Origin of the sequence: Flavobacterium sp. MEB061 (assembly GCF_000834715.1) — a bacterium.
Lineage (GTDB): Bacteria > Bacteroidota > Bacteroidia > Flavobacteriales > Flavobacteriaceae > Flavobacterium > Flavobacterium pectinovorum.
Genome location: NZ_JXQR01000023.1, coordinates 1 through 57671, shown reverse-complemented (window position 1 = coordinate 57671; position 57671 = coordinate 1). Strand labels below are relative to the sequence as shown.

General features: G+C 32.8%; 57 protein-coding genes and 1 tRNA gene (1 of these 58 running past the window's edge). 32 read left to right on the top strand and 26 right to left on the bottom strand.

Annotated features, from left to right (window positions below; translation table 11 throughout):
* Positions 1 to 433, top strand: partial view of an NAD(P)-dependent oxidoreductase gene (locus tag RT99_RS12895; RefSeq protein ID WP_042565251.1) — the 3' portion only. Its footprint begins 209 nt before the window's first position; only the last 433 of its 642 coding nucleotides appear in the window; its start codon lies off the left edge, out of view; its stop codon occupies positions 431 to 433.
* 162 nt (positions 434 to 595) lie between these two features.
* The gene (gene meaB, locus RT99_RS12890; protein ID WP_042565169.1) at positions 596 to 1693 is read left to right on the top strand and encodes a methylmalonyl Co-A mutase-associated GTPase MeaB; all 1098 of its coding nucleotides are present in this window, start codon (positions 596 to 598) and stop codon (positions 1691 to 1693) included.
* Positions 1694 to 1752: 59 nt separating this feature from the next.
* Here meaB and RT99_RS12885 read toward each other — a convergent pair whose 3' ends face one another.
* A complete protein-coding gene (locus tag RT99_RS12885; protein WP_042565168.1) occupies positions 1753 to 3690 on the bottom strand; it encodes an LTA synthase family protein in 1938 nt (645 codons plus the stop codon).
* Between the two features lie 47 nt (positions 3691 to 3737).
* Entirely contained in the window at positions 3738 to 3965 is a 228-nt protein-coding gene (locus RT99_RS12880) for a hypothetical protein (protein WP_017495128.1), read from the bottom strand.
* Positions 3966 to 4333: 368 nt separating this feature from the next.
* On the opposite strand from RT99_RS12880, the gene RT99_RS12875 reads away from it, so the two are divergent.
* Positions 4334 to 4852: a hypothetical protein gene (locus tag RT99_RS12875; RefSeq protein ID WP_042565167.1), complete on the top strand. Its 519-nt coding sequence runs from the start codon at positions 4334 to 4336 to the stop codon at positions 4850 to 4852.
* Positions 4853 to 5024: 172 nt separating this feature from the next.
* Here the strand turns inward: RT99_RS12875 and RT99_RS12870 are convergent, their stop codons facing one another.
* The gene (locus RT99_RS12870; RefSeq protein WP_042565166.1) at positions 5025 to 5906 is read right to left on the bottom strand and encodes a PPK2 family polyphosphate kinase; all 882 of its coding nucleotides are present in this window, start codon (positions 5904 to 5906) and stop codon (positions 5025 to 5027) included.
* Between the two features lie 228 nt (positions 5907 to 6134).
* On the opposite strand from RT99_RS12870, the gene RT99_RS12865 reads away from it, so the two are divergent.
* The 9 genes from RT99_RS12865 (at position 6135) to RT99_RS12825 (ending at position 15287) form a co-directional block, all read left to right on the top strand.
* On the top strand, positions 6135 to 7226 hold the full coding sequence (locus RT99_RS12865; protein ID WP_042565165.1) for a hypothetical protein: 1092 nt from the start codon (positions 6135 to 6137) through the stop codon (positions 7224 to 7226).
* A 101-nt stretch (positions 7227 to 7327) separates the two neighbouring features.
* Positions 7328 to 8164 carry a hypothetical protein gene (locus RT99_RS12860; protein ID WP_042565164.1) on the top strand — a complete coding sequence of 279 codons (837 nt, stop codon included), beginning with the start codon at positions 7328 to 7330 and terminating at the stop codon, positions 8162 to 8164.
* Between the two features lie 451 nt (positions 8165 to 8615).
* Positions 8616 to 9116 (top strand): RNA polymerase sigma factor, encoded by a 501-nt coding sequence (locus RT99_RS12855; RefSeq protein WP_042565163.1) that lies wholly within the window; start codon positions 8616 to 8618, stop codon positions 9114 to 9116.
* A 2-nt stretch (positions 9117 to 9118) separates the two neighbouring features.
* Entirely contained in the window at positions 9119 to 10084 is a 966-nt protein-coding gene (locus tag RT99_RS12850; RefSeq protein ID WP_042565162.1) for a hypothetical protein, read from the top strand.
* 79 nt (positions 10085 to 10163) lie between these two features.
* Positions 10164 to 12329, top strand: a complete 2166-nt coding sequence (locus RT99_RS12845; protein WP_042565161.1) for a VWA domain-containing protein — start codon at positions 10164 to 10166, stop codon at positions 12327 to 12329.
* Positions 12330 to 12349: 20 nt separating this feature from the next.
* On the top strand, positions 12350 to 13051 hold the full coding sequence (locus RT99_RS12840; protein ID WP_042565160.1) for an SIMPL domain-containing protein: 702 nt from the start codon (positions 12350 to 12352) through the stop codon (positions 13049 to 13051).
* A 37-nt stretch (positions 13052 to 13088) separates the two neighbouring features.
* Positions 13089 to 13676 carry an LURP-one-related/scramblase family protein gene (locus RT99_RS12835; protein WP_042565159.1) on the top strand — a complete coding sequence of 196 codons (588 nt, stop codon included), beginning with the start codon at positions 13089 to 13091 and terminating at the stop codon, positions 13674 to 13676.
* A 115-nt stretch (positions 13677 to 13791) separates the two neighbouring features.
* Positions 13792 to 14508: a 3-ketoacyl-ACP reductase gene (locus tag RT99_RS12830; RefSeq protein ID WP_042565158.1), complete on the top strand. Its 717-nt coding sequence runs from the start codon at positions 13792 to 13794 to the stop codon at positions 14506 to 14508.
* Positions 14509 to 14777: 269 nt separating this feature from the next.
* Positions 14778 to 15287 carry a hypothetical protein gene (locus RT99_RS12825; protein ID WP_042565157.1) on the top strand — a complete coding sequence of 170 codons (510 nt, stop codon included), beginning with the start codon at positions 14778 to 14780 and terminating at the stop codon, positions 15285 to 15287.
* A gap of 146 nt (positions 15288 to 15433) precedes the next feature.
* Here RT99_RS12825 and mtaB read toward each other — a convergent pair whose 3' ends face one another.
* A complete protein-coding gene (mtaB, locus tag RT99_RS12820) occupies positions 15434 to 16768 on the bottom strand; it encodes a tRNA (N(6)-L-threonylcarbamoyladenosine(37)-C(2))-methylthiotransferase MtaB (protein WP_042565156.1) in 1335 nt (444 codons plus the stop codon).
* A gap of 505 nt (positions 16769 to 17273) precedes the next feature.
* Between mtaB and RT99_RS12815 the strand changes: the two genes are divergently transcribed.
* Positions 17274 to 17804 (top strand): hypothetical protein, encoded by a 531-nt coding sequence (locus RT99_RS12815; RefSeq protein ID WP_042565155.1) that lies wholly within the window; start codon positions 17274 to 17276, stop codon positions 17802 to 17804.
* Positions 17805 to 17912: 108 nt separating this feature from the next.
* Here the strand turns inward: RT99_RS12815 and RT99_RS12810 are convergent, their stop codons facing one another.
* The 13 genes from RT99_RS12810 to hisS all read right to left on the bottom strand — a co-directional run bounded on the left by RT99_RS12810 (position 17913) and on the right by hisS (position 30016).
* Entirely contained in the window at positions 17913 to 18440 is a 528-nt protein-coding gene (locus RT99_RS12810) for a GNAT family N-acetyltransferase (protein WP_042565154.1), read from the bottom strand.
* A complete protein-coding gene (locus tag RT99_RS12805) occupies positions 18424 to 19251 on the bottom strand; it encodes a Cof-type HAD-IIB family hydrolase (protein WP_042565153.1) in 828 nt (275 codons plus the stop codon). Before RT99_RS12805 ends, RT99_RS12810 begins: the two co-directional genes overlap by 17 nt.
* 73 nt (positions 19252 to 19324) lie before the next feature.
* Positions 19325 to 19543: a putative signal transducing protein gene (locus tag RT99_RS12800; protein ID WP_042565152.1), complete on the bottom strand. Its 219-nt coding sequence runs from the start codon at positions 19541 to 19543 to the stop codon at positions 19325 to 19327.
* A 19-nt stretch (positions 19544 to 19562) separates the two neighbouring features.
* Positions 19563 to 20378, bottom strand: a complete 816-nt coding sequence (locus RT99_RS12795) for an alpha/beta hydrolase (protein WP_042565151.1) — start codon at positions 20376 to 20378, stop codon at positions 19563 to 19565.
* Positions 20379 to 20469: 91 nt separating this feature from the next.
* Positions 20470 to 21132, bottom strand: a complete 663-nt coding sequence (locus RT99_RS12790) for a DEAD/DEAH box helicase (protein ID WP_042565150.1) — start codon at positions 21130 to 21132, stop codon at positions 20470 to 20472.
* A 184-nt stretch (positions 21133 to 21316) separates the two neighbouring features.
* Positions 21317 to 22042, bottom strand: coding sequence for a DUF4304 domain-containing protein (locus tag RT99_RS12785; protein WP_042565149.1), 726 nt, complete (start codon positions 22040 to 22042; stop codon positions 21317 to 21319).
* A gap of 97 nt (positions 22043 to 22139) precedes the next feature.
* Entirely contained in the window at positions 22140 to 23303 is a 1164-nt protein-coding gene (locus RT99_RS12780; RefSeq protein ID WP_042565148.1) for a sigma-54 dependent transcriptional regulator, read from the bottom strand.
* Positions 23304 to 23407: 104 nt separating this feature from the next.
* Positions 23408 to 24724, bottom strand: a complete 1317-nt coding sequence (locus tag RT99_RS12775) for an ABC transporter permease (RefSeq protein WP_042565147.1) — start codon at positions 24722 to 24724, stop codon at positions 23408 to 23410.
* A 78-nt stretch (positions 24725 to 24802) separates the two neighbouring features.
* Positions 24803 to 25729 (bottom strand): ABC transporter ATP-binding protein, encoded by a 927-nt coding sequence (locus RT99_RS12770; RefSeq protein WP_042565146.1) that lies wholly within the window; start codon positions 25727 to 25729, stop codon positions 24803 to 24805.
* Between the two features lie 163 nt (positions 25730 to 25892).
* Positions 25893 to 26999, bottom strand: coding sequence for a molecular chaperone DnaJ (dnaJ, locus tag RT99_RS12765; protein WP_042565145.1), 1107 nt, complete (start codon positions 26997 to 26999; stop codon positions 25893 to 25895).
* An 81-nt stretch (positions 27000 to 27080) separates the two neighbouring features.
* On the bottom strand, positions 27081 to 27659 hold the full coding sequence (locus RT99_RS12760) for a nucleotide exchange factor GrpE (RefSeq protein WP_042565144.1): 579 nt from the start codon (positions 27657 to 27659) through the stop codon (positions 27081 to 27083).
* Positions 27660 to 28239: 580 nt separating this feature from the next.
* A tRNA-Trp gene (locus RT99_RS12755) sits at positions 28240 to 28310 on the bottom strand.
* A 278-nt stretch (positions 28311 to 28588) separates the two neighbouring features.
* Positions 28589 to 30016 carry a histidine--tRNA ligase gene (hisS, locus tag RT99_RS12750; protein WP_042565143.1) on the bottom strand — a complete coding sequence of 476 codons (1428 nt, stop codon included), beginning with the start codon at positions 30014 to 30016 and terminating at the stop codon, positions 28589 to 28591.
* A gap of 205 nt (positions 30017 to 30221) precedes the next feature.
* On the opposite strand from hisS, the gene RT99_RS12745 reads away from it, so the two are divergent.
* A complete protein-coding gene (locus RT99_RS12745) occupies positions 30222 to 31466 on the top strand; it encodes an ABC transporter permease (RefSeq protein ID WP_042565142.1) in 1245 nt (414 codons plus the stop codon).
* A gap of 145 nt (positions 31467 to 31611) precedes the next feature.
* On the opposite strand, the gene prmC is transcribed toward RT99_RS12745, so the two are convergent.
* Both prmC and RT99_RS12735 read right to left on the bottom strand, forming a co-directional pair.
* A complete protein-coding gene (prmC, locus tag RT99_RS12740) occupies positions 31612 to 32475 on the bottom strand; it encodes a peptide chain release factor N(5)-glutamine methyltransferase (RefSeq protein WP_042565141.1) in 864 nt (287 codons plus the stop codon).
* An 80-nt stretch (positions 32476 to 32555) separates the two neighbouring features.
* The gene (locus tag RT99_RS12735; RefSeq protein WP_042565140.1) at positions 32556 to 33041 is read right to left on the bottom strand and encodes a GNAT family N-acetyltransferase; all 486 of its coding nucleotides are present in this window, start codon (positions 33039 to 33041) and stop codon (positions 32556 to 32558) included.
* Positions 33042 to 33168: 127 nt separating this feature from the next.
* Here RT99_RS12735 and ribD point away from each other — a divergent pair, with 127 nt between their 5' ends.
* From ribD to RT99_RS12720, 3 genes are all read left to right on the top strand, one after another.
* The gene (ribD, locus tag RT99_RS12730; RefSeq protein ID WP_042565250.1) at positions 33169 to 34218 is read left to right on the top strand and encodes a bifunctional diaminohydroxyphosphoribosylaminopyrimidine deaminase/5-amino-6-(5-phosphoribosylamino)uracil reductase RibD; all 1050 of its coding nucleotides are present in this window, start codon (positions 33169 to 33171) and stop codon (positions 34216 to 34218) included.
* Positions 34211 to 34813: an HAD family phosphatase gene (locus tag RT99_RS12725; protein ID WP_042565139.1), complete on the top strand. Its 603-nt coding sequence runs from the start codon at positions 34211 to 34213 to the stop codon at positions 34811 to 34813. The genes ribD and RT99_RS12725 overlap by 8 nt, the downstream gene beginning before the upstream one ends.
* Positions 34814 to 35062: 249 nt before the next feature.
* Positions 35063 to 35695 (top strand): YigZ family protein, encoded by a 633-nt coding sequence (locus RT99_RS12720; protein WP_042565138.1) that lies wholly within the window; start codon positions 35063 to 35065, stop codon positions 35693 to 35695.
* 31 nt (positions 35696 to 35726) lie between these two features.
* On the opposite strand, the gene RT99_RS12715 is transcribed toward RT99_RS12720, so the two are convergent.
* Positions 35727 to 36131: a thioesterase family protein gene (locus tag RT99_RS12715; RefSeq protein WP_042565137.1), complete on the bottom strand. Its 405-nt coding sequence runs from the start codon at positions 36129 to 36131 to the stop codon at positions 35727 to 35729.
* 187 nt (positions 36132 to 36318) lie between these two features.
* Here RT99_RS12715 and dnaA point away from each other — a divergent pair, with 187 nt between their 5' ends.
* From dnaA to scpA, 12 genes are all read left to right on the top strand, one after another.
* Positions 36319 to 37746 (top strand): chromosomal replication initiator protein DnaA, encoded by a 1428-nt coding sequence (dnaA, locus tag RT99_RS12710; RefSeq protein ID WP_042565136.1) that lies wholly within the window; start codon positions 36319 to 36321, stop codon positions 37744 to 37746.
* Between the two features lie 9 nt (positions 37747 to 37755).
* Positions 37756 to 38223 carry a low molecular weight protein-tyrosine-phosphatase gene (locus tag RT99_RS12705; RefSeq protein ID WP_042565135.1) on the top strand — a complete coding sequence of 156 codons (468 nt, stop codon included), beginning with the start codon at positions 37756 to 37758 and terminating at the stop codon, positions 38221 to 38223.
* Positions 38224 to 38295: 72 nt separating this feature from the next.
* Positions 38296 to 39009, top strand: a complete 714-nt coding sequence (locus RT99_RS12700; protein WP_042565134.1) for an SAM-dependent methyltransferase — start codon at positions 38296 to 38298, stop codon at positions 39007 to 39009.
* A gap of 19 nt (positions 39010 to 39028) precedes the next feature.
* Positions 39029 to 39454, top strand: coding sequence for an energy transducer TonB (locus RT99_RS12695; RefSeq protein WP_052483662.1), 426 nt, complete (start codon positions 39029 to 39031; stop codon positions 39452 to 39454).
* A 48-nt stretch (positions 39455 to 39502) separates the two neighbouring features.
* Positions 39503 to 40630 (top strand): methionine aminotransferase, encoded by a 1128-nt coding sequence (locus RT99_RS12690; RefSeq protein WP_042565133.1) that lies wholly within the window; start codon positions 39503 to 39505, stop codon positions 40628 to 40630.
* A gap of 74 nt (positions 40631 to 40704) precedes the next feature.
* Positions 40705 to 41586: an SDR family oxidoreductase gene (locus tag RT99_RS12685; RefSeq protein ID WP_042565132.1), complete on the top strand. Its 882-nt coding sequence runs from the start codon at positions 40705 to 40707 to the stop codon at positions 41584 to 41586.
* A gap of 275 nt (positions 41587 to 41861) precedes the next feature.
* Entirely contained in the window at positions 41862 to 42470 is a 609-nt protein-coding gene (gene udk, locus RT99_RS12680; protein WP_042565131.1) for a uridine kinase, read from the top strand.
* Between the two features lie 78 nt (positions 42471 to 42548).
* Complete coding sequence (locus RT99_RS12675; protein WP_042565130.1) at positions 42549 to 42875, top strand: septum formation initiator family protein; 327 nt, start codon at positions 42549 to 42551, stop codon at positions 42873 to 42875.
* A gap of 17 nt (positions 42876 to 42892) precedes the next feature.
* Complete coding sequence (locus tag RT99_RS12670; RefSeq protein ID WP_042565129.1) at positions 42893 to 44257, top strand: methylmalonyl-CoA mutase subunit beta; 1365 nt, start codon at positions 42893 to 42895, stop codon at positions 44255 to 44257.
* A gap of 44 nt (positions 44258 to 44301) precedes the next feature.
* Complete coding sequence (locus RT99_RS12665; protein WP_042565128.1) at positions 44302 to 44538, top strand: hypothetical protein; 237 nt, start codon at positions 44302 to 44304, stop codon at positions 44536 to 44538.
* Positions 44528 to 44818: a type II toxin-antitoxin system RelE/ParE family toxin gene (locus RT99_RS12660; RefSeq protein WP_042565127.1), complete on the top strand. Its 291-nt coding sequence runs from the start codon at positions 44528 to 44530 to the stop codon at positions 44816 to 44818. The genes RT99_RS12665 and RT99_RS12660 overlap by 11 nt, the downstream gene beginning before the upstream one ends.
* Positions 44819 to 44834: 16 nt before the next feature.
* A complete protein-coding gene (scpA, locus tag RT99_RS12655) occupies positions 44835 to 46967 on the top strand; it encodes a methylmalonyl-CoA mutase (RefSeq protein WP_042565126.1) in 2133 nt (710 codons plus the stop codon).
* A 54-nt stretch (positions 46968 to 47021) separates the two neighbouring features.
* Here scpA and RT99_RS12650 read toward each other — a convergent pair whose 3' ends face one another.
* The 4 genes from RT99_RS12650 to dapF form a co-directional block, all read right to left on the bottom strand.
* Positions 47022 to 47669 carry a hypothetical protein gene (locus RT99_RS12650; protein WP_042565125.1) on the bottom strand — a complete coding sequence of 216 codons (648 nt, stop codon included), beginning with the start codon at positions 47667 to 47669 and terminating at the stop codon, positions 47022 to 47024.
* A gap of 512 nt (positions 47670 to 48181) precedes the next feature.
* Entirely contained in the window at positions 48182 to 49222 is a 1041-nt protein-coding gene (gene mltG, locus RT99_RS12645; RefSeq protein ID WP_042565124.1) for an endolytic transglycosylase MltG, read from the bottom strand.
* 10 nt (positions 49223 to 49232) lie between these two features.
* Positions 49233 to 49766 (bottom strand): GNAT family N-acetyltransferase, encoded by a 534-nt coding sequence (locus tag RT99_RS12640; protein WP_042565123.1) that lies wholly within the window; start codon positions 49764 to 49766, stop codon positions 49233 to 49235.
* 106 nt (positions 49767 to 49872) lie between these two features.
* Positions 49873 to 50655: a diaminopimelate epimerase gene (gene dapF / locus RT99_RS12635; protein WP_042565122.1), complete on the bottom strand. Its 783-nt coding sequence runs from the start codon at positions 50653 to 50655 to the stop codon at positions 49873 to 49875.
* A 140-nt stretch (positions 50656 to 50795) separates the two neighbouring features.
* Between dapF and RT99_RS12630 the strand changes: the two genes are divergently transcribed.
* Together RT99_RS12630 and RT99_RS12625 are read left to right on the top strand one after the other, a co-directional pair.
* Positions 50796 to 52196: a trypsin-like peptidase domain-containing protein gene (locus tag RT99_RS12630; RefSeq protein ID WP_042565121.1), complete on the top strand. Its 1401-nt coding sequence runs from the start codon at positions 50796 to 50798 to the stop codon at positions 52194 to 52196.
* Positions 52197 to 52417: 221 nt separating this feature from the next.
* Positions 52418 to 53866 (top strand): glyceraldehyde-3-phosphate dehydrogenase, encoded by a 1449-nt coding sequence (locus RT99_RS12625; RefSeq protein ID WP_042565120.1) that lies wholly within the window; start codon positions 52418 to 52420, stop codon positions 53864 to 53866.
* A 60-nt stretch (positions 53867 to 53926) separates the two neighbouring features.
* Here RT99_RS12625 and RT99_RS12620 read toward each other — a convergent pair whose 3' ends face one another.
* A complete protein-coding gene (locus RT99_RS12620; protein WP_042565119.1) occupies positions 53927 to 54385 on the bottom strand; it encodes an Lrp/AsnC family transcriptional regulator in 459 nt (152 codons plus the stop codon).
* A gap of 199 nt (positions 54386 to 54584) precedes the next feature.
* Between RT99_RS12620 and ald the strand changes: the two genes are divergently transcribed.
* Entirely contained in the window at positions 54585 to 55703 is a 1119-nt protein-coding gene (ald, locus tag RT99_RS12615; RefSeq protein ID WP_042565118.1) for an alanine dehydrogenase, read from the top strand.
* Positions 55704 to 55823: 120 nt separating this feature from the next.
* Here the strand turns inward: ald and pafA are convergent, their stop codons facing one another.
* Positions 55824 to 57455 (bottom strand): alkaline phosphatase PafA, encoded by a 1632-nt coding sequence (gene pafA / locus RT99_RS12610; protein ID WP_042565117.1) that lies wholly within the window; start codon positions 57453 to 57455, stop codon positions 55824 to 55826.
* Between the last annotated feature and the right edge of the window lie 216 nt (positions 57456 to 57671).

The following is a 57671-nucleotide window of genomic DNA, read 5'->3' as shown; positions in this document are numbered from 1 at the left end:
TTGGACAAACCCAAATATTTATGACGATTTTCTGGCAGGTTCAAAAGCAATTCAGGAAGCTGCAAAAAAATCTGGTGTAAAACGTTTTATCACGATCGGTGGTGCGGGAAGTTTATTTGTTGCACCAGATTTACAAGCAGTTGACACTCCTGATTTTCCTAAAGAAATCTATCCGGGAGCAAGCGCCGCAAGAGATTATTTAAATATTATTAAAGAAGAAAAAGATTTAGATTGGGCATTTTTTAGTCCGGCTTTCGAAATGCATGCAGGAACTACAACCGGAAGAACAGGAAAATACCGTTTAGGTTTAGAAAATCCTGTTTTTAATGATGAGCAAAGAAGTATTCTTTCTGTAGAAGATTTAGCAGTTGTTATCGCTGACGAAACAGAAACTCCAAAACACCATCAAGTTCGTTTTACAGCAGGATATTAAAACACAAATTTCACTAATTTTCACGAATTAAAAACATTTAAAGACTCTGCAATTAATTTGTGTTAATTTGTGAAATTCGTGTTCTATATAAAACAGTTTCAAAAATCCTTTTTTTGAAACTGTTTATGTTTTCTGTACTTTTACAATACCAAAAAAAGTATTTTGCCAAGTCCAAATAAACAATCGAGCAGTTTACAAGAAAAAGCCGGAATTTCGCCCCCAGAAATTACCAGTATTTCTGCTATAAATCAAATTCAGAAAAACAGGAGAAAGCAACCTTCTTCAGATGAATTAATTGACGGAATTCTTAACGGAAACAGAACTTCTTTAAGCCGTGCCATAACTTTAGTAGAAAGCACAAATCCCGAACATGCTGAAAAAGCAAATGAAGTTATTAATGGATGTTTGCCTCATGCCAATAAATCGATCAGAATAGGAATTACAGGTGTTCCCGGCGTTGGAAAAAGTACTTTTATCGAAGCTTTTGGAACTTTCCTGACACAGCTGGGTAAAAAAGTTGCTGTTTTGGCCGTTGATCCAAGCAGTTCGCTTTCGCACGGGAGTATTCTGGGTGATAAAACCCGAATGGAAGAACTCGTGAAAGATGAAAATGCTTTTATCAGGCCAAGTGCTTCCGGAGATACTTTGGGCGGCGTAGCCAGAAAAACCCGTGAATCAATTATTTTATGCGAAGCTGCAGGTTTTGATACGATCATTATAGAAACCGTTGGTGTTGGGCAAAGTGAAACTGCTGTACACAGTATGGTAGACTTTTTTCTATTATTAAAGATTTCAGGTGCCGGAGATGAACTTCAGGGCATTAAACGCGGCATTATGGAAATGGCAGATACTATTGTCATCAATAAAGCAGATGGCGATAACATCAAAAAAGCAAATCAGGCGAAACTTGAATTCAACAGGGCTTTGCATTTATTTCCTCCAAAAAAATCAAATTGGCAGCCAAAAGTTACCACTTGCAGCGCAATTACAAAAGAAGGTGTATCAGAGATTTGGAACACAATTTCTGCTTATTTTGAAATGACAAATAAAACAGGCTTTTTTCAGGAAAAACGAAAAGAGCAGAATCATTTCTGGATGATGGAAACCATAAACGAGCAACTAAAATTCAACTTCTATAATCAACCGGAAATAATTTCACAATTAGAACAAAACAAAAAAGCAGTGCAAAACGATGAAATTTCACCTTTTGCAGCTGCTCAGAGTTTATTAAAATTGTATTTTAACAAAGGGACAAAGTAGCAAAGGTTCAAAGGGACAGAGTAAAAACTTTTGTCGCTTTGAACCATTTTCCTTTGGACCTATTTAGTTCCTCTCAACTTATACTTATTCTCCTTATATAAATTACCTGCTGTAATAACATGCGCCAAAGCATCTTTTGCTAATTCTTCATTTAATTTTACAGGAATTAAGGTTGTATCATTTTTGATTTCGAATTGCAGAGGTTTCAAATTTGGCTGCATAATTACAACCTGATTTTCAACTCTAAATGCGTTGATATCATTAAACTGCATAATCGATCTTCCTTGTGTTTTTGGATCCAATTGATTTAGGTTTCTTCCCACCATTGGCGTTTCAAAAGGAATTCCTAAATAACCCAATAATGTTGGCGGAATATCAATTTGACTTGCCAGTTTGTTATATGAAACTCCTTTTGCAACTCCTGGCCCCATAATTAAGGCCGGAATATGGAATTTGTTTATTGGCACTAAATTTTTACCGTAGGTTCTTGTATTATGATCCGCGATTACGATGAAAATCGTGTTTTTGAAATAAGCTTCTTTTTTTGCCATTTCAAAGAATTTCCCAATCGAAAAATCGGCATATTTCATTGCATTATTTACTGTCGCAGCCGTTTTGTCATACGTTTTAATTCTTCCTGCCGGATATTCAAAAGGTTCGTGATTTGAAGTCGAAAACATTAAAGAAAAGAAAGGCTTATTCCCTTTTGCTTTAAAATAATTATTTGCTTTTGTTACCAAATCTTCATCAGAATAACCCCAGGTTCCTTTAAACGCATATTCATTTCCGTCCGATTCAAAATCTGTTTGATCTACGATATCCTCAAAGCCATTTCCGTTGAAAAATGAAGCCATATTATCAAAATTTGCCATTCCGCCATAAATAAAACTAGTGTCATAACCTTTTTGTTTTAAAGCATCTGCAAGCGTGAAAAATCCTTGTTGGGAGTTTCCTAACTTCACAACACTTTCAGACGGTGACGGCAAAAATCCTGTTACAACCGCTTCAATTCCGCGTACGCTTCGGGTTCCTGTGCAATATAAGTTAGTAAACAACAAACCTTCTTTGGATAATTTATCAAATTCCGGTGTTAATGGCTTTCCTCCTAAAATTCCAACATATTCAGCTCCTAAACTTTCCTGTAAAAAGATTACTAAGTTATATGGTTTCTTCATCAGAGAATCCGGCTGCTGCACATGTAAAAACGGAATATCAGCATCATTAAAATCACCTTTTCCGGCTATCATGTATTTTTTTACACGAGCGATTGCTTCGGCTTCGTCCATTTTACCATACATTTTTGTGTTTCCTTCGTTTTTAATCGAATAGGCAGCAAAAGCAACGGTATAAAATGAATTTAATCCCAAACAATTTGTCAATTGATCTGTAGAAAAAACAGCATTACTGGCGTTAATTGGACGTTTTGAAACCAAACTTGAACGTGCTCCAAAGAACAATAAAAAAGCCACTAATGGAAAAATCATCAGTTTGAATTTATATTCGGCACTTGTAGAATGGAAAAACTGTTTTCCTTTTTTGAGCGCCAAATAAATCACAACTCCCAAAATCAGGAAAGTCACAATAATCGAAGTCAGGTAGCTTTTTAAAAGCATTCCAACTACTTCTTTAGGGTAAATCAGATAATCTAAGAAAATTTTATTCGGACGTGTATCGTATTGTTTTACAAAATCCGGCGAAGCCAATTCTACAAACAAAATCAGAAACAGGAATAAAAAACTATAAATTACCAAAAATGTATTCGTAAACTTAAGCCATTTATTAGGCAAAAATGTAATTAGTACAGCGGGAAGAAAAGACAAATAACAAAGTAAAATCAAATCCATTCGAAGACCGATTGGAAAAATATACCAGAAATTAGGCGTTTCGACAACTCTATCTTTAAAAAGAAAAAATAAAAAGATTCTACTTAAAGTGGTAATTAGCAATCCGATTGCTATAAAATTAAAAACAGGTTTTAAAAAACGTAAATTTTTCATCAAAAAGATTTAAATGTTTTGGGCTGAAGCCGATACTTACAGATTCTCTATTCTTCGTAACGGTTTATTTCTCTATCGTAAAACTCATTAGCCAAAACAATTAGTCCTTCCATTTCAGCATTCAATTCAGCTTCATCAAGATCTTCGGCTTCTTCCATAAATTCAACCTCATCATCTTTTAAATTGATTATAAACCTTGGGTAATCAAGGTGAATGATGAAAATGTCATCTGGGAAATCAGTATTATCTCCAAGTAAAAATTTAGGTAATTCCATTTTTATTTAATTTATTTTTTTGTTTATATTTTTTACCACAGATTGAACGGATTAAAATTATTTTAAAAATAATCTGTGAGAATCTGTTACTTATATTTTAATCTCCAAATTTAGTTATTTGAAGATGAATTATGGATTAATTTTTTGGTTGACTAATGAAAGCGAATATACACAAATATTGCTGCTGTCGTTAATCCCGGCAAAGATAATCAGAAGCTTTGAATTCTTAGGTATTATTAAAATTATAAGCAAATATTAAGCATTTAATAGCTCAATACGAGATTATATAAAAATTTCAAAAAATTATATAACAAACACCAAATGCCTTGCGTTTAATTTTACACTATTAATAATTAAAAAATATTGTCATGAGAAAATTACAATTTATATGCCTTGCTGCTTTTGCTTTTTTATACACCAACACAACATTCGCTCAAGACAGTGAAGTAAAAAATTACGATCAGGGATTTAGATTAGGTTTTGGGGTAAACGGTGGTTTGCCAACTGATAATGCTTACGATTGGTCTCTTGGTGGTGACGTTCGTTTACAATATGATTTATCAAGAAGAACTTCACTTACATTAACTACTGGTTTCACCAATTTATTTATGGGAAAAGATGAAAATGGAGTTGATGTAAATGATCTTGGATTTATTCCGGCAAAAGCTGGTTTTAAAGCTTTTGTATGGGAAGATCAATTTTATGTTCTTGGTGAAGTTGGTGCCGGTTTTGCCGTAACAAACGGTTATGACGATACTACTTTTTTATGGGCACCCGGAATTGGATATGCTAACAAATACATTGATATCAGTGTACGTTACGAAGATTACAATAAATTCAAAACAAATCAGGTAGCGCTTCGTTTAGCGTATGGATTTGATTTGTAAAAAATACTTTCATTTTTATTCTTTTGTTTTTGGTAATAATCCCGGCAGATCCTCACAATCTGCCGGGTTTATAATTTTATGGAAGTTCTAAAATATCTATATAATAATAAGGAACAGCCATTATTCATCCTGACAAAAATTATCTAATTATCTCAATTGACAAATTATCTAATTATTTATTCCCCGATAATTCCTTCTTATACATTTCAAAGTTGGCTTTTATTTTGTCGTCTAATTCCGGTTCTTTAATATCCGTGTATTTTTTCATTTCTTCCCAGATAATTTTGGCCACAATATAGCGAGCCATTTCTTTATCATCGGCAGGAACTACAAACCAAGGCGCGTGCTCTGTCGAAGTTCTGTTTATAGCTTCCTCATAATATTGTTGGTATTCGTCCCAATGCTCGCGTTCTTTCAGGTCGCCCGGAGAAAACTTCCAATTGTGCTTTCCTTCTTCCAAACGGCGTAACAATCGTTCTCTCTGCTCTTCTTTGCTCAAATGCAGAAAAAACTTCATGACAATCGTTCCGTTTTCGGCAATATGACTTTCGAAATTATTGATTTGTTCAATTCTTTTTTTCCAAAATTTAGGCGTAATATCATCCACAGAATTTATTCCCGGTAAATTCTCTGCCAAAATATATTCCGGATGCACGCGCGTAACCAAAACATTCTCATAATGCGTGCGGTTAAAAATCGCAAATTTTCCTTTTTCGGGTAAAGCGATATAATGGCGCCATAAATAATCGTGTTCTAACTCTGTCGAATTGGGCGTTTTAAAACTATGCACCACTACTCCACGCGGATTAAATTCTTTAAAAACTTCCCGAATCAAACTATCTTTTCCGGATGTATCCATTCCCTGCAAACAAATTAAAACGCTGTATTTATTATGCGAATACATTACGTCCTGCAAATCGCTTAATTTGTCTCTCACTTTGTCTATTTTTTCTTCTTTCTCTTCATCATCAGCTTCTATATCTAATAAAGTTGGAATCTTGGATAATTTTATTTTATCTGTAACTTTAAAATCTTTCGGATCTATCGATTTCATATATTTTCAGTTTTTATACAAGTAAATATACTATTTTTACGAAGCATATTCCTGCTATTCATTACAATACTTTTTCGATAAATTGTTTTTTAACAAGCCACAACAAGAGCTTACGCCGGTTGCTTTGTTCTGTCAGTAAAAAATACAATTTCTTCTCAAAGTATTTTCATTACTATCAGGGCTAGACATTGGTTTTCAAAATAATATTATCGAATTAAAGGTAAAATAATGAAATTATTCGAAGATAAATTTAGAGATAATTATAAACGAGCTGAGACTAATCAAAATGTTTACGAATATTATGACACAAATCAACAATATCATATTGTTAAGATTCGAGAATTACTAAATAAATGGTTTGAGAATTATCCTACCTCATATAAAACAGACTTAAAAAATAATTTTAAAAATCACTTCTATAATGCATTTTATGAATTATTTGTTCATGAGATTTACTTCTGTCAAGGTTATATTCTTGAGCCTCACCCAGAAATACAAGGAACAACACGCCGTCCTGATTTCTTAGCAACAAAAGGTCAAGAAAAAATATTTATAGAAGCTACTACTGTTTCATATTTATCCGATTTAGAAACCAAAAAAGAAAACCTCAAAGAAAAATTCATAGATGAATTAAATAAAATGCAATCACCAATCTTTTGGCTTGCCCTTAAAGATCTAAAATTTAAAACAAATAAATTTCCTAAAGTCGGTAAGCTAAAGCGTGCTTTTGAACAAAAACTAGCAGAATTAGATCCATCAGAACTAGAAAAAGGTATTCACTCTATATTTGGATATTATTCTCTAAAATATTCTGATGAAGAAGTTCATATACATGTCAACTTATATCCTAAAACTGATGCTGCTAAACTTGACCCCGATTTCAGACCGATTGGTTTACAATTTATGCCAGTAACAATTCAGTCTAGCGATAATGATGCAAACAAAATCTTAAAAAGTTTCAAAAACAAAGCTGGTCGTTATGGTAAATTACCATATCCTTTTATAATATGTTTAAACTTGAACTTCCAATTCAATCTTCAACATGATGTAGATTGGGCATTTTATGAATCTTCAATGTTCAATTCTGAAATTCCAAAATTCACAAGAGTTTCGGGAGTTTTAATTACTAATATATCAACTGGCAATATACTTAATTTACCAAGCCATCGATTTATTTTAAATAAACACTCTACATTTCCCCTTAATCCAGAAATTATTAAACTTTCTTATGAAACAGCAGAAAATCAAAAAAAAGAACTTCAAAGTATTAATACAATTTTGAATCTGGACGGTAAAGAGAAATATGGAATTATGTTTTAAGTAATTTAAAAAGATTATTTCATATTTTCGTCTAATATACCTAAGGATGCTCATTAGATTTCTGACTCTAATTATCGGCATTTATTTTCAAAACAACATTCATGGAAAAATTCACATTAGAAATATTATTTCAAATCATCGGAATCGGTTCGGCATCAGGATTATTTTTCAATAACGATTCATTGTATATCATTGGCGATAACAGCGGATTTTTATACGAATACAATATGCAGAATCAGCAATTAAGCCATCATCCCTTAATTGATAATCCGTCGCAAAATATTCCAAAAAACATAAAACCAGATTTTGAATCTGTAACGCATCATAATGACACACTTTATGTTTTTGGTTCCGGTTCAACCGAAAACAGAAACAAAATGATTGCTTTTGATTTGAAAACCAAAACCATTTTGCAAAAAAATAATTTGGTGGATTTATATGCCGTAATGCAAAATTTTGGTGCTATAAAACCAGAAGATTTCAATCTGGAAGGTGCTATTTTTGATGGCGAAAACTGGTATTTATTCAATCGGGGCAACGGAATTTCAAATAAAAACACCATTTTTACGATTCACGCTAAAAGTCTGGGTGAAGAATTTGCTTTGGTGGCAACCAATTATAAACTTCCAAAAATAAAAGGTGTTCGTTCTAGTTTTACCGATGCTATTTTGGTCGAAGATAAAATTTATTTTCTCTCAACTGCCGAAGACACAAAATCAACTTACGACGACGGTGATATTTTGGGAAGCTTCATTGGTAGAATCGATCTTAAAACCATGAAAATTGATTTTACACAAAAAATAACATCCACAAATAAATTTGAAGGCTTGACTTTCTATAAAAAATCAAATGATAAAATCGAGTTTTTATTGTGCGAGGATAATGATACGGAACTTTTAGAAACGAAGATTTTTAAGTTGGTTTTACCATTTAAGTAATACACAATTCATAACCACAACGTTAATCGTAGAGGCTCACAGCAGTGCGTCTCCCGCAAAGAATTTCCACATTCATATATTTAGAATGATATATACATTGTCGATTCAATTGCGAATGATGGATTAAAATCCATCCCTACAATATGATCCGTTCCTCCGGAACTCTTTATAAAATTCCGGAGGAATGATTTATTTTGTAGCAAGGGATTTTAATCCCTTAAAAAAAATTGGCGAATATCTTTGAGGGAGACGCACCGCTGTGCGCCTCTACAAATGCGCCTCTACAAATATGTTCAACGATAAAACCTTGAACCTTTGTATCTTTGTTAGTTTGAACCTTTAAAAAAAAACTTTTTTTTAACCTCGTCCCAACCTTTTTATCTTTTTATCTCTCTATATAAGAAAGACACCAATTGTGATAAACGAAAATCAAATATCCGGCTGCAAAAAAATGAACCGCGACGCACAGCGTCAGGTTTATGAGCATATGGCTCCAAAACTGTATCGCGTTTGCAAACGATACTTAAAGAAGGAAGAAGAAATTGAAGAAGCCATGGCTGATGCTTTCTATACCATCTTTACAAAAATAGAACAGCTAAAAGAAGATAAAGCTTTTGAGGCATGGGCAAGAAAAATAGCGGTTAACCACTGTTTGGCAACGATCAAGAAAAATACAAACTTTAATATGTATTTAGACGATGTCAAACTGCTTTCGCAACCTTTTACTGACGAGATCAATTCGCTCGAAGAAGAAGATTTGCTCAATTTATTGAATCATATTCCGGATGGCTGTAAAACTGTTTTTAACCTTTTTGTTATAGAAGGTTACGGACACAAGGAAATAGCCGGCATGCTCAACATTTCTGAAGGAACATCAAAATCACAATTGAATGCTTCTAAAACTAAGTTGAAGGAATTAGTAAACAAATTGTATTACCAAAAAGCAAAGTAGTCATGGACAATCAAGATAAAATATTCGATAAATTTAAAGAGGCAGCGCAAAATTCTGAGCTGAAAGATTTTCCGGGAATGGAAAAAGTCTGGTCGCGCGTTGAAGAGAAACTCGACAAAAAAGAAGATAAAAAAACAATCGCATTATGGAAAAAAATTGCCATTGCAGCATCACTTTTATTATTAATTTCTTTAGGATCTCAGTTTTTCCTATCAGATAAAACAAAAGAGATTCAAAATAATCAAGTTGTCGTTACTGATTCTGTTGAAACGAAAACTCAGAATGCTGTTGTAGAAAAAGATGGTGTTGCTGTTGAAAATTCTGAAATAGTTCCGAAAGAAGATGCTGTTAAAATTCTGGACAAACAAATTCAACAACAGCAAAAAGTAGCGGTAAACGAAATACAACGTTCGTTTAGCGAAGGAACCGCAGATGCAGTATCGGCAGCACCAGTTCTTAATGAGGTCGTTGTGGCAGCTCCGGTTCAATCTGCACCAAAATACGCAGAAGAAGAAGTTGCTGTCGAACAAGATAAAAATGAAAGTTTCGGTTATTCAAAAGCAGTACAAAAAGAATCTGCCCGAGTAGCTTTCGCTGAAAAGCAATCTTCTGTAAAAGCTAAAAAAAGTGCTCCGCTGGTGGTTATAAACGGAAACGCGATGGCCAATAGCGATGATGCAAAAAAAGACAAAATGATGTCTGCCGAAATGTCAAATCTTGAACCTTCAAACGTAGATTCATTAGTAATTCTGGACGAACCTTTATATATTATTGACGGAATTTATTATTCTGAAAATGATTTATACGGCCCAAATCCAACAAGTCCGTATGCGCCTTTAGATAAACAGGAAATTAAAACCATTACGATACTTCAGGATCTGGAAGCCACATCAAAATATGGTGAAAAAGGAAAAAAAGGAGTTGTTATTATTACTACCAAAACAGGAAAACCGATCAACAAAAAATAATTCTTACTTCAAAAAATCTTTGTCAGAGTTGAGACTTTGGCAAAGATAAACCCGAACATTAATTTAAAAAATCACTATCATGAAAAGTCTAAAACTTATTTCATCAGCCATTACTATGCTTATATGTTTCGTAACATTTGCACAAGAAAAAACGATTACGGGAATAGTAACCGATAATGTTAATGTACCACTTCCGGGAGTTACAGTAACCGTTAAAAAAACTACAAAAACAGCACTAACAGATTTTGATGGAAAATATTCTATTCAGGCACAAACCGGAGATGTTTTGGTTTTTAGCTATATCGGAATGAAAACCCAAAATATCTCAGTTAAAAAATCAAATGTCATCAATGTAAAAATGGCAGATGAAAGTAATCATTTAGAAGAAGTTATAGTCGTAGGTTATGGAACTGCTTCAGAATATGAAGATAATAGTTATAGATCTGAGAAAAGAAAGATGGCGACGAAATCAGTCAGCCAATCTGTTCAGAGAAGAACTTTAATTGCGCCAAGTGTACAAAATAGTTCGCAATATATTTCCGGATCGACTATTGCAATTCGTGGTACTCAATCTATTTCATCTAAAAATGAGCCAATATATATCGTTGACGGTGTTGCCATAAAAGCTGACCAAATGGCACAAATAAACCCGAACGATATTCAGGATGTAAAAGTTTTAAAAGACAAAAACTCAACTTCAATTTATGGAAATAAAGGCGCAAACGGGGTTGTTGTAATTGCTACCAAAACCGAAATGTACAAAAACCTTTCAGAAAAAGAGCTTTCTGACAAATTAAAACCATCCAATATAATTCAGCCAACTGAACCAAATAACGAAGATTATGACGCTTTTGTAGAAAATGCTTTTGAAAGCCCGAAAACAGCTCCGCTTTCTACTTTTTCAATTGATGTTGACAATGCTTCTTACACGAATGTGAGACGTTTTATTAATAACGGACAAGCTGTTCCTAAAGATGCTGTTCGTGTGGAGGAAATGGTCAACTTCTTTAAATACACTTATCCGCAACCGCAAGATCAAAATCCTTTTTCTATTAATACAGAAGTAAGCGAGTCTCCTTGGAATGCTAAAAACAGAGTTTTGAAAATTGGTTTACAGGGGAAAAACATTCCAACTAATGATTTACCTGCATCCAATCTTGTTTTTCTAATTGATGTTTCGGGTTCAATGAGTGATCCTAATAAATTGCCTTTATTGAAACAATCTTTAAAAATATTGGTAAACGAGTTGCGCAACAAAGATAAAGTTGCCATCGTAGTTTACGCAGGTGCAGCAGGTTTGGTTTTAGCTCCAACATCTGGAGATGAGAAAAAAACAATTGTTGATGCGCTCGAAAACTTAAATGCCGGAGGAAGTACTGCCGGAGGAGCCGGAATTGAACTGGCATATAAAATTGCTGCTGAAAATTTCATTAAAAATGGAAATAACAGAGTGATTCTGGCAACGGATGGTGATTTTAATGTAGGCAGTACTTCTAACTCCGACATGGAAAAACTGATTGAAGAGAAAAGAAAATCAGGCGTTTTCTTAACTTGTCTGGGTTATGGAATGGGCAATTACAAAGACAGCAAAATGGAAACGCTGGCTGATAAAGGAAATGGAAATTATGCGTATATCGACAACATTCAGGAAGCAAATCGATTTTTAGGAAAAGAATTTAAAGGTTCGATGTTTGCGATTGCAAAAGATGTAAAAATTCAAATAGAATTTAATCCAAAACAAGTTCAGGCATATCGTTTAATTGGATACGAAAACAGAAAATTACGCCCTGAAGATTTTAAAAATGATGCGATCGATGCAGGAGAATTAGGAAGCAATCATACCGTTACGGCTTTGTATGAAATTATTCCGGCCAGAGTTACAAGTGACTACCTAAACCAACAGCCTGATGCTTTAAAATATACTACAGTTCCCGAAAGCACGAATAACTATGCTGGTGAATTGGCTACGGTAAAATTCCGTTACAAAAAACCAGATGGCGATAAAAGCATCGAAATGGTAAAAGTGATCGAAAACAAATCGGTTTCTTTAGAAAAATCAAGTGATGATTTTAAATTCAGTACGGCGGTTGCGTGGTTTGGACTAAAATTGAGAGATTCAAAACTAATTACAAATAAATCATCTGAAGATATTTTAAAATTAGCCAAACAAGGAATAACAAATGATTCAGAAGGCTATAAAGCAGAATTTATCCGACTTATTGAAAGCGCAAAACAGGTTTATTAATCAATTTAATTTTTAGAAAAATGAAAAACTTACTATATACACTATTGTTATTAATTACTATAAATGCTTTTTCTCAAAACAAAAGTATAAATGATAAACCTTTTATTGAAGTTTCCGGTCAGGCCGATACATTGGTTTTACCGAATAAAATCTGGATTAATGTGTTGCTAACCGAAAAAGATTCAAAAGGAAAAAAATCTGTAGAAGATCTTGAAAAAGAAATGATCCAGAAATTACGAGAAATTGGCATCAACACAGATAAAAATTTGAGTGTGAGCGATATGTCTAGTAATTTTAAATTTTATCTTTTAAAACAAAATGACGTTTTCAAAAGTAAATCTTATTCTGTTTTAGTTGGCGATGCTAAAACGGCTTCAAAGGTTTTTCTGGGATTAGAAAAAATTGGCATCTCGAATGTTCAAATTGAGAAAGTTGAAAACGATCAGCAAAAAAATATTCGTCTTTTGATAAACGAAAAAGCCATTCTCCGTGCCAAACAAATTGCCGAAAGTTTAACGAAACCTTTAAGCCAAAAAGTTGGAAATGCCATTCAAATCAATAACTTTGAAGATATTTCGAATCAATTAATGGGCAGCGTTGCCGGAATAGCAGTTAGAACAGGAGGAAGCTATTATTCTGAAGAATCAAGTAATCAACCTAACATTGAATTTGAAAAAATAAAAATTGTAAGTAATGTGCAAGTGCGCTTTCTCTTAGAATAAATTAAAATATTTATAAATCAATTTCAAACAAAACTTAATGAACCCAATCTTAAATCAAAATCTATTTCTTGTAAAAGAACACGTTGGAATGTTCAAAGCCGCAAACAATTATGACATTTATGACACTGAAAGCAATCAGATTATCATGAATTGCCGTGAAAACAATCTTGGTTTTTTTACCAAAGTTTTCCGTTTTACCGATTATAAAAGAATGACACCTTTTAATATTGAAATTACAACCGCTTCCGGAGAAAAATTAATTTCTGTAAAACGCGGAATTGCCTGGTTTCGTTCTACCGTTGAAGTTTTGGACGAAAAAGATCGTTTGGTGGGAACTTTTAAACAGAAATTCTTTTCATTTGGAGGGAAATTTGAAATTTTAGATAAAAACGAAAAACCGGTTGCAACGCTTCAGGGAAAATGGACGGGTTGGGATTTTAAATTTTCGCACGAAAACAAACAGCTTGCTCAGGTTAGCAAAAAATGGGCAGGAATGGGAAGAGAGCTTTTTACAAGTGCGGATAATTACGTTCTTCAAATAGAAGAAACTGTAGCACCAGAAAGTCCGTTAAGACAATTAATTCTTGCAGCCGTAATGTGTATTGATATGGTTTTAAAAGAATAAAAACAGTTTGTTAAACTTAGTTTAAGAAAACTTCTAAAAGCATCATTTTAGTTATCAAAAGCTTTATTTTTGTATGACTTAAAATGATGCTTTTTGCATTTCTAATATATAAATCATGACAGACTTAAAAAATAAAAATGCACTAATTACAGGAGCAGGAAAAGGAATTGGAAAAGCAATCGCGATTGCATTAGCCAAAGAAGGCGTAAATGTAATTTTAGTATCAAGAACACAAACAGACGTTGATCAGCTTGCGATTGAAACTTCAAATTTGGGTGTAAAATCATTAGCTCTTTCTGCAGATGTTTCAGACATTAACTCTATAAACAAAGCAGTTGAAAAAGCTTTGGCAGAATTTAAAAACATTGATATTTTAATTAATAACGCCGGAATTGCTTCTTTTGGGAAGTTCTTAGAATTAGAACCGGAAGCCTGGGAAAAAATTATTCAGGTAAATTTAATGGGGACATATTACACAACCCGTGCCGTGATTCCAAACATGATCGAAAGACAAACGGGAGACATTATTAATATTTCATCAACTGCAGGATTAAACGGAAATGCGTTAACAAGTGCTTACAGTGCTTCAAAATTTGCTGTTTTAGGATTAACTGATTCTTTAATGCAGGAAATGAGAAAACACAATATTCGCGTTACTGCTTTAACACCCAGTACGGTGGCAACTGATATGGCAAAAGATTTGAATCTGACAGATGGTAATCCTGAAAAGGTTATGCAATCTGAAGATATTGCTGAATTAATTATTGCACAACTGAAATTAAACAGCAGGGTTTTTATAAAAAACAGCAGTATTTGGTCGACAAACCCATAAGGTGAATTAAATTCCAATATTTTTAAATTCCAAATTCCAATTGCTTGTGGAAATTTTAATTGAATTACGGGAATTGGAATTTGGAATTTAAAAATATTGGAATTTCATAAAAACTATCGTACCTTAATCTTTGTCAAAGTTTGAAACTTTGACAAAGATCTAAAAGCCTTAAAAACATAAATTCTAAAAAACAAATTCCAAATTCCAATTATTTGTTGAAATTGGAATCGAGCAGCGAGAATTTGAATTTGAATTTTAAAAAAATTATGATGGAGCAATATTTAAGACAATTAATAGCTATAGAATTTAGCGACAAAAAAGAGCTTTTTACAGGCTTTCTTATTGATTATTCTGATGACTGGATTTTATTAAGAAACAATCCGGCAGATTTTATTTTGGATGGATTTGTAATTTTAAAAAACAAGAATATCGAAGCTGTTCACAGAGATGAAGATCTGGAATTTACCGAAAAAGTAATTCGCCTGAAAGGTTTAAAAACAAATGCCGAAGATATTATTCCGATTAGGGATTTGGCGTCGATTGTAAATTTCATAAACAATAAATATGGCATTTTACAGATTTCCAAAAAATCAGCAAAATCAGCCTATTTAGGTAAATTAATCGAATTGAATGATGAAGAACTTACGATTGATTTTTTAGACACAAAAGGTCAGTTTGGTGGTGAATTAAGTTTTAATCCTGAAAAAATCAGAGTAATTGAATTTGACACAGATTATATTAATTCATTGAAATTAATGCTTCAGCAAGAAAAGAAATAGACTAATTTTTATAGAAAATGAGAAAGCCCTTTTTAAATAAAAAGGGCTTTTTTTGTTTTTTATCACAAACTGTAAATCTTTGTATGTGTAATCTTTGTCAAAGTTTTAAACTTTGACAAAGATCTAAACTACAATTCCGTATACTTTTAAGCTTCTGCTAATTTGTTTAAAAACTCTAATCGAACACTTCCGTCTTCGTCGATTTTTGTTAAATTGATTTCTTGCAATGTATTAATCAATTCAGGGTTCCACGGTGTTTTTACTTTTACGTAGTTTTCGGTAAAACCGTGTATATATCCCTCTTTATTTTCACTTTCGAACAAAACTGTTCTGTTTGTTCCTAACTGACTTTCGTAAAAAGCGCGACGTTTTTTTACGGATAATCCGCGCAACATTTTACTGCGTTTTGCTCTAACATTTGCAGGAACAATTCCAGGCATATTGGCAGCTTCGGTATTGTCTCTTTCAGAATAGGTAAAGACATGTAAATATGAAATATCCATTTCATTCAGGAAATGATATGTCTCTAAAAAGTGCTCGTCAGTTTCTCCGGGAAAGCCAACAATTACATCGACACCAATACAAGCATGCGGCATCACTTCGCGAATTTTATTCACGCGTTCTGTATATACTTCACGTAAGTAACGGCGTTTCATCAATTTTAAAATATCATTGCTTCCGGATTGCAGCGGAATATGAAAATGCGGTACAAAAGTTCTGCTTTTAGAAACAAATTCTATCGTTTCATTTTTCAGTAAATTAGGTTCGATGGATGAAATTCTCAAACGTTCGATTCCTTCCACTTTATCCAAAGCCTGAACTAAGTCAAGAAAAGTATGTTCGTGTTTTTTATTTCCGAATTCTCCTTTTCCGTAATCTCCAATATTTACTCCGGTCAAAACAATTTCTTTGATGTTTTGCTTCGAAATTTCTTTGGCATTTTCTAAAACATTTTCTAAAGCATCACTTCTCGAAATCCCTCTTGCTAACGGAATTGTACAATACGTACATTTATAATCGCAGCCATCCTGAACTTTCAGGAAAGCGCGCGTACGATCGCCAATAGAATAACTTCCTACATAAAAATCAGCTTCGGCAATTTCACATGAGTGAACTTCACCCATATCGTTTTTGCTTAAATCATGAATATAATCGGTAATTTTAAATTTCTCGGTAGCACCCAAAACCAAATCAACGCCATCAACAGCAGCTAATTCTTCCGGTTTTAATTGCGCATAACAACCCACGGCGGCAACAAAAGCCTTTTCATTTAGTTTCATTGCCTTTTTTACAACCTGCTTAAATTGTTTATCTGCATTTTCAGTTACAGAACAGGTATTGATTACATAAATGTCGGCTACTTCTTCAAAATCAACACGATCAAAACCTTCATCATTAAAGTTTCGGGCAATTGTAGAAGTTTCTGAGAAATTCAATTTGCATCCAAGCGTATAAAAAGCAACTTTTTTTCTATTTTCCATAGGAATACACTACGTTTTAAGTAGTAAGATATTATATTTACATCTCAATTTAGAGAGTTTGCAAATTTACATACAATATTCTTTAAAATAAAATCAATAATATACTATATATCAATATTTTGCAGTAAACATCTATTAAAACAGGACGAAAAAAACATTAAACTCTATTCGTAGAATCAAAAAATAAGTTTTATTTGTAAAGAGAAAAAAATAATTCAATAAGAATAAAATGACAAAACATCGATTAAAAGCAAATTTTGTCGGTTAAGTACATTTTTTTTACAGTTAAATTAAATTTTTCTTACATTTAGCTTTAAAAAAATCATCGTTTGAAGTTATGCTATTATTAGATAAAAATTTTAACATAAAATAATTTAATAAACCGTAGATTTAACGATAACAATTTTGAAATTTAGTCGTTATATTGTTGTTTTGTTATAAATAAAAATGGGTAAGCCGAAAACCATAAAGAGTAGGCAAAAAATTAAAAAAATCCACACTTATTATGAAAGCATTTTTACCCACAATCTGCTTGATGTTCTTAACCTTTTTCACTTCGCAAGCGCAAACGCAACAACCTGCTGCTCCCGCTACTACTAATCCATTCCCATCTATTAGTACTTTGACAAATTGGGCGAGTTTAAACTCTCAATCACAATTTGACATTGCTATTCGTGCGGTTGGTTTTAAGTTTGAAGTAAAAGAACCAGGTGAAGGATCAACTGCTTATACCTACATTCGTAAAGTAACTGTAAACGAAGTAAACTATACTGATAGAATTGTATATAGAATTGCGAATAACAATTCTGCAAGTATCATTTCTTTAGTAACGGCTTCTACAGATTTAGTAAGCTTGTATACACCGCAATTAGCCACTTTTAAAAACAACAATTGCAAAACTGAAATGTCTAAAGATAAAAACACTACTTGCAGCTGTTACGAAAGTGTAAATTTTGCTATTGATCTTTGCGACGAACGTGTAAAATTAACAATGGGTGATGGAAATAAATATTTTGTTTCTGTAGCTAAAAAATAATAAAGAATTAATTTCTCAGAGAATAAAAACAACGAGCTGTTTTCCAAATCTTTGCAAACTCATTACGAAAGTTTATAAAGATTTGGGACACATTTCTCTGATTTAATATTATTTGTTCGGATTTTTAAATTCGTACCAAACTTCTAATTCGTCTTCATACAAAAACGAATTTATGTACTGAAAACCCAGTTTTTCAAGAATCTTTCTTGAGTTTTCATTTCCTTCATCTGCATAAGCATAAAGAGAGTCTACCTTCATTTCATTAAAAGCATATGCTATAAAAGCTTTTCCTGCTTCGGTTGCGTATCCTTTTCCCCAATATTTTTCGATGAAACGATAACCAATTTCATAAAAATCTTTATGATTATTGATTTCATTTGTAATGAATTTTATTCCTGACCAGCCTAGAAACTCATTGGTTTCTTTTAGAACAACAGCCCAGCGACCAGCTCCAAAATCTGCATATTGCTGTTGGATATTTTCAATCTGACTTATACTTTCCTCAATATTCTTTACTGGTTTTTTCCCTAGAAAAATATGCACATTTGGGTTAGAATCCAATTCAAACATTCCAGCTGCGTCTGAAAGATTCAATTCTCTCAAAAGCAAACGTTCTGTCTCAATTGATTTCTTCATGAATGTAATTATTTAAGATATAACGTTGTACCACTTCAGCAACTCCGTCATTGTTATTTGAAGCCACAATTACATTGGCTCTGTCACGCAATTCTGGTGTTACATTATCAACCCAAACACCTAAACCGGCATATTCGATCATTGTTAAATCATTTCCTGCATTTCCAACAGCAATAATTTCACTTTGGTGAATATTTAGTTTTTCTGCCAAAAGTTTTAAGCTGTTTGCTTTATCAATGCCATTTTGAGCAGCTTCCAGAAAAAAAGGTTTAGACATTGCAACACTCAAATGTGGCATTGCTAATTTTAAATCTTTTTCTACTTCTTTTAAATAAGAAGGTTCTGCCAATAAAATGCATTTTACAGCAGGTTTAGTAACTGCCGCTTTAAAATCAGGTACTTTATTATGAGGCAATCCTGTAATTTCTTTTTCAATTTCAATATATTCAGAATCTGTCTCACTTACAATTTCACCATCAAGATAGGTGATGATATGTGTTTTCATCTTTACACTATAATCGTATAAATCATGAATTTGCTCCGGAGTTAAACACTGTTCAAATAATATAAGGTCATCTTTTGCCGTACTAATTACAGCGCCATTAAACGAAATAATATACGAATCGTTTAAGTCTAATTCTAATTCTTTGGCATAAGCCGTCATTGCCGATGTTGGCCGACCCGAAGCCAAGACAACATGCACACCTTTTGCCTGAGCTTCAAGAAGTACTTTTTTATTTAATTCTGATATTTTATGATCGTCTGTCAACAAGGTATCATCCATGTCGAGTACCAGCATTTTATATTGCATATTTTGTAGTTTTTCAGTTTTCAGTCGCGGTTTTCATCTTTACTGAGACTGTAAACTGCGACTGAAAACTAATTTAGATACTCATTCTAAAATCTTCAATAACCGGATTTGCTTTTGCAAAATCTGTTTCCTGAATAAAAACTTCTACCGCAACGTCTGACATTGGAAAACCTCCCATACGCGCTGATTGAATATTATCTTTTTTTACGGTTTCTACTCCCGCTTGTTCTAATCTTTCCTGTAAAGCAATTGCTAATACTTCACTTCCTGAAAACACCTTCATTAGTCCCATAACATTTATTTTTAATTTTTTATTGTAATATTATTTTTAGCTGATTTTGAAAATCTTCATTTTCATTTATTCCTATATGATCCTGGTTTTTCAGCAGAAACAAATTTTTATCTGACTTCAATAATTCATTCAATCGAACTGAATTTTTAAATGGAATCAATTGATCTTCCATTCCATGAAAAATATAAACTGGTGCTTTTATTTTTGGCAAATAATCACACGTTTCCAGACTAAACTTCTTCATGAAATTAGGAAAAAACGGAACTCTCGAACTCGATAATTCTGTAAAACTATAATAAGGCGCCTGAAGAATTAAAGCTTTGGGTTTGTTTTGAGAAGATAAAATAGTTGCCAATCCAGAACCTATTGAATAACCCGTAATAATGATTTTATCTTCAGGATATCTTTCAAGCATATTTTTATAAACAACAGAAACATCCTTATTTAATTGATCTTCATTTTCGATTTCTCCTTCACTTTTCCCAAAACTTCTGTAATCCAAAATAAAAATATCATACCCTAGTTTGGTATACACTTTTGCAATTTTTCCCCAGGTTTCTAGTGTTCCGGCATTTCCATGGAGATAAAAAATCAAACCTTTAGAGTTTTCAGCTTTGAATAACAAACCGTTCAAATTAATTCCGTCAAACGATTTAATATTTAATTCTTCAAATTTTTGTTGATAATCAAACTTAAAATCTTTTGGAAGTCTTGCACTTTGAAAAATCATTCCAACCTGATTAAAATATACATAAGAAACTACCAAAATATAAATAACAACAAAAAATAGTAAAAGCACAATTGTTAGAAATTTAAAGGTCTTGAGTATTTCCATATAGTTTACTTTCAAGTTTCTAGTTTGCAGTTCTCAGTTCCAGTCTCAGTTTATAGTATTGAAAACTGAGACTGAGAACTGAGACTATAAATTACTCCTCTTCGATAAAACCTTCTTCTTCGTCCAATTCTTCTTCACCTTCTTCATCCATGTCGAATAAAAAAGGTTCAAGCAACATTTTATCTGCTAAAATTTCTATACGTTCTGTTAGTGTTTCAGCAAAAATGATTCGCTGTGTTTTAGGAATACTATTAGAAATACGCATAATTTTAGTTTCATGACGCAATTTCAAAATAGGATCTGCATCATCCAAAATGAACATTTTCAAACGGTTTACATTATAACCCGCTGTTGTAAACATATCACTTAATTTATTTGGCGTACCAATTAAAACATCAATTCCGGTTGAAATATAATTTTTATCATAATCCATATCGCCTTTATCATGAACTCCGTATACTTCAAGATTGGTGTATTTTCCGTATTTCGCGAAAAGGTCTACCATTTCTAATACTTTGGTTTTGTCTTCCACAAAAATCAAAGCACGTGGCGATTCTTCTGTCTGCCCCGCTAATTGCTGAATCACATTCAATACAATTGTCGTTGATTTTCCGCTTCCCTCCGGAGAAAGAATAATACAATCGGCACCACTTTTTATGGTCGAAAAAGTTTCTTTTTGCAGAATATTAGCTTCTGTTAAACCATTTTCGATTAATGCGTCTTGTAACTTCTCGTTTATCTTTTTTAATTTCATCTTTTTATGCTTTAAGCTTTAGGCAATAAGCCATAAGCAAAAATTAATTTATATGTTCTAGTACTACGCCGAGTTTGAGACTAAATTAAGTCCTATTTTCGCACTTGTCAAATCTCTCAAATACAAAACTAACTTTCAATTAATGCAATTGTCCAAATCGTTGTAGTATCTGTTATAGGATGTGTTATTTTAGAATGATGTTATTTTCTTTTCCAATTTTTTTTAATCGTTCAACATATTCAGTATTAATTTTTGATTTAGATGTTTTTATTTCTTCTGTTCCATCAGGATAAATTGTTTTTGCAACATGATCCTTAGGATTCAAAGCATTGAAATATTCTTTATTTAGCAATTCTTTTGCTTTTTCAATTTCACCAACTTTTAGAAACATTTTAATTTTAGAAAGTTCAGCAGTTGTTAATGCTATTTTTTCGTCATTTAAGATTAATTGTTTTAACGAATTCAAATCAGTATTTTTTTCAATAATTGGCTTTAAATAATCCTTTAAATGTTTATCAATCTCAATTTCTAAATCTACTTTTTCTATCTTATTGTTTAATTCATACCAATAATCATTTCCTTTTACTATTTGTCCAAGTCTAAAATTAATTTGACAATCATACTCACGAATAAATTTAGGTATTTCCTTACCCCAATCCTCTATATACATTTCCGCAACAAAGAAACCAATATTGAAAGTAAATGAAACATTATCTTGATGATTCCATCTACTTTTTTGGATGTTTACAAATTGAATTATTTCGCTTGTTTTTTTATTAAATCCGTTATCTTTTTTTCTAAACCCTAATTCTTTAAAAAATGGAAAAACTAGATTTTTCAATATTTCATCGAATTCCAATTGCAAATTTCGCTCGTCTTTTGCTTCCTTTTTGAATAAAGAATTAAACATAAATTCAATTTTCTTATCGTTGTTATTAATTTTCGGTTCTCATAATATATCCGCTAATATTTAAAACACAAAGCTTAAAGCCTATTGCGCGAAGCACCTACTTGCTTGCAAACATTTTTACATCTGTTTCAGATATTTCGTTTCCTCCCAAAATAATTAGTCTTTCGACTACATTTCGAAGTTCACGAATATTTCCTGTCCAGTCGTATTCCTGCAATAATTTTATGGCTGGCTGCGAAAATACTTTAACAACATTTCCTTGTTCCGAAGCAATTTTCTCTGCAAAGTGTCTTATCAAAGCCGGAATATCATCGCGTCTTTCGTTCAATGGCGGAACTTTAATTAAAATCACTGCCAAACGATGGTATAAATCTTCACGGAAACGACCTTCGGCAATTTCTGTTTTCAAATCTTTATTGGTTGCAGCCACAACACGAACATCCACTTTAATATCTTTTTCTGCCCCGACTCTTGTAATCATACTTTCCTGCAAAGCACGTAAAACTTTGGCTTGCGCCGAAAGGCTCATATCTCCAATTTCATCTAAGAAAATAGTTCCCTTATCTGCTGCTTCAAATTTTCCAGCACGATCTTTCACTGCCGATGTAAAAGCACCTTTTACGTGACCGAATAATTCGCTTTCAATCAATTCACTCGGAATCGCAGCGCAATTTACTTCAATCAAAGGAAAATTAGCACGCTCGCTTTTTTCATGCAATTGATGCGCCACTAATTCTTTTCCAGTTCCGTTTGGTCCCGTAATTAAAACTCTGGCTTCGGTTTGCGCAACTTTATCAATCATTAATTTAATATGACTGATGGCTTCGCTCTCACCTACCATTTCGTAATTCTTACTTACTTTTTTCTTTAGAATTTTATTTTCGACTACAAGTTGTTTTTTGTCTAAAGCATTACGAACGGTATTCAATAAACGATTTAAATCCGGTGGTTTTGAGATATAATCAAAAGCTCCCAAACGCATTGTATGAATAGCCGTTTCCATATCGCCATGACCAGAAATCATCACCATCGGAATTTCGGGCTTAATCTTTTTTACTTCTTCCAAAACTTCGACACCATCCATTTTTGGCATTTTGATATCACACAAAACCAAATCGTAATCGTTGTTTTTTATTTTGTCAAGTCCCGCAGCACCATCTTCCGCCTCATCAACTTGATACGTATCATTTTCTTCTGATAAAATCTTTACCAAAACTCGTCTGATCGCTGCTTCGTCTTCTATAATTAGTATTTTACTCATTCTTTTTAAAGTTGCTAAGGTTCTGAGTTGCTAAGATTCTAAGCTTTTAAAAGATGCTAAAAAAAACTTAGCAACTCAGTATCTTAGAATCTTAGCAACTTTAATTAGTATTTAAGCCATCTATACAATTCTTTCCAGGTTGGTTTTTTGCCGTACATTAAAATACCAACGCGGTAAATTTTTGCGGCGAACCAGACAACAAAGAAAAAGGTTGCAAACAATAATGATACCGAAATTGCAATTTGCCACCACGGTACGCCAAACGGAATTCGCATTAACATAACAATCGGCGAGGTTAACGGAATCATTGAAAACACAATTGCAACAGTTCCGTGTGGATCGTTTACTACGGTAAAAAATCCGATGTAAACACTTAAAATAAGCGGCATTATAATAGGCAGCAAAAATTGCTGTGAATCGGTTTGATTGTCTACAGCTGCACCAATTGCGGCATAAAATGAACTATATAAAAAATATCCTCCAATAAAATAAACCACAAAACCAATAATGATACTGGCGATTGGTAAATTCCATAATTCACTAATATACATTTGTGCTGTCCCCGAAAACTCTTGTTGTGCAGAATGCATTAATCCTGGTGGAATTTTGGCTGTTGGACCAACATTTACTCCAAAAAATGCTGAAGCTGCAAACATTAATCCCAAACCAATTATAGCCCAGATTATAAATTGTAATAATCCGGCAAGGGAAGTTCCAACAATTTTACCAATCATTAACTGAAATGGTTTTACTGATGAAATGATGATTTCGATAATTCTATTAGTTTTTTCTTCGATCACGCTTCGCATTACCATATTTCCATAAATGATAATGAACATCATAATTAAATATCCGAAAGCACCTCCAATTCCGATTTTTATTTCGTTCAGTCCTTTTAAACTTTCTTCTCCTGAAGCTTTTGCCAAATGGATATTAACCTCAGCATGTGCTTTTTGAATGGCTAATGTATCTAATTTTGCCTCTTCGAAATTTAGCTTTGTAATTTTATCAGCAATAACATCCTGTGTGTTTTCTATAAAAGAAATACTTGGACTATTATTCGAAATAAAATCTATTTTGCTTTCTAAGTCTTTTAAGCTACTCGTTTTTGGAATAATAATTAAACCTGTAAAGTTCTCTTTGACAATACTATCTTTCAAAGATTTTGTATCAATTTCAGAAAGATCTAAATATCTGTATTCTCCGTCTTTTTTATTCTGTTTTACAAAATCATCTGCAAACAAACCTGTTTCGTCATGAATTGCGATTCGTTTGGTTTCAGCTTTCATTGAACTTAAATAACCAATAAATCCGGCAATTGCCACAAACAGTAACGGACTCAAAAAAGTCATAACAACAAAAGACTTATTGCGCACTTTTGCAATAAATTCTCTTTTTATAATCAGCGAAATGATGCTCATTTTTTTATTTTTTATTTTAGATTGTTGACTTTAGATTTTAGATTCCAGGTTTTCACTCTAAAATCTTAAATCTGAAATCTAAACTTTTTCAGTAACTGTCTGAATAAAAATATCGTTTACACTCGGGATTTTTTCTACAAAATGTGTTACTTGTCCGCGTTGTGTCAGAATATGCAATAACTCGTTTGGAGCTGCATTTCCTATCTGAATATTTAGTTTTAAATCGTCATTTAGAGATTTAAAACTGGCAGGCGAAACAGTAAACTTTTGTGTAATGTCGTACATCAAACCTTCGACATTATTAGTCAGTATTCCAACTTCAAAACTATTGGTTTTAAACTCGCGTTTTACATCGCTGACTTTTCCTTCGATTAATTTATTCGATTTATGAATTAAGGCAATATGATCACAAAGTTCCTCAACACTTTCCATTCTGTGCGTAGAAAAGATAATTGTGGCACCTTGTTCTTTTAATGCCAAAATTTCATCTTTAATAACATTAGCATTTACGGGATCAAAACCGGAAAATGGCTCATCAAAAATCAGCAATTTAGGTTTATGCAATACACAAACTACAAACTGAATTTTTTGCGCCATTCCTTTAGAAAGTTCCTGAATTTTTTTGTTCCACCAACCCTGGATTCCCAAACGATCAAACCAAAAATCCAGTTGCTTTTTAGCTTCGGCTTTAGAAAGCCCTTTCATTTGTGCCAAATACAAACATTGCTCTCCCACTTTCATAGAAGTGTACAAACCTCTTTCTTCCGGAAGATAACCGATATTCTGTACATGTTTTGGCTGCAATTTTTCTCCATCCAAAATAATCTGACCGCTGTCTGGCAGTGTGATTTGATTGATGATTCGAATAAGGGAAGTTTTTCCAGCTCCATTTGGACCTAACAATCCGTAAATGCTGCCTTTGGGCACATTTAATGAAACTTCGTTAAGCGCTACATAATCGCCATATTGTTTTACGACTTTATGTACTTCGAGTAAGTTGCTCATGCTGTTTTTAGAATTTTCTACGTCAGTTTGACCATTGTGGCCTAGCGAGTGTAAAAGTAAATAATTAGTACCGATTCTAAGTAATAATACATAAAAAACCCATTCTAAATTTACTTCAGAATGGGTTTTAAAATTTATTTTCTCTTTTTAGAAAAAGTTTCTGTTATGAAAACATATCTTTTACTTTTTCAAAAAATGATTTTTCTGATTTTTCAGGACTTGGAACAAAATGTTCGTCGTTAAGAGCATTTTCGAAAAATTGTTTTTGCTCTTTATTCAATGTTTTAGGTGTCCATACATTTACGTGAACCAGTAAATCCCCGCTTCCGTAACCGTTAATACTTGGAATACCTTTTCCTTTTAATCTTAATATTTTTCCTGATTGAATTCCTTCTTCCAGTTTAATACGAACTTTTCCATTTATTGCTTCAATATCTTTAGAAACTCCTAAAACTGCTTCAGGGAAACTGATATATAAATCAAAATGAATATTTTCGCCTTCACGTTTCAAAAATTCGTGTTCCAACTCTTCAATTGCAACAATTAAATCACCAGGAACACTGTTTCCGGGAGCATCGTTTCCTTTGTTAGAAACTTTAAGCTGCATTCCGTCAACAACTCCTGCAGGAATTTTGATTGAAACTGTTTCATCTTCCAAAACCATTCCCTGAGCATCTGCTTCAGAAGGTCTTTTATCTAGAATTTGTCCAGAACCACCACAAGTAGGGCAAGTTGATGCAGATTGCATTCTACCCAAAATTGTGTTTGTCACACGCATTACCTGTCCCTGACCATTACAAGTCGAACACGTTTTGTATGTAACTCCTTTTGCCTGAACTTTACGTTTTACTTTTACTTTTTTCTCAACACCATTTGCAATTTCTTCTAAAGTCAGTTTAACTTTAATTCGAAGATTGCTTCCTTTAGCGCGACGAGGACCGCCTCCGCCGAAACCGCCAAATCCTCCACCAAAAATATCACCAAACTGGCTGAAAATGTCATCCATATTCATACCACCGTGACCACCACCGCCAAATCCGCCAGAACCATCAAAAGCCTGATGTCCGTATTGGTCGTATTTTGCTTTTTTGTTAGGATCACTTAAAACTTCATAAGCTTCTGCCGCAAGTTTAAAGTTTTCTTCTGCCTCTTTGTCGCCTGGATTTTTGTCCGGGTGATATTTTAAAGCACTTTTTCGGTAAGCTTTTTTTATTTCGGTAGCGTCAGCATTTTTTGAAATGCCTAGTATTTCGTAAAAATCTTTTTTCATAATTTAGGTTAAATTCCAAATCTAAAAATTCCAAATTCCAATTCTTAAAAAATTGACTTTCAGAATATTTAATTTGTTTTTTTAGTTTCCGATAACCACTTTAGGGAAACGAATAATTTTGTCTCCTAATTTGTAGCCTTTTTCAATAACATCAACAATTTTTCCTTTTAATTTGTCAGACGGAGCTGGAATTTGGGTAATTGCCTCAGCAAAATCAGCATTAAAAGCATCACCTGCTCTTACTTCAACTTGCTCTAAACCTTTAGAAACCAAAGTGCTTTTCAATTTTTCGTGAATTAACTCAACACCTTTTTTCAAATTTTCATCGTCAGATTTGTTGATCTCAACAGTTGCTCTGTCAAAATCATCCAAAACAGGAAGCATTGCTAACAAAACTTCTTGGTTTGCTGTTTTAAACAAATCCATACGCTCTTTTGAAGTTCTTTTTTTGTAATTTTCAAATTCGGCAAATAATCTCAAAAACTTATCTTTTTCTTTTGCCAAGTCTTGAGCCAATTGCTCTTCAACACTTAATTCTTCAACAATTAACTGCTCACCGTTGGCATTGTTTTCTAACGTTACATCATCTAATTCCTGATCGAATTCTGTATTTTCCGTAGTCATATTACTTGTATTTTTAAAAATATTCTTAAACTTCATTTTCAATTTCTTTCTTTTGGATTGCAAAAGTACTGCCAAATCTTATAAAATGTCAAATTGTCACGCTATTAAAATTTGGCTGTTTATATAAATAATTTTCTTACTTTAAAATTTAGTATAATTTTAAGACTATTACGTTTTAGTTTGTGGTATATTTGAAGACAAAATTATAATCTAAATTATTACCTATCAAAATTGAATTTAAGGGTTGGCCTCGGCCTCAAAATAATTATTAATTCAAATTTACCTTATATTAAAAAAAGCTTCGCCTTATGAGACGAAGCTTTTTTTTGTTGAACGAAAAAAATTTACCGCAGAGAACGCAAAGTTTTTTTACTCTTAGCTTTATGAAAAATACAAAGTTCGCAAAGCTTTGTGCACTTAGATTGTGTAAACACAACTTTAAATCTTAGTGAACTCTGCGAAAAACCTTTGCGTTCTCTGCGGTAAATTTTTTCATTCTTAACTTAAATAGAAAAAGTTCGCAAAGCTTTGTATTATTTAGCTTTGCGTCCCGAAGCTTCGGGATATGATCTTTAAAATTATTCTTAGATATAAATCTTTGCGGTAAAAAATATTGCACGGGCGGAGGGATTCGAACCCCCATCAACGGTTTTGGAGACCGCTATTCTACCCTTGAACTACGCCCGTAACTTAAGGTCGGCAAATTAAAAGTTTTTTTTCTTCCCCGGCAACTATTTCAGGCAGAGATTTAAAAAGAAAATCCTTTAAATCCGTGCGATTCGAAGCAAAAACCTTTGCTTCAAACAGTTAACCTCTAATTTTTATTTCACGCAGATTTTAAAAAGATTTATTTATATAACAATCAAATAAATCTGCTCTAATCTGCAAAATCTGCGTGAAACAAAAATCTAATAATCCTTTTATCCCGATAGCTATCGGGAGTGACAAAACACTTTACCATTCAATTATGCTAACAAAGCATTTTTCAATCCTTCAAAATCTACAGAAACCTGTTCACCTGAAACTAAATTTTTAAGTGAATATGAATTTGAAGCAATTTCCTGATCACCAGCAATTACTGCAAACGGAATCAAGCGCTTGTCTGCATATTGAAACTGTTTCCCTACTTTTACATTATCCGGATACAATTCTACTTTTATATTTTCTTTTCTTAATTTCTGAATTGCCTGCGAAGCATATAAAGCTTCAGCATCTCCATAATTGATAAATAATGCCTTTGATGTTGCGGCAACAGTTTCAGGAAATAATTGCAACTCTTCCAGAACCAAATAAATTCTGTCTAGTCCAAAAGAAATTCCAACACCACTCATATTCTTCAAACCAAAAATTCCGGTCAAATCATCGTATCTTCCGCCGCCGCCGATAGAACCCATCGAAACGGTTTTTGGCGCTGCTACTTCAAAAATAGCTCCGGTATAATAATTTAGTCCACGCGCTAGTGTCACGTCAAGATCTAATGTCGCAGTCGCTAAACCTAAAGTAGCCACATTGTCACAAATAAATTTCAATTCTTCTACACCTTTCATTCCTTCTTCTGATGAAGCTAATAAATCTGAAAGCTGATTGATTTTATCTGCAAATGTTCCTGTAAAATTAAAAAGCGGCTGTACTTTAACCAATGCTTCTTCGGCAATTCCTTTTTCAATCATTTCTTTTTTAACGCCATCTTCACCAATTTTATCCAGCTTATCAAGAGCTACCGTAAAATCGATCAATTTATCTGAAGCGCCAATAACTTCTGCAATTCCGGATAAAATTTTTCTGTTATTGATTTTAATGGTTACGCCTTCTAAACCTAAAGAAGTAAAAACAGTGTCATATAACTGAACCAATTCAACTTCCTGCCAAAGTGATTTTGAACCTACAACATCGGCGTCACATTGATAAAATTCTCTGTAACGTCCTCTTTGTGGGCGATCTGCTCTCCAAACTGGTTGAATCTGATATCTTTTAAAAGGAAATTCAATTTCGTTTTGGTGCTGTACCACATATCTTGCAAACGGAACTGTCAAGTCATAACGCAACGCTTTCTCAGAAATTTTTCCGGTAAATTTATTTAGTTCAATTCTTTGATTCAAATCAATCGTTTCTGCAGAATTAACTTGTAAAGATGCTATTGATTCCGGTAATTCTATTTTATTTTTATTGAAGAAAAAATTACCTGAATTCAGTATTTTAAAAATCAAGCGATCTCCTTCTTCCCCATACTTTCCCATTAAGGTATCTGAATTTTCGAACGACGGAGTTTCAATTGGCTGAAAACCAAATTTCTCAAAATTACTTTTTATCGTCTGAATAATATATTGACGTTTTGACACCTCTGCAGGCGAAAAATCTCTTGTTCCTTGTGGTATGCTTGGTTTTGAAGCCATCTTTTTTATTTTAGATTTCTGATTTCTGATTTCTGATTTTAGATTTTAGATTTTATTGCAAATCTGAATTAAAATCTTTTTTGGATTATTTATTTTTAGATTTCTCTATTTCTAATGGACTGCAAATATCTTATTTTTTAAAATAAATATTGGCAGTTCGAAAACAAACTTGTAACAAAAAACGTATTTTCGTGACAAATTGGTCATGATGCTAAAATTATTTAAAGAAAATATCCGAATTGCTTTTGGTTCTATCAAAACACAATTACTGCGAACCATTCTTACCGTATTAATTATTGCTATCGGGATTACAGCTTTGGTTGGGATTTTGACCGTTGTAACAGCACTTGAAAATACTGTTTCTACCAATTTTGCTTCAATGGGAGCTAATACTTTCAACATCAATCAATACGAAAATAATGTTAAAAACCGAGGAGGAAATGAACGCGAAATTATAAATCCGATTATTTCATATCCTGAAGCGGTTGCTTTCAAAAACAAATTCAAATATCCTTTTACCGAAACATCGTTGTCTTTTACCGCAACTACAACGGCAGAGGTAAAATATTCAGATAAAAAAACAGATCCGGAAATTACCATTGTTGGTGTCGACGAGCATTTTATTTCAAATTCAGGGTTAGAAACCACTTTAGGGCGTTCTTTCAACCAATTTGACATTGACAACAATACTTATTCCTGTATTGTAGGTTCTGATTTTGAAAAAGGCTTATTAAAAGACATTAACCCAATTGACAAAGTTATTTCAATTCGCGGAGCGCGTTTTAAAGTTATTGGTGTTTTAAAAGAAAAAGGATCAACGTTTGGAAACAGTCAGGATTTACGTGTTTTGATTCCGATTCAGGTGGCGCGTTCTTTATTTACGGCACCAAACATCAATTATACAATGAGTGTCATGGTTTCTAAAAAAGAACTTTTAGACGAAGCCGTTGATAATGCGACAAGTACCATGCGAAGAGTTCGTAAACTGAGTCCGGTTCGTGATAATAATTTTGGCATTGGCCGAAGCGACGATTTAATTAATCGAATTCTCGGCATCACAAAATATCTGGGCTGGGCTTCCTGGATTATTAGCGTTATTACGATTTTAGGCTCATCAATTGCCTTAATGAATATTATGATTGTTTCGGTAACAGAGCGTACACGCGAAATTGGTGTTCGAAAAGCTTTGGGCGCAACAAAAATCACAATTTCAGTTCAGTTTTTTATCGAAACTTTATTGATTGGACAAATTGGAGGTTTGGTCGGAATTGTATTGGGAATCCTAATTGGCTTTGCTTTTGCAGCCGCAATGAGTTTTGCATTTGTGATTCCGTGGATGGCAATTTTTGCTGCTTTTGCAACCAGCTTTATGGTTGCAATAGTTTCTGGATTATATCCAGCGATAAAAGCTTCGCAATTGGATCCTATTGAAGCTTTGCGTTACGAGTAATATTATTTATTTGAAGCAGAAATAATCGTTTCATAAAACCAATTGTCCCGCTATTCGTTTCAATCTTTTTTGTTGAACCCCAACAAAAAAGGATTTCCACTGCTATCGGGGCTAGATTAGAAATTTTTAACTTTAATATCTTCTTCTACAAGTTTTTAGAAACCTTGCAGGAAATCATACGGTCATTATCGTAAATATCTTTTCTTAATTCGATGTTTTTAAAATCCATTTTCTCCAGTAAATCAGTCATTTCATTTCCTAAATACTGATTGATTTCAAAAAACAATTGCCCCTTATCTTTAAGTCCGCTTTTTGCCAAAGCAGCTATTTTTCTATAAAAAATCAAAGCATCGTTATCATCTACAAAAAGTGCCAAATGTGGTTCGTAATCCAAGACATTTTTTTTGATTTCTTCTTTTTCTAAGTTACGAACATAAGGCGGATTAGAAACAATAATATCAAAATTACAGGTAAGCACATCTGTATCTAAAATATTCTGATACATAAAAGTAACATCTACATTGTTATTGATGGCATTTCTTTTTGCGGTTTCTATCGCTTTTTTTGAAACATCGATTCCGTAAACTTCGGCATTTGGGAGATTTTTTGCCAAAGAAATTGCAATACACCCACTACCGGTTCCGATATCTAAAATTTTTATTTTTTTAGATTTCCCTTCTTTGTTTTCATTAATAATCCATTCGACCAATTCTTCCGTTTCGGGTCTCGGAATCAAAACATTTTCATTTACTTCAAAATCCAAACCGTAAAAATTTGTTTTCCCAAGTAAATACTGAATTGGAACTTCTTTTTTCAGCTCGTTTAAAAAACCACCCCAAATAGCAAGATCAGCATCTGAAAAAGTTAATTCATGATTGAGCGCCAAATCAATTTGCCTAAGCTTGTGTTTATTTTCTAATATTAAATAAAAAAAACTCTCTGCTTCATAAGCATCATAAAAAGGAGAAAGTTCTTTTATAAATTGAGTTCTATATTGTTTGATTCTCATTTCGTTTTGAGCATTTTTTAGCTAAATCCAACCCTGTTCTACAATAAGTATTGCAAATTAAAAATTGTTACAATCTTATTTTACAATTCCTTCAACATCCAAACCGGACAAGAACTATGTCCAGTACAACCTAACGGAGCATCTAAATACTCAAAACCTGATTTTTTATATAATTTTTGAGCGGCATGCATAAAAGGCATCGTCTCTATATAACATTTCTCAAAGCCAAAATCTCTGGCCTGCAACAAGCATTTTTCCATCATTTGACTTCCAATTCCTAATCCGCGGGTTTTAGGCAAAAAATACATCTTTTGCAATTCGCAAATTTTTGGATCACCATTTTCTAAAGGCGCAATGCCGGAACAGCCTACAATTTCACCTTCATTTTCCACAACAAAATAAACAGATTGTGGTTTGTTATATTCTTCAAACATCAAATCTAAATACGGATCTGCATAAGCTGTTCCTACTTTCGGAATTTCCATTTCGTCAAAAACCGATCTTATTAATTGGGCAACTGCCTGATTGTCTTCTTTTTTAATTCTTCTGATAATCCAATTTTCCATATTTCAAATTCGTCTGATATATTACAAAAGTAGAAATACTTTTCCGATAGTTTTATAACAAATCAGAATGTTTCACAACTATACCAAATCTATCGGCAATAAAGGCAAAAATAACTACTTTTGTAAAGTGAATATACATGAGAAATATATAAAGCGTTGCATTGAATTGGCCCGAAATGGCTTTGGAACTACATATCCAAACCCGATGGTGGGAAGTGTAATCGTTTATGAAGATAGAATTATTGGCGAAGGATGGCATAAAAAAGCTGGAGAACCTCACGCCGAAGTCAATGCCGTTCGATCTGTAAAAGACAAATCACTTTTAAAAAAAGCAACAATTTATGTAAGTTTAGAACCTTGCAGTCATTTTGGAAAAACGCCTCCGTGCTGTGATTTAATTATTGCAAATGAAATTCCGAATGTTGTAGTGGGAACTGTTGATCCCAATGAAAAAGTAGCCGGAAACGGAATCAGGAAATTAATTGCCGCCGGAACCAATGTTACGGTTGGCGTTTTAGAAAAAGAATGCAACGAACTTAATAAACGCTTTTTTACTTTTCATAATAAAAAGAGACCTTATATTATTTTGAAATGGGCAGAAAGTCAGGATGGATTTTTGGCTCCCGAAAAAAATATAAACCAGGACAGAAAACCCGTTTGGATTACCAATCAATATTCGAGACAATTGGTACATAAATGGCGAAGTGAAGAACAGTCAATTTTAGTGGGAACGCAGACGGTTATTGATGACAATCCAAAATTGAACACAAGAGATTGGGCTGGTAATAATCCGGTAAGAGTAGTTTTAGATCAAAATAATAGAATTTCTAAAGACAGTTTTATTTTTGATGACAGCGTAAAAACGATTGTGTTTACAAAATCTGAAAGCAACTCTTCTACAGAAAACACAACTTTTGAAATAATTGATTTTGATCAGAATATAATTCAGCAGATTTTAGATGTTTTATATCAAAATCAAATTCAATCGATTATTATTGAAGGAGGTTTAAAAACCTTACAATCTTTTATAGATAAAAACGTTTGGGATGAAGCGAGAATTTTTATCGGAAAAACTTCTTTTGAAAAAGGAACTAAAGCTCCAATCATTTCGAAGAAAAATACAACCAAAACTTTCATTCAGGACGATGAATTAATATACGTTAGAAATCATGATTGATACTATAATTTTTGACTTTGGAGATATTTTTATCAATTTAGATAAACAAGCCACTATTTCGGGATTACAGAAATTAGGAATGACGGAATGGAATTCTGAATTTGACCGATTAAATCTTTTGTTTGAAACGGGAGATATTTCGTATGATGATTTTTTGGCAGGTTTTCAGGAACAGCTTCCAAATGCCTCTAAAGAAGAAATCCTGCAGGCATGGAATGCCGTTTTGGCTGATTTTCCATTGTACCGATTAGAATTTTTGCAAATGCTTTCAAAAAAATACCGTTTGTTTTTATTGAGTAATACTGATACTATTCATATTGAAACTTTTCAAAATACAACTGGGATTTCATTCTACAGCGATTTTTACCAATGCTTTGAAAAAGTTTATTTTTCTTTTGAAATTGGAAAGCGAAAACCAAATCCTGAAGCTTATCAATACATCATTAATAAACACGAATTATCTCCAAAACGAACTTTGTTTGTAGATGATAAAAAAGAAAACACAGATGCAGCCGCAGCTTTAGGTCTTCATATCTGGAATTTACAGGTTGGCAAGGAAGATGTTGTGGATTTATTTGATAAAAAGATATTGTAGATCATATTTTTGCCACAGATTTTACAGGTTAGGATGATTTATAATTCGTGAATTCGTGGCGTATCTTAACCACAAAGTTCGCCAAGATTTTAATGGATTAAGAATACAAAGTTCGCAAACCTTTGTATTGATTTAGCTTTGCGAACTTTAAACCTTGCAAACAGGCAACTAATAATAATACCTTCGCGAACTTTGCGGTAAAATTAAACTCTGTAAAAAAAAATTTAAACATAATTTAGAAATTTACTTTTGGAATATAACGATACGTATCAAACCATTGCTTTAGAATCTGAGGAAATACTTTTTAAGGAAAAAGGAAGTAAGTTCTTTGGTTATGCTTTTCCTATCGAAAATGAGGATGCCGTAAAACCTATTATCGAAAACTTAAAAAAGCAGCATCCGAATGCGGTACATTATTGTTATGCATATCAAATTGGTACGGCTCCAAAAATTTCTTATCGTGCTAATGATGATGGCGAACCAAGCAACACGGCCGGAGCACCAATTTACGGTCAGATACAATCTTTTGGTCTGACTAACGTTCTTGTAGTGGTCGTTCGCATTTTTGGTGGAATTAAATTGGGCGTTGGCGGATTAATCGCAGCTTACAAAACAACAGCACAAATGGCATTGGAAGTTTGTGAAATTGTAGAAAAAACAATTGATGTGCATTTTTTAATTTCTTTTGATTACAAAAACATGAATAAAGTAATGCGGGTAATTAAAGAAAAGAAGCTGGAAATTGTTTCTCAGGAAATGGAAATTGATGAAGAATCAGGTTTGCCAATTGGAAAAATTAGTACAAAAACGCGAAAAAAAAATGCCGAAATGATATTCGACATTTTTGATTTAATGTTTGAAATCGACATCAAAATTATATAATTTGATATAAAAACACAGTGCGTTTTAACAATTATACAAGCGTTTTAAATAATTCTAAAATATAATCCGGAGGAGCTGTTGGGCGACCTGTTTTTAACGAAATAAATACTAAAATAAACACCGCAGTTGTTAATAACTCATTCGCTTCATTATAGATTGCACAGTCAAATTCAATCTTAACAGAAGACTGACTTTTGAAAGTTGTATGAATTGTAAGAAGCTCATCGTAACGGGCCGATTTTTTATAATTTATTTGCATTGAAACAATTGGCAATCCAATTCCGCTTTCTTCCATGCTTTTATACGAAATCCCTTTATTTCTAAGCCATTCCACGCGTCCTATCTCAAAATAAGGGATGTAATTTCCGTGATAAACGACTCCCATTTGATCAGTTTCAGAGTAACGAACACGCACTTGCGTTTGATGATTTTTCATTATTTATATATTAAAAAAAATTAATTTTCAAAAGCCGCCTTACAACATTTTTTTATAAAATTAGAGGGCAAAATATTTTTTTTTACAGAAATTTGTTCACATATTTGTTATCCCGAAATACGGAATAAAATTGCTCCTTTTTTATTAGGAGAATCTTTATCAATAATAAAAAAATTTATCTGAATTTATGACTAAAACTGCTCAATCGGTATGGGAAAACTGTTTGTCCTTTATAAAAGACAATATTCAAGATCAAGCCTATAAAACTTGGTTTGAACCAATCAAATCAGTTGAGCTAACCGACAACGCGTTATATATTCAGGTACCAAGTAAATTTTTCTACGAATGGCTCGAAGAGCATTACGTTAAATTATTGAAAGTTGCGCTTACCAAAGAACTGGGAAAAAACGCAAAGTTACTCTATAAAATTAAAATGGAAAACACTTATGGCAATAAACAACCGTTTACCGAACAGTTGCCAAGTGCCAACAGAGTGCCAATGAAACCGCAAGAGGTTGATGCTCCGTTTAAAAACTTAAATCCAGAACTTAAAAATCCGTTTGTAATTCCGGGAATTAGAAATTTAAAAATTGAATCGCAGTTAAATGCAAACTACAGTTTTGATAATTTCTTAGAAGGAGATTCAAACCGCTTGGCCCGTTCTGCAGGTATGGCTGTTGCTAATAAACCTGGAGGAACTTCATTTAATCCGTTATTGATTTTTGGTGGAGTTGGTTTAGGAAAAACACACTTAGCACATGCAATTGGTGTTGAAGTAAAAGATAAATATCCTGAAAAAACAGTTTTATATATTTCTGCCGAAATTTTCACACAACAATATATTGATTCTGTAAAAAAGAATAATCGTAATGATTTTATCCATTTTTATCAGTTAATCGACGTTTTGATTATTGATGATGTTCAGTTTTTATCAGGAAAATCAGGAACTCAGGATGTATTTTTCCATATTTTCAATTATCTGCACCAAAACGGAAAACAGGTAATTTTAACTTCGGATAAAGCTCCTGTTGATATGCAGGATATTGAGCAACGTTTGCTTTCTCGTTTTAAATGGGGATTATCTGCAGAGTTACACCAACCTGATTACGAAACTCGTATTTCGATTTTGAAAAACATACTTTACCGCGATGGTGTTGAAATACCGGAAGACATTATTGAATATGTTGCACGCAATATCAAAACCAATGTTCGTGAACTTGAAGGTGCAATTATATCCTTAATCGCACAATCTTCTTTCAATAAAAAGGAAGTTACAATTGAGTTGGCTAAAAGCGTTGTAGAGAAATTTGTTAAAAACGTAAAGAGAGAAATCTCTATCGATTATATTCAAAAAATTGTGTCAGATTATTTTCAGTTGGATATTGAAACACTTCAATCTAAAACCAGAAAAAGACACGTGGTTCAGGCGAGACAATTGGCTATGTTTTTCGCAAAGAAATTTACTAAAGCTTCTTTGGCAAACATTGGTTCGCAAATTGGAGATCGCGATCATGCTACCGTATTACACGCTTGCAAAACAGTTGACAATTTAGTTTCGACAGACAAACAATTCAAGAAATTTGTAGAAGACATCAACAAAAAATTAACGCTATAAACGCGCATCATGCCAGTAAAAATTTTAATGGTTTGTTTGGGAAATATCTGCAGATCGCCTTTGGCCGAAGGTATTTTAGCATCAAAACTACAAAACGAAAAATTTATTGTTGATTCGGCCGGAACTGGTTCCTGGCATGTAGGTCATTCGCCAGATAAACGTTCTATCGCCGTTGCTCAAAAAAATGGTTTGTGCATTGATGGCCAAAAAGGAAGACAATTTAAAATTTCTGATTTTGACGAATTTGACTATATATATGTAATGGACAATTCGAATTATCGTGATGTTATTCATCTTGCCAAAACACCAGAACATAAAAATAAAGTTCATTTAATTCTAAATGAATTATTTCCAGATGAAAATGTAGATGTACCCGATCCTTACTTTGGTGTTTCTAACGGTTTTGATACTGTTTATCAAATGCTGGATGAAGTAACAGATATCATTGCAAAGAAACTCATCGAAAAACATTCTTAACTTATTTATTTTCAATTATTCATTGCGTAATAATTGAAAATTTTTCATTTTATAATCTATAATATACAACACATGAAACTTCAAGGAAAATTGTATTTAATTCCAACTACTATGGGCGAAAGCGATCCGATGGATGTTTTACCCCAAACAGTAAAAAGAAGTATTGAACTTATAGATTATTATATTGTTGAGAATGATAAAACCGCAAGAAAGTCAATAAAAGCAGTTTATCCTGAAAAAAAACAGTCCGAACTTGTTCTTTTTACTTTGAATAAACGTACTGAACCAAGCGAACATTTAGACTTTATTAAACCTTTATTAGAAGGAAAAAATATGGGTTTAATGAGCGAAGCAGGCTGTCCGGGAGTTGCAGATCCAGGTGCTGTAATTGTAAAATTAGCCCACGAAAAAGGAATTCAGGTTGTGCCTTTGGTTGGTCCTTCTTCTATATTATTAGCGATGATGGCTTCTGGAATGAATGGCCAAAGTTTTACTTTCAACGGATATTTGCCAATTGATAAAGACGAGAAAAAATCGGCTTTAAAGCATTTTGAGAAACTATCTCAGGATAAAAATCAATCACAAATTTTTATTGAAACTCCATACAGAAACAATAAACTGGTTGAAGATCTTTTACAAATTCTAAACCCTGCAACACATCTTTGTATTGCAACAGATATTACACTACCAACAGAATTCATTAAAACAATGCGTGTTGCTGACTGGAAAAAAATTAAGGTTGATTTGCATAATCGACCAACAATTTTCATTCTTCATAAAATGTAAATCTTAAAAACCATCCATTATGAAAAAATTTCTACTTCTGATTTTGATTTGCTTTGCCCAAGTTACATTTTCACAAACCACTAAAGAAGTTGGAAAACCTAACGTGGATGAAGTGTCAGACATAAATAATGAAAATTTAGTTTATAATACTCAAGGTGTAGATGAAAAACCTGAATTTCCTGGCGGCGTAGCTGTGTTTAATAGTTTTCTTGATAAAAATTTTATCAAGCCACCAGACAAACCGAAAATGAGAGGAAAAATCTATTTTACTTTTATCATCGAAAAAGATGGTTCATTAAGGGATATAAAAATATTAAGAGACCTTGGATATGGCACTGGCGACGAAGCTCTTCGAGTTATCAAATTAGCTCCAAAATGGAATCCCAGCAAACATAAAAATAAAGAAGTGAGAACTTTAAATGCCGGACTGATAACTGTAAGCTAAGCATATCTTCTATTTCGCTCACAAGTTTTTCCTTAATTAAACTTTATAATGAGTAAACTTCCCAACATAACTACAAGCATATTCACGGTAATGTCTAAAATGGCATCTGAATACAATGCAATTAATCTTTCGCAGGGATTTCCTAATTTTCCTGTTGATGAAAGATTAACAGATATTATTGCAAAACTTGCCAAAGAAAATGTGCATCAATATACCCCAATGTCGGGTTATCCGCCTTTGCTAAACCAGATTTCAAAATTGGTTCAAAGTTCTTATAACAGAACTATTGATCCTGAAACAGAAATTTTGGTAACGGCCGGCGCTACTCAGGGAATTTTTACTTCGATTTTGGCTTTGGTAAAAACTGACGATGAAGTGGTTATTTTAGATCCGAGTTATGATTCGTATGAATCTCCTGTTTTACTTTGTAACGCAAAACCTGTCAGGGTTGCTTTAAATGACGACTATACCCCAAATTGGGAAACGATCGAAAAAGCGTGTTCGGAAAAAACGAAAATGATTATTATTAATAATCCGCATAATCCAACAGGGAAAATCCTGACTCAAAATGATTTTTTGCAACTGGAAAAATTACTTTCAAAATATCCTGATATCCTTGTTTTATCTGATGAAGTTTATGAATACATTACTTTTGAAGAAAAACATATTTCTGCACATACTAAAAGTTTTCTTTTAGATCGTTGCATAATGGTTTCTTCTTTTGGAAAATCATTTCATATTACCGGCTGGAAAATTGGCTATACGGTAGCGCCGGAATATTTAATGAAAGAAATTAAAAAAGTACATCAATTTTTGGTTTTTAGTGTAAATAGTATTTCACAGATTGCTATTAGTCAGTATTTAAATATCGTCGATGTAAATTTACTTGGAAAATTCTATCAGGAAAAACGCGATTATTTTCAAAAATTGCTTCAAAACAGCCGATTTGAATTGAAACCATGTGAGGGAACTTATTTTCAGGTGGCATCATATGCCAACATATCAGATGAAGATGATGTCACTTTTTGCAAAAAACTAATAACTGATCATGGCGTTGCCGCGATTCCTATTTCAACTTTTTATTCTGATCATAAAGATCAAAAATTAATTCGTTTTTGTTTTGCCAAAGATGATTTCACACTGGAATCGGCAGCAAAAAAATTATCTAAAATATAAAGTTTTTTAAAATTTTATAACAATATTATGCACGCATCCTATTTTATTTAATTAATATTGTAAAAAAGAAAAGTATGAGTTATACAGATAAAATGTTACGCGACGATGCTTTAAAGGGCAAAGTTATAGTGGTTACAGGCGGCGGAAGCGGTTTAGGAAAAGCAATGACTAAATATTTTTTAGAATTAGGAGCTCAGGTAGCGATTACTTCAAGAGATTTAGAAAAGCTAAAAAATACTGCTACTGAACTTGAAACTGAAACTGGCGGAAAATGTTTACCACTTCAATGTGATGTTCGTCATTATGAAGAAGTTGAAAACATGCTTCAGGAAGTTTTAAAAACTTTCGGAAAAGTAGATGTTCTTTTAAACAATGCGGCTGGAAATTTCATTTCTCCAACAGAGCGTTTGTCTGCAAATGCATTTGATACTGTTATAGATATCGTACTTAAGGGTTCAAAAAACTGTACGCTTGCTTTTGGAAAGCACTGGATTGACAGTAAACAAAAATCGGCTACGATTTTGAATATTGTTACTACTTATGCCTGGACAGGTTCTGCGTATGTTGTGCCAAGTGCTACAGCAAAAGCCGGGGTTTTGGCTATGACAAGAAGTCTTGCAGTGGAATGGGCTAAATACGGAATTCGTTCTAATGCAATCGCTCCGGGGCCTTTCCCTACTAAAGGTGCATGGGACAGATTATTGCCTGGAGATCTTGCCGAGAAATTTGATATGGCTAAAAAAGTACCATTAAAACGTGTAGGCGATCATCAGGAATTGGCCAATTTAGCTGCTTATTTGGTTTCTGATTTTTCAGCTTATGTAAATGGAGATGTTATTACAATTGATGGAGGCGAATGGCTGAAAGGTGCAGGACAATTTAATTTATTAGAAGCGATTCCGGAAGAACTTTGGGATCAGCTTGAAATGATGATAAAAGCAAAAAAGAATAAATAATTACAAGTGCTTACTAAATTCAGAATATTTTATTAAAACTATACTGATTGCACAAATCCCGTTAGTTCGCTTTCGGGATTTTTTTTATGCTTTTCATCATATAAATAATATCTTTTTAACCATATAAGCAATATAAGTTTAACTAAGAAGTGTTTTCGCTAAATATCTTGTTGCTTAAATTTACTTCTGTTACTTATATGGTTTAAATAAATAATATGTTGAGACAATTCAGTTAAATTATTATTTTTGCCGAATAAATATATAACACCAAATTTATGCTCATTATTGGAATTGCAGGAGGAACAGGAAGTGGAAAAACAACGGTAGTGCACCAGATTATGAATGAATTACCAGACACTGAAGTGGGCGTAATTTCTCAGGATTCATACTATAAAGAAACCCATAATTTGTCTTTTGATGAAAGAGCATTAATAAATTTTGATCATCCGCGCGCTATTGATTTTGAATTGCTGGTAAAACATTTAAAAGCATTAAAAGAAGGCGAAACTATTGATCAGCCTGTTTATTCTTTTATTCAACACAACAGAACTGATGATACAGTTTCTACACATCCGAGAAAAGTAATGATTGTTGAAGGTATTTTGATTTTGACAAATCCTGAACTTCGTGAGCTTTTTGATGTCAAAGTATATGTTCACGCAGATTCTGACGAAAGATTAATTCGTCGTTTAAAACGTGATATTTCTGAAAGAGGCCGTGATATTGATGAAGTTTTAACTCGTTATCAAAACACATTAAAACCTATGCATGAGCAATTTATAGAACCATCTAAAGCTTTTGCTGATATTATCATACCAAATGACAAATACAATACTGTTGCTATTGATGTGGTTCGTGCTGTAATTAATCAGCGAATTTCATAATTTTTATCGTAAATTTATTCCATAATCCCGATAGTGATCGTGACCTGCTCTCACTATCGGGTAAAATTGAAAACTAAAATGAAAAATCCGTATAAAGACAAATCTTGGTTTAAATTTCTAGGCAATAAATATGTCTGGGTTTTACTCTTTTTTGTAGTCTGGATGTTATTTTTAGACAATTACTCTTATTTTGATCATCGTTTTTTAGACAATCAAATTAATGAACTCGAAGACAATAAAAGTTATTATAAAGAGGAAATTAAAAAGGATCAGGAACAAATCAAACAATTAAAAAATCCTGAACAAATAGAAAAATATGCCCGCGAAAAATATTTCATGAAAAAAGACAGCGAGGATATTTACATCATTCACTTTGAAGGAGACACTATTCAAGATAAAGAATAATCAGAAAAAAACACCAAATGGCTACTACCCTTTTCGACGATTTTAATCCGATTTCATCCAAACAATGGAAACAAAAAATTCAGTTTGAATTAGATGGAGCTGATTATAACGAAACCGTAATTTGGAATTCTCCCGAAGATATTCAGGTAAAACCATTTTATCACAGAGACGAATTCTTTAAAACTGCTTCTGTAAAAACAAGTGCTTCAAATTTTAAGATTTGCCAAAATATCTTTGTTTATGATATTGAAAAATCAATTCAAAGAGCCATAAACACTATCGAAAGAGGTGCTGAAAGTTTACGTTTCACCATCGAAAACGAAAAAATTGATATTCAAAAACTATTAGAAAATCTTCCTTTAGAAAATAGAACCGTTTACTTTAATTTGAAATTTATTTCAATCGATTTCGTAAAATTATTAGATACCATTTCGATTCAGAAAAAAGCAACTTTTTATTGCAATCTGGATCCTATTGGTCATTTTGCGCGAGAAGGGAACTGGTTTTCAACATCAGATAAAAATAATTTTGAAACGATTGAAAAAATTTCAAAAGCAACTACCAATCTTTCTTTACTAAGTATTGATTTGGGTTTGTATCAAAATGCAGGTGCAAATATTACACAACAAATTGCTTATAGTCTGGCTCACGCCAATGAATATCTGAATCGTTTGCCCGACATTTCTAAACCTATTGTTTTTCAGGTTTCGGTAGGAACTAATTACTTCTTTGAAATTGCAAAACTCCGTGCTTTGCGAATGCTTTTTAAATTAATTGCTGCTGAATATAATCCAGATTTGGATTGTCATTTATTAGTAACGCCAACCAAACGCAACAAAACAATTTACGATTATAATGTAAATATGCTTCGTACAACGACAGAATGCATGTCGGCTATTTTGGGCGGTGCAGATGCGGTTGCTAATTTACCTTATGATTCTTTATACCATAAAGACAATGAATTTGGCGATCGAATTGCCCGTAATCAATTATTGGTTTTAAAACATGAAAGTTATTTTGATAAAGTAAATAACCCTGCAGACGGAAGTTATTATATCGAAAGTTTAACGATGCAACTGGCAGAAAAAAGTTTGACTTTATTTAAAGATATTGAAGCCAATGGAGGTTTCCTTAAACTTTTGAACGACGGAACAATCAAAAAGAAAATTCAGGAAAGTGCTAATAAAGAGCAAGAGTTGTTTGATGCTAAAAAAGAAGTTTTGCTTGGTACAAATAAATATCCAAATAAAGAAGACAAAATGAAACATGATTTAGAATTGTTTCCTTTTGTAAAAATAAAGCCAAGAAAAACATTAATTACGCCCATTATAGAAAAAAGATTAGCTGAAAAGCTAGAACAGGAACGCCTTGAACAAGAATAAAATTCATCTCAAATCATTATATTTGAATGTAAACCTAAATAATTATGGAAGCAATTAGACAAATAATATCAGTTAAAAATCATTCTGTAACGGTTATTCTACCTCATGATTTTATAGCAGATGAAGTAGAAGTAATTATTTTACCTATACAAAATGATCCTTATAAAATTCCTCAATGGCAAGTTGATCAAGTTAGAGAAAGAACCGAAAAATATTTAAAAAATCCAAAGAATGTAACTGACATTGATGATTTTTTAAAAGAAATTGAAGATGACCTATAAAATATTAATTATTGATGAAGCTAAAGCAGATTATAAAAAATCTCTGCTTTGGTATAAAGAAAAACACCCAAAATTAGCCATAAGATTTAATGATTCCTTTAAAAGAAGTTTAGCTATTCTTAAAAAAGATCCATTACTATTTCAAATAAGATACGACAACATTCGTCTCATATTTTTAAAAACTTTTCCCTACGCCATACATTATTCTATTTATGAAAATTGTGTCGTTATTAAATCTATTTTTCACACATCGAGAGATAGTGAATTAAACATATTCTAAACAACATTTTTTAAAATTGAGAAAAGACCTTAAACATATTAATTTAAATAGTCAGAAGTCAAAAGTCGAGAATCAAAAGTACGAAGATTTGACTGATAACTTTTTTACTGCAGAAGGAATTGAACTCAAGAAAACCTATTCTGAAAAAGATATTGAAGATTTAGAGTTTCTTGATTTTGGGGCTGGTTTTGCACCCAATTTGCGCGGCCCTTACGCTACAATGTATGTGAGACGTCCGTGGACAATTCGCCAATATGCCGGATTTTCGACAGCTGAAGAAAGTAATGCTTTTTACAGAAGAAATCTTGCGGCTGGCCAAAAAGGATTATCAATAGCATTTGATTTACCAACACATCGAGGTTACGACTCTGATCATGAAAGAGTTGTTGGTGATGTTGGAAAAGCTGGCGTTGCCATAGATTCTGTTGAAGATATGAAAGTGCTTTTTGATCAGATTCCATTAGATGAAATGTCGGTTTCAATGACAATGAATGGTGCCGTTTTACCTATTATGGCATTTTATATTGTGGCTGCAGAAGAACAAGGTGTTGCCATTGAAAAACTTTCAGGAACAATTCAGAATGACATTTTGAAAGAATTTATGGTTCGAAATACCTATATCTACCCGCCAACTCCTTCGATGAAGATTATTGCTGATATTTTTGAATTTACAAGCAAAAAAATGCCGAAATTCAATTCTATCTCAATTTCCGGTTATCATATGCAGGAAGCCGGAGCAACAGCCGATATTGAATTAGCTTATACTTTGGCCGATGGATTGGAATACATTAGAACCGGATTATCAACAGGAATGTCAATTGACGACTTTGCTCCCCGCCTATCTTTCTTTTGGGCGATTGGTATGAATCATTTTATGGAGATTGCAAAAATGCGTGCCGGACGAATGATTTGGGCAAAATTGCTGCAGCAGTTTAATCCTAAAAGTGATAAATCTCTGGCATTAAGAACACATTGTCAAACGAGCGGATGGAGCTTAACAGAACAAGATCCTTTTAATAATGTTGCAAGAACTTGTATCGAAGCTACGGCAGCAGCTTTTGGCGGAACGCAATCTTTGCATACAAATGCACTTGACGAAGCCATCGCTTTGCCAACTGATTTTTCTGCCAGAATTGCACGTAATACTCAAATATATTTACAGGAAGAAACCAAAATCACCAAAACTGTAGATCCTTGGGCTGGTAGCTATTATGTCGAAAGTTTGACTAACGAGATTCTTGAAAGTACCTGGAAACTTATCGAGGAAGTCGAAGAATTAGGCGGAATGACAAAAGCCATTGAAGCCGGAATTCCAAAACTTAGAATTGAGGAAGCCGCCGCAAGAAAACAAGCCAGAATTGATAGCGGACAAGATATTATTGTTGGTGTAAACCAATATCGATTAGAAAAAGAAGATCCTTTGCATATTTTGGATGTAGACAATCAAATGGTTCGCAAACAGCAAATTGATCGATTGGAGGAAATAAAGTCGAAAAGAAATACAGAAGAAGTAAATAAATCACTCGAAAAATTAATTCTTTGTGCTAAAACCAAAGAAGGCAACTTGCTTGAAATTGCTGTTGAAGCTGCCCGAAACAGGGCAACTTTAGGAGAAATAAGCGATGCCCTTGAAACTGTTTTCGGAAGGTTCAAAGCACAAATTAAATCCTTTAGCGGTGTGTATAGTGCAGCAATAAAAAACGACGAAAATTTTGAAAAAGCCAAGCAATTAGCTAATGCTTTTGCAAAACAAGAAGGAAGACGTCCCCGAATTATGATTGCCAAAATGGGACAAGACGGTCACGACAGAGGTGCAAAAGTTGTAGCAACTGGTTATGCTGATGTTGGTTTTGATGTTGATATTGGCCCGTTATTTCAAACTCCTGCAGAAGCTGCAAAACAAGCGGTCGAAAACGATGTACATATTTTAGGCGTTTCATCGTTGGCAGCCGGACATAAAACATTGGTTCCGCAAGTTATTGAAGAACTTAAAAAGCATGGCAGAGACGATATTATGGTAATTGTTGGCGGCGTGATTCCGGCACAGGATTATCAATATTTATTTGACGCCGGAGCAGTTGCCGTTTTTGGTCCAGGGACTAAAATTAGCGAAGCTGCCATTAAAATTTTAGAAATATTAATTGATTAAAAACAATCATAAAAAAATCCCGAATAATCGGGATTTTTATTTTTTACATTTTTTTTAATCGTGTATTGTCGCGTTACTATCTGCTTCAATATAAGAAAGATCATAACCTCCAAAGGCTTTCATATAACTTCTTAACGAAGTGCCGTAAGCATCTCTAAAATGTCTGTTCCCTTTGTTTCTAAAGAAGTTTTTTACTGATCCCGCGCCACCTAAATGCGCAGCAGCTAAAATTCCTGATTCTGTAATTTCGACACCGTTAATGGTTTTCCCTTCATACCTTTCAATTTCATTACGCAAAATCCATTTATTAATAGATAATAATGCAATAAAGGCTTTTTCTTGTAAAGCAGGGTCTTTTAGGAATTCTTTGTTGTTTTTCACACCGATGGCTCTCAAAGCTTTAGAGCCAAATTGGTATTTTCCCATGTAACCAAGAGAATTTACTTTTCGGTATTTTCCCTGAGATTCTTTAAAAGCAACTGCTTCTTTAAAACCTATAAGATGATTTCCTGTGTATGGAATGTTTAAGTTTTTTTCGACAGGATAATCATCCTTGTCTTGAGATGGAAGGGAGTATTCAGATCCATCTGTTTTTTCTATTAAAAACCAAGGTTTGGTTTTTAGATTAAAGGGTTTAAACCCCAGGCTTAAAAATGTAATAATAACGATTAAACTTGTGTAATAATACCATTTCTTTATCATAAATTGTTTTTCTTCAAAACGCTGTCACCCTTTTGAAATTTCTACGGTGCAAAGATAAGAAATACAAAATAATACTGATTTTCAATGTTTTAGTAGTTTACAGAAAATCTAAAATTCCCTTTCATCCCTTTATTGATGCACTTTTCGGACGTTCGATAAAAATTAAATTAAGCTCTTAAATGGCGAAAAAAAAATCTTTAAAAACGTCATTTTTATCAAATTTTTAGCAATTTTGTTAAAATTGAAATAAAAAACCTACAATATTTAGAGCGTTTTGATTTAATTTGAATGTTTTGGGCAAAAAATTATTCTGATTTTAGGTTAAAAATCGAAGTCAAAAGGTTATTAAATTAATCTTCTTGACAAAAGAGCAAATTCAGCATTAATTAATTGCCATTTTCAATTAAAACACATTAAAATTCACATTTAAAATAGGAAGTTCATAAAGACAAATAATGAAAATAAAAAAACCGAAGCTTTAACTTCGGTTCTTAGATATATTTTATATTTTTTTATCTTGTTACTCCCTGACTAGCGATCCAGTCTGAGTATTTTTTTGCATTTACCTGATGCTGCTCATAAGTTGAAGCAAATTCATGATAACCAAAACGATCTACACTAGCACAGAAATAAATATAATCATGTTTTTCAGGGTTTAAAACAGCTTCAAGAGCCGTAATGTCCGGCATTGCAATTGGTCCTGGCGGAAGTCCTACATTCACGTAAGTGTTATATGGCGATTTCATAATCAAGTCATTATAAAAAACTCTTTTAATTACCTGATCAAAATCGTTCGCTTTTAGTTTTAATGCATAAATAACGGTTGGATCTGCTTGTAAAGGCATCGCTAAACGCAATCTGTTTAAATAAACACCTGCAATACGTGGTCTTTCATCCTTTTTTACAGATTCTTTATGAACAATAGAAGCTAAAATTGTTGCCTGAACCGGTGTTAAACCTTGTTTTTCTGCTTTTGCAATTCTTTCAGCTGTCCAGAAATTATGGTATTCCTTGATCATTTTATCACGGAATTTCACCGCAGATGTATTCCAGTAAACTTCATAAGTATTTGGAATAAACATGGCAAAAACGTTCTCTTCATTAAAACCATTTTCTTTTAAAAAAGTAGAATCTTTTATGGCTTTCATTAATGATAAACTATCAGCTTCAATTTCTGAACCTACTCTTCCTGCAAAATTCTCCAGGCGTTCCTGATTGTTAAAAGCTAGTTTAACCGGAACATTTGATCGCATTGCACGAACCAAATCAATATTATTCATGTCTTTTTTAAGCAAAAAACGACCTGATTTTACATTTTCAGGATAGCCTCTTTTATTGGCTACCATTTCAAAATTATCGTAATTCTTAAGATAAGGTTCTAATATTTTTTTTACATCTGTATAATTAGCTCCGGTTGGAACATACACATAAACTTCTTTTTCTTCGAATTTAGTATTGGCACTAAAAATTCTGCTAATTAAAATAAATCCGTAAATTATTAAAACTGAAATTACGGCTACGGCACTTAATGTGATGATTTTTTTTATACTCAAAGCTAAAAATTTAAATTTGTTTGTTAATTAACTGAAAAATTGCTTCATCTTGATAGTGGCCATTTAGCAAAATCCAATCTTTTTTAATTCCTATTTTCTCAAACCCAAATTTAGTAAAAAGAGCTATACTTGCTACATTTCCTACACTAATATTTGCATATAATTGATGTAAATTTAAATTATGAAAAGAATATTTAATTAACAACTTTAAGGCCTCAGAACCAATATTTTGGTTTCTGTTTTCTTTATTTTGAATCACAATCCCAATCCCTGCTCTGTTGTTTTTGGGATCAAATTCGAATAAATCAATCAATCCTATAGCAGGAAAATCTTCGTCCTGACAAATTGCCAAACGCAGCTGTTTTGCTTCATAAATATCCTGATGTGCATTTTCAAGATATTGGCGAACCAAAAAACGACTATATGGTGTTTGTGTATTGCTGACTTCCCAGATACTCTGATCATTTTCCATCGCATATACAAACTCTAAATCATTAGGTTCTAATGCACGCAGATAAACAGAATCGCCTTTGAGTGTGATCATTAATTTAAGATTTAAGATTTTAGACTGTAGATTTAAGCTGCAGATTTGGAATTTGGGATTTTAAAATTGGAATTTGTCTTCGACTCCGCTCAGACTGACATTTTAATTAAATTTCTATTGTTCCCTTAAAAACAAATTTTGCTGGTCCGGTCAAGAAAACATTAGAAAAATGATCTCCCATTTTGTCAAAAGAAACAACTAGTTTTCCTCCTTCAACATTTAAGTTAATTGAAGTTTTATCAGTTTGACCAGTTGCATTCATAGCGATTGCAACTGCTGTTGCTCCGGTTCCGCAAGCAAGAGTTTCATCTTCAACACCTCTTTCGTAAGTACGAAGTGAGAAAGTACTATCATCAACTTTTTTTACAAAATTTACATTACTTCCTTTTTCTCCATATAATTCGCCATAACGAATTGCAGCTCCGTTTTCTTTTACATTATAATGTTCTAAATCCTCTACAATTTGAACATGATGTGGAGAACCTGTATTTAAAAAAGTATAAGAATCTTTTTTCTGAACTTCATCAACATCAATCATTTGCAGAGAAACAATAGCATCATCCCCTACTGATGCGTGATGCAAACCATCTGTAGCAATAAAAGTGGTCTTATTGTCAATAACGCCTAATTGATTGGCAAATGCAACTAGACAACGTCCACCATTACCACACATCGAGCTTTGATTTCCGTCAGAATTATAATAAACCATTTTAAAATCGGTTTCAGAATCGTTTTCTAACAAAATTAATCCGTCTGCGCCGATCCCAAAACGTCTGTCGCATAAACGCTCTATTAATTTGATATCTTCTTTTGGGAAAAAATTAGTACGATTGTCAATCATTACAAAATCATTGCCCGTACCTTGATATTTATAAAATTCTATCTGCATTTTTACTGTATTAATAAGTACAAAAGTACGAACTATTAATTAATGAAATGTTAATCATTGTTAAAGAGCGTTAAACCATTTTACTAAATAATTTTTTCAATTAATTTTACGTGTAAATAACTTAAACCTATATTCTAATTATGAAAAGATTTTCAACCTTATTTTTAGTATCATTAATGAGTGGTGCTACTACTCTTGGTGCATACAAGTTATTATTTGAGAGTAACAATTCTTTTTTTGAAAAAGGAAATTCTGTTGTAACTCTTGCCCCCAACTCATATGGAAAAAATGTTGGTTTAGCCGCCGAAACAGTTGACTTTACCGAAGCGGCAGATAAAACAATTCACACTGTTGTACACGTAAAAAATGTGTCGCGCAGAACGGTTAGTAATCCAATGATGGAATTTTTCTATGGTTACGGAGGACAGCAACAACAGGAACAAGTAGGAACCGGTTCTGGTGTTATTATTTCTGAAGATGGTTATATCGTAACCAACAATCACGTTATTAAAGATGCAACAGAAATTGAAATTACGCTGAACAACAAAAAATCTTATAAAGCAAAATTAATTGGTACTGATTCTAAAATGGATATTGCTTTATTAAAAATTGATGCTGATGAAAAACTTCCTTACTCTGCTTTTGCCAATTCTGACAGTGTAAAAGTTGGTGAATGGGTTTTGGCAGTCGGAAACCCATATAATTTGACCTCTACTGTAACCGCTGGAATTGTTTCAGCAAAAGCCAGAAACTTAGACACAAGCGGAATACAATCATTCATTCAGACTGATGCTGCCGTAAATCCCGGAAACAGTGGTGGTGCTTTAGTTAACACACGTGGTGAGTTAATTGGTATTAATACTATGATTTCTTCAATGACAGGATCTTATGTTGGATATTCTTTTGCTGTTCCATCAAATAATGCCCGTAAAATTATTGAGGATATTATGGAATTTGGAAATGTTCAAAGAGGAATTTTAGGTGTTGAAGGTGGTGAATTAAATAGCACAGCTTCAAAAGAATTGGGCATTACTCAAACTCAGGGCTTTTACATTAGTAAGGTTTCTAAAAATTCAGGAGCTGAAAAAGCGGGTCTTACTAAAGGTGATATTATTGTAAAACTGGATGACCAGAACATTGCAACTTATGCTGATCTTTCAGGTTATATTAACACGAAAAGACCAAATGATGTTATCAAAGTTACTTATATGAAAGACGGACAAACAAAAACAGTTCCAGTGACTTTAAGCAAAAATGAATTTTTTAGTACTGAATTTAAAGGAATCGAATTAGAAAATATTGATGCCGCAGATAAAAAGAAATTCAGAATTGATTATGGTGTGAAAATTAAAAATATTACCAATGAGAATTTAGCACAATATCAAAACGAATTACAAGGCAATATCATTTTGAGTATTGATAATGTAAAAGCAACAAATGTTGAAACTGTTTCTAAACTTTTAAGTAAAAAAGATGAAGGACAAAGTGTCCGAATTGAAATGATCAATAAAAACGGCGAAATATTAAGAATAATTATTTAGTTGCAGTTATCAGTCTTAGCCTTCAGTGTCAAAAACTGAAAACTTAGACTGCGATTGAAAACTATTCATAATCCAGTCATCAAAGAGCCATCTTAGAAATTAAGGTGGCTTTTTTTTATTTTAAAATAAATGCTAAAATAGTTTACGAAATCGATTGAAATGGGTACTTTTGCGCAAAATTTTAAAATAGTGAGCATTTTATTTTTTCAATTCAATCAATTATGAGTAAAAAATCTTTGTACCAAAAAGAGGTATCATTACAAGTCGACCGAAGAAGAGCTGGCGTCGAATTAATCAAAGTCATAAGTGATTTATGGTATGACAAATCCATCGAAATGGTTTTATTTAAAAATCAATTACTGGATAAAAATGTCAGCGATATTATCAATTTACATCAATATGCAGGAGAATTTGTTGGCAAACCAATCAGTATTTTTGATTCTGTTGAAATTGCAAAAGTTATTTTATCGCTGGATTTTCCGCCTGCAAAATTAGATTTAGGAAAACTGACATACGAATATTATCTGGAAGAAGACAAATATCCGGATGCACGATATTTTGTAATGGATAAATTGAAAAAAGCCAAATCGACAAAAGAAATTCAGCCAAAAGATGTTGTTTTGTATGGTTTTGGCAGAATAGGCCGTTTATTGGCCAGAGAATTAATGTCTAAAACAGGAAAAGGAAATCAATTGCGCCTGAGAGCAATTGTAACCCGAGATAAAAACGATCCCTCTATTTTAGAAAAAAGAGCATCTTTATTACGATACGATTCTATTCATAGCGATTTTCAAGGTTCAGTTACTGTTGATCCTAAAAATAATGCTTTGATTATTAACGGAACAACCGTTCATATTATTAGTGCAAACACACCCGAAGAAATTGATTACGCAGAATATGGAATTAGTGATGCTTTAGTTATTGATAATACAGGAGCTTTTACAACAGAAGAAGCTTTAAAAAGACATTTAACTTCGAATGGAGTGAGTAAAGTTTTATTGACAGCACCAGGAAAAGGTGTCCCAAATATTGTCCATGGTGTTAATCATACTGAATACAATCCGGATCAAATAGATATTTTTTCGGCAGCATCGTGTACTACAAATGCAATAACTCCAGTTTTAAAAGTTATCGAAGATAGTTTAGGAGTTGTAAAAGGTCATTTAGAAACAATTCATGCTTATACAAACGATCAGAATCTGGTTGATAATATGCACAAAAAATACCGTCGTGGCAGAGCTGCGGCGTTAAATATGGTTATTACTGAGACTGGTGCGGGAAGTGCGGTCGCAAAAGCAATACCATCTCTTGAAGGAAAACTTACTTCAAATGCAATTAGAGTTCCGGTTCCGAATGGCTCTTTAGTTGTACTAAATCTTGAAGTTAAAAAAGCAACATCTATAGCTGCTATTAATAAAATAATGAAAAAATATGCTTTAGAAGGTGAGCTGGTAGAGCAAATCAAATATTCATTAAATAATGAACTTGTTTCTTCTGATATTGTTGGAACTTCAGCTCCATCAATTTATGATAGTAATGCAACAATTGTTTCTAAAGACGGAAAAAGCATTGTGCTTTATATTTGGTATGATAATGAATATGGTTATAGCCATCAGGTAATTCGTTTAGCAAAATATATTGCCAAAGTAAGACGTTTTACTTACTACTAAAATAAACCAAACCAACTATTTCTTAAAGCCATCAAATTTCTTGATGGTTTTTTGTTTTAATTAAATAGGTAAAACCGTCGTACTTTTTACTTCGGAAATTACAAAAACGGTATTGATTAAGGAAACTTCGGGTAAAACCGATAATTTTTTTTGATGAAAATGATGATAACTTTCCATATCCGGAATTATGATTTTCAGCATATAATCGAAGTTTCCAGATACATAGTTACACTCAACAACTTCAGGCATATTTAAAATCGACTGATTAAAACCTTCAGAAGTATCATAGGTTTGTTTCGTAAGTGTGACCTGACAATATACCGTTAAGTTATTTCCAAGCTTTTTCTTATTTAAAATTGAAACATATTTTTCAATAACCCCTTCTTTTTCAAGGCGTTTAACTCTATCATGAACTGGCGTTAATGATAAATTTATTTTGTTTGCAATATCTTTTAAGGTATAGTGTGCATCTACCTGTAAAAGACGTAGGATTTTTTTGTCAATTTCATCTAAAGCCATAACGAAAACGATATAAATAATAATTAAAAATCAGTCATTTTTTCTTTTTGAAGAATAAAAATACATCTTAAAAAGAATATTTTTCTGTAAAAATACTAAATAAAATAATATTTTCTTATTTATACATCGTTTATCCATAATATATTCTCTGTCAGTAAATTTGTAAAAACAATTTCAAAAAACTAAAAAAATATAACAAATGATAATAGGTGTTCCTAAAGAAATTAAAAATAACGAAAACCGTGTAGCTTTAACTCCAGCTGGTGTTTCTGAAATGAAAAAACATGGACATACAGTTTATGTACAATCAACTGCAGGTTTAGGAAGCGGATTTAGTGATGATGAGTATGCAAATGCAGGGGCAGTAGTTTTAGGAACTATTGAAGAAGTATATGCAATTGCAGAAATGATTATTAAAGTAAAAGAGCCAATTGCTTCTGAATATCCATTAATCAAAAAAGATCAATTACTTTTCACTTACTTTCACTTTGCATCTTCAGAACCATTAACTCATGCTATGCTTGAAAAAGGAGCTGTATGTTTAGCTTATGAAACTGTAGAAAAAGCAGATCGTAGTTTACCATTATTAGTTCCAATGTCAGAAGTTGCTGGTCGTATGGCTATTCAACAAGGAGCAAAATATCTTGAAAAACCATTAAAAGGAAGAGGAATTCTTTTAGGAGGTGTTCCAGGTGTCCCACCAGCTAAAGTATTAGTCTTAGGTGGAGGAATTGTTGGAACTCAAGCTGCAAAAATGGCTGCTGGTTTAGGAGCTCAAGTAACTATTATGGATTTAAGTTTGCCACGTTTACGTTATTTAGACGATATTATGCCTGCAAATGTAAATACAGAAATGTCTAATCACTATAATATTACAAAAGCAATTGCTACAGCTGATTTAATCGTTGGTGCAGTTTTGATTCCAGGAGCAAAAGCACCTCACTTAATTACTCGTGATATGCTTAAATTAATGCGTCCAGGAACTGTTGTTGTTGACGTTGCGGTTGATCAAGGTGGATGTATTGAAACTTGCACACCTACAACTCACGAAAACCCAACTTTCATTATTGATGATATTGTTCACTATTGTGTAGCTAATATGCCAGGAGCTGTTCCTTACACTTCAACTTTAGCTTTAACAAATGCTACTTTACCTTATGCGGTACAATTGGCTAACAAAGGATGGGAAAAAGCTTGCAATGAAAATGAAGAATTAAAAAAAGGTTTGAATATAGCTAATGGAAAAATCCTTTATAAAGGAGTTGCTGAAGCTTGGAATTTACCTTTCAACGAAGAATTAGTGTTAGCAAACGCATAGTGCTGACATTAAAATAAGTGCTTACTAAACACTCAATTTTAAAAGGCTTTTCTTAATTGAAAAGCCTTTTTTTATAGCATAAAAAAACCTGTCAATTAAAATGACAGGTTTCTAAATATCTTATTTTTTTTCATCTTTCTTTTCATCCAGAATTTCCTCCAATACTTTTGCTTCAGTTCCATTTGGGAAAGTGACTTTGATTTTCTGAGCTATTGTTGGTGCAATTTCAGTAATTGCTTTTTTGTTATAAGATTCACCTTTCTTGATATGCCAACCAAAAAATATAGCTGGTACATGAGTATCGTAACTATAAGGTGTACCGTGTGAAGTTCCTGTAGTAGAATATTCAATATCTCCCGGTTTATCGACAATAACCATATCACCATCCTGTGTGACATCATATCCTTTTGCTACAAAATTTAAGTAGTAATCATTTCCAGAATTGGCTAAAATTTCTTCTTCTGTATAAACTCTTTTTACCTGCGGCTGACTAATCAAGAATTCTTTAAAAGCTTGTTTTACTTTAATCAATTCTAAGCCTTTATCATTAATAATTTGTTTATTGAAATATAGATTAAAATTAGAATAGTTTAAAACTAAATCAACACCAAAAGTTTTAATCGAGAAGTCTTGCAAACTCTTTTTTACATCTTTAGATGGATAATTATCAACATTGTATTTACGATCTTTTAAATAGATAACATTTTCCGCACCTGCATGGTCTGCGGTTAGAAATAGTAAATAATTATCTTTTCCAATGGATTTATCTAAGTAAGTCAGAAAATCAGCAATTGTTTGATCTAATCTTAAATAGGTATCCTGAAGCTCCATAGAACGAGGTCCCAATAAATGTCCTACATAATCTGTCGAAGAAAAACTAACCGTTAAAAAATCAGTAATATTATCTTTGCCTAATTCTTCTTTTTCGATTGCCTTCATTGCAAATTCAGCCAATAAATCATTTCCATATGGAGTAGCTCTGATAATTCCGGCATCGTTTTTCTCATACATCGTTTTTAAATCGTATGGAAAAACTGGTGCCGCACTTCCATATAACTTTCCTTCATAAGGATTATTATCAGGTAAACTCTCATTATAAGTAGCAGCAGGTTTAAATAAATCCCAGCCTTTGTTAATGTAAGGCATGTAATGTTTTTCATTATTAAACTGAGTAACCCATTCCGGTAATTTTTCACCATAAAAAGTACTTGAAATAAAAGCACCAGTTTTACTATACCAAAATGCCCAATTTGCGAAATGACCAGCTGGTAAAATTGCCCCGCGATCTTTAAGACTCATTCCAATTACTTTTCCTTGAAAATTAGTAGCCATTCTCACTTCGTCGGTAATTGTAGTGCTTTGAAGATTTTTCGGTGACATAGCTCCTTCTTCTACTGTTCCATCTCCTACCGTTTTCACTCCTGCATCGTCAGTACAGTACATATCTTTTCCAAGTGTTCTGCTAAACCACTCATTACCTACAATTCCATGGGTAGAAGGCGTTGTACCTGTATAAATTGAAGCATGTCCCGGAGCGGTATATGTTGGCATATAATTGTAATGCATATTCTGAAAAACATATCCATTATTCATTAACCTTTTAAATCCATTTGGAGAAAAATCATCTGAAAATCGATATAAATATTCCATTTTCATTTGATCAACGACAATACCTACTACCAACTTAGGGCGTTGTTGAGCACTTAAATTTGCAATAACAAATAATGCCAACAATACAATATTTTTTTTCATATCTAAATTATAATATTTGAATACAAAAATACAGATTCGCATTTAAAAAGGCTAACTCACTATAATTTAAAACTCGTAATTGACTTTAATTTAACAGAACAGGAGCAATTTGGTATAGATCCTAGGATAGCCCTTCACAAACTATTTATAAAACAAAAAATCCCCATCAAATGAATGATGAGGATTCTTAAAAGAAAGGCGACGACATACTCTCCC

Coding starts and splice junctions, on each gene's coding strand:
- RT99_RS12810 (WP_042565154.1), bottom strand. CDS start 18,440: ATGAAGAAATCAATTGAGACAGAACGTTTGCTTTTGAGAGAATTGAAT.
- RT99_RS12725 (WP_042565139.1), top strand. CDS start 34,211: ATGATTGATACTATAATTTTTGACTTTGGAGATATTTTTATCAATTTA.
- RT99_RS12665 (WP_042565128.1), top strand. CDS start 44,302: ATGGAAGCAATTAGACAAATAATATCAGTTAAAAATCATTCTGTAACG.
- RT99_RS12805 (WP_042565153.1), bottom strand. CDS start 19,251: ATGCAATATAAAATGCTGGTACTCGACATGGATGATACCTTGTTGACA.
- RT99_RS12885 (WP_042565168.1), bottom strand. CDS start 3,690: ATGAAAAATTTACGTTTTTTAAAACCTGTTTTTAATTTTATAGCAATC.
- RT99_RS12855 (WP_042565163.1), top strand. CDS start 8,616: ATGAACCGCGACGCACAGCGTCAGGTTTATGAGCATATGGCTCCAAAA.
- RT99_RS12770 (WP_042565146.1), bottom strand. CDS start 25,729: ATGAGCAACTTACTCGAAGTACATAAAGTCGTAAAACAATATGGCGAT.
- RT99_RS12660 (WP_042565127.1), top strand. CDS start 44,528: ATGACCTATAAAATATTAATTATTGATGAAGCTAAAGCAGATTATAAA.
- dnaJ (WP_042565145.1), bottom strand. CDS start 26,999: ATGAAAAAAGATTTTTACGAAATACTAGGCATTTCAAAAAATGCTGAC.
- RT99_RS12860 (WP_042565164.1), top strand. CDS start 7,328: ATGGAAAAATTCACATTAGAAATATTATTTCAAATCATCGGAATCGGT.
- RT99_RS12825 (WP_042565157.1), top strand. CDS start 14,778: ATGGAGCAATATTTAAGACAATTAATAGCTATAGAATTTAGCGACAAA.
- RT99_RS12830 (WP_042565158.1), top strand. CDS start 13,792: ATGACAGACTTAAAAAATAAAAATGCACTAATTACAGGAGCAGGAAAA.
- udk (WP_042565131.1), top strand. CDS start 41,862: ATGCTCATTATTGGAATTGCAGGAGGAACAGGAAGTGGAAAAACAACG.
- RT99_RS12800 (WP_042565152.1), bottom strand. CDS start 19,543: ATGGGACTAATGAAGGTGTTTTCAGGAAGTGAAGTATTAGCAATTGCT.
- RT99_RS12780 (WP_042565148.1), bottom strand. CDS start 23,303: ATGAGTAAAATACTAATTATAGAAGACGAAGCAGCGATCAGACGAGTT.
- RT99_RS12790 (WP_042565150.1), bottom strand. CDS start 21,132: ATGAAATTAAAAAAGATAAACGAGAAGTTACAAGACGCATTAATCGAA.
- prmC (WP_042565141.1), bottom strand. CDS start 32,475: ATGAGAATCAAACAATATAGAACTCAATTTATAAAAGAACTTTCTCCT.
- RT99_RS12670 (WP_042565129.1), top strand. CDS start 42,893: ATGGCTACTACCCTTTTCGACGATTTTAATCCGATTTCATCCAAACAA.
- RT99_RS12870 (WP_042565166.1), bottom strand. CDS start 5,906: ATGAAATCGATAGATCCGAAAGATTTTAAAGTTACAGATAAAATAAAA.
- hisS (WP_042565143.1), bottom strand. CDS start 30,016: ATGGCTTCAAAACCAAGCATACCACAAGGAACAAGAGATTTTTCGCCT.
- RT99_RS12760 (WP_042565144.1), bottom strand. CDS start 27,659: ATGAAGTTTAAGAATATTTTTAAAAATACAAGTAATATGACTACGGAA.
- RT99_RS12840 (WP_042565160.1), top strand. CDS start 12,350: ATGAAAAACTTACTATATACACTATTGTTATTAATTACTATAAATGCT.
- RT99_RS12630 (WP_042565121.1), top strand. CDS start 50,796: ATGAAAAGATTTTCAACCTTATTTTTAGTATCATTAATGAGTGGTGCT.
- RT99_RS12690 (WP_042565133.1), top strand. CDS start 39,503: ATGAGTAAACTTCCCAACATAACTACAAGCATATTCACGGTAATGTCT.
- RT99_RS12625 (WP_042565120.1), top strand. CDS start 52,418: ATGAGTAAAAAATCTTTGTACCAAAAAGAGGTATCATTACAAGTCGAC.
- RT99_RS12695 (WP_052483662.1), top strand. CDS start 39,029: ATGAAAAAATTTCTACTTCTGATTTTGATTTGCTTTGCCCAAGTTACA.
- dnaA (WP_042565136.1), top strand. CDS start 36,319: ATGACTAAAACTGCTCAATCGGTATGGGAAAACTGTTTGTCCTTTATA.
- RT99_RS12735 (WP_042565140.1), bottom strand. CDS start 33,041: ATGGAAAATTGGATTATCAGAAGAATTAAAAAAGAAGACAATCAGGCA.
- RT99_RS12845 (WP_042565161.1), top strand. CDS start 10,164: ATGAAAAGTCTAAAACTTATTTCATCAGCCATTACTATGCTTATATGT.
- RT99_RS12650 (WP_042565125.1), bottom strand. CDS start 47,669: ATGATAAAGAAATGGTATTATTACACAAGTTTAATCGTTATTATTACA.
- RT99_RS12675 (WP_042565130.1), top strand. CDS start 42,549: ATGAAAAATCCGTATAAAGACAAATCTTGGTTTAAATTTCTAGGCAAT.
- RT99_RS12705 (WP_042565135.1), top strand. CDS start 37,756: ATGCCAGTAAAAATTTTAATGGTTTGTTTGGGAAATATCTGCAGATCG.
- RT99_RS12785 (WP_042565149.1), bottom strand. CDS start 22,042: ATGTTTAATTCTTTATTCAAAAAGGAAGCAAAAGACGAGCGAAATTTG.
- RT99_RS12850 (WP_042565162.1), top strand. CDS start 9,119: ATGGACAATCAAGATAAAATATTCGATAAATTTAAAGAGGCAGCGCAA.
- RT99_RS12880 (WP_017495128.1), bottom strand. CDS start 3,965: ATGGAATTACCTAAATTTTTACTTGGAGATAATACTGATTTCCCAGAT.
- RT99_RS12775 (WP_042565147.1), bottom strand. CDS start 24,724: ATGAGCATCATTTCGCTGATTATAAAAAGAGAATTTATTGCAAAAGTG.
- pafA (WP_042565117.1), bottom strand. CDS start 57,455: ATGAAAAAAAATATTGTATTGTTGGCATTATTTGTTATTGCAAATTTA.
- RT99_RS12640 (WP_042565123.1), bottom strand. CDS start 49,766: ATGATCACACTCAAAGGCGATTCTGTTTATCTGCGTGCATTAGAACCT.
- RT99_RS12865 (WP_042565165.1), top strand. CDS start 6,135: ATGAAATTATTCGAAGATAAATTTAGAGATAATTATAAACGAGCTGAG.
- ald (WP_042565118.1), top strand. CDS start 54,585: ATGATAATAGGTGTTCCTAAAGAAATTAAAAATAACGAAAACCGTGTA.
- RT99_RS12835 (WP_042565159.1), top strand. CDS start 13,089: ATGAACCCAATCTTAAATCAAAATCTATTTCTTGTAAAAGAACACGTT.
- RT99_RS12745 (WP_042565142.1), top strand. CDS start 30,222: ATGATGCTAAAATTATTTAAAGAAAATATCCGAATTGCTTTTGGTTCT.
- RT99_RS12700 (WP_042565134.1), top strand. CDS start 38,296: ATGAAACTTCAAGGAAAATTGTATTTAATTCCAACTACTATGGGCGAA.
- RT99_RS12815 (WP_042565155.1), top strand. CDS start 17,274: ATGAAAGCATTTTTACCCACAATCTGCTTGATGTTCTTAACCTTTTTC.
- dapF (WP_042565122.1), bottom strand. CDS start 50,655: ATGCAGATAGAATTTTATAAATATCAAGGTACGGGCAATGATTTTGTA.
- RT99_RS12620 (WP_042565119.1), bottom strand. CDS start 54,385: ATGGCTTTAGATGAAATTGACAAAAAAATCCTACGTCTTTTACAGGTA.
- RT99_RS12875 (WP_042565167.1), top strand. CDS start 4,334: ATGAGAAAATTACAATTTATATGCCTTGCTGCTTTTGCTTTTTTATAC.
- mtaB (WP_042565156.1), bottom strand. CDS start 16,768: ATGGAAAATAGAAAAAAAGTTGCTTTTTATACGCTTGGATGCAAATTG.
- RT99_RS12715 (WP_042565137.1), bottom strand. CDS start 36,131: ATGAAAAATCATCAAACGCAAGTGCGTGTTCGTTACTCTGAAACTGAT.
- RT99_RS12685 (WP_042565132.1), top strand. CDS start 40,705: ATGAGTTATACAGATAAAATGTTACGCGACGATGCTTTAAAGGGCAAA.
- RT99_RS12795 (WP_042565151.1), bottom strand. CDS start 20,378: ATGGAAATACTCAAGACCTTTAAATTTCTAACAATTGTGCTTTTACTA.